At 73.3% G+C, this 48843-nt stretch carries 43 protein-coding genes and 2 pseudogenes; 9 read left to right on the top strand and 36 right to left on the bottom strand.

The window, feature by feature from the left end; translation table 11 throughout:
• From ACFWUZ_RS29080 to ACFWUZ_RS29060, 5 genes and pseudogenes are all read right to left on the bottom strand, one after another.
• Positions 1–790, bottom strand: a pseudogene (locus ACFWUZ_RS29080) (Fe-S oxidoreductase); the annotation flags it as partial.
• Positions 791–1194: 404 nt separating this feature from the next.
• Complete coding sequence (locus ACFWUZ_RS29075) at positions 1195–2016, bottom strand: BTAD domain-containing putative transcriptional regulator (protein WP_384379217.1); 822 nt, start codon at positions 2014–2016, stop codon at positions 1195–1197.
• Between the two features lie 327 nt (positions 2017–2343).
• Positions 2344–3177, bottom strand: coding sequence for a BTAD domain-containing putative transcriptional regulator (locus tag ACFWUZ_RS29070; RefSeq protein WP_384379214.1), 834 nt, complete (start codon positions 3175–3177; stop codon positions 2344–2346).
• Between the two features lie 404 nt (positions 3178–3581).
• Positions 3582–4199 (bottom strand): ScbR family autoregulator-binding transcription factor, encoded by a 618-nt coding sequence (locus ACFWUZ_RS29065; protein WP_384379229.1) that lies wholly within the window; start codon positions 4197–4199, stop codon positions 3582–3584.
• Positions 4200–4268: 69 nt separating this feature from the next.
• Positions 4269–4395, bottom strand: a pseudogene (locus ACFWUZ_RS29060) (carboxyl transferase domain-containing protein); the annotation flags it as partial.
• 780 nt (positions 4396–5175) lie between these two features.
• Here ACFWUZ_RS29060 and ACFWUZ_RS29055 point away from each other — a divergent pair.
• On the top strand, positions 5176–6042 hold the full coding sequence (locus tag ACFWUZ_RS29055) for a ScbA/BarX family gamma-butyrolactone biosynthesis protein (protein ID WP_384379211.1): 867 nt from the start codon (positions 5176–5178) through the stop codon (positions 6040–6042).
• Positions 6043–6128: 86 nt separating this feature from the next.
• On the opposite strand, the gene ACFWUZ_RS29050 is transcribed toward ACFWUZ_RS29055, so the two are convergent.
• Positions 6129–6980 carry an SDR family oxidoreductase gene (locus ACFWUZ_RS29050; protein WP_384379208.1) on the bottom strand — a complete coding sequence of 284 codons (852 nt, stop codon included), beginning with the start codon at positions 6978–6980 and terminating at the stop codon, positions 6129–6131.
• Positions 6981–7122: 142 nt separating this feature from the next.
• Between ACFWUZ_RS29050 and ACFWUZ_RS29045 the strand changes: the two genes are divergently transcribed.
• The gene (locus ACFWUZ_RS29045) at positions 7123–7806 is read left to right on the top strand and encodes a ScbR family autoregulator-binding transcription factor (RefSeq protein ID WP_384379205.1); all 684 of its coding nucleotides are present in this window, start codon (positions 7123–7125) and stop codon (positions 7804–7806) included.
• A gap of 183 nt (positions 7807–7989) precedes the next feature.
• On the opposite strand, the gene ACFWUZ_RS29040 is transcribed toward ACFWUZ_RS29045, so the two are convergent.
• From ACFWUZ_RS29040 to ACFWUZ_RS28930, 23 genes are all read right to left on the bottom strand, one after another.
• Entirely contained in the window at positions 7990–8379 is a 390-nt protein-coding gene (locus ACFWUZ_RS29040) for a DUF6009 family protein (protein ID WP_384379202.1), read from the bottom strand.
• A complete protein-coding gene (locus tag ACFWUZ_RS29035; RefSeq protein WP_384379199.1) occupies positions 8376–9956 on the bottom strand; it encodes a phage/plasmid primase, P4 family in 1581 nt (526 codons plus the stop codon). The genes ACFWUZ_RS29040 and ACFWUZ_RS29035 overlap by 4 nt, the downstream gene beginning before the upstream one ends.
• Positions 9953–11065: a bifunctional DNA primase/polymerase gene (locus ACFWUZ_RS29030; RefSeq protein ID WP_384379196.1), complete on the bottom strand. Its 1113-nt coding sequence runs from the start codon at positions 11063–11065 to the stop codon at positions 9953–9955. The genes ACFWUZ_RS29035 and ACFWUZ_RS29030 overlap by 4 nt, the downstream gene beginning before the upstream one ends.
• Before the next feature lie 459 nt (positions 11066–11524).
• Entirely contained in the window at positions 11525–12232 is a 708-nt protein-coding gene (locus ACFWUZ_RS29025) for a 4'-phosphopantetheinyl transferase family protein (RefSeq protein ID WP_384379193.1), read from the bottom strand.
• 32 nt (positions 12233–12264) lie between these two features.
• Entirely contained in the window at positions 12265–13314 is a 1050-nt protein-coding gene (locus ACFWUZ_RS29020) for a C45 family autoproteolytic acyltransferase/hydolase (RefSeq protein WP_384379190.1), read from the bottom strand.
• On the bottom strand, positions 13311–13916 hold the full coding sequence (locus ACFWUZ_RS29015; protein WP_384379187.1) for a GNAT family N-acetyltransferase: 606 nt from the start codon (positions 13914–13916) through the stop codon (positions 13311–13313). The genes ACFWUZ_RS29020 and ACFWUZ_RS29015 overlap by 4 nt, the downstream gene beginning before the upstream one ends.
• A gap of 2 nt (positions 13917–13918) precedes the next feature.
• On the bottom strand, positions 13919–14194 hold the full coding sequence (locus ACFWUZ_RS29010; protein ID WP_384379184.1) for an acyl carrier protein: 276 nt from the start codon (positions 14192–14194) through the stop codon (positions 13919–13921).
• Complete coding sequence (locus ACFWUZ_RS29005; protein WP_384379181.1) at positions 14187–15701, bottom strand: AMP-binding protein; 1515 nt, start codon at positions 15699–15701, stop codon at positions 14187–14189. Before ACFWUZ_RS29005 ends, ACFWUZ_RS29010 begins: the two co-directional genes overlap by 8 nt.
• Positions 15698–18994: an amino acid adenylation domain-containing protein gene (locus tag ACFWUZ_RS29000; protein WP_384379177.1), complete on the bottom strand. Its 3297-nt coding sequence runs from the start codon at positions 18992–18994 to the stop codon at positions 15698–15700. The genes ACFWUZ_RS29005 and ACFWUZ_RS29000 overlap by 4 nt, the downstream gene beginning before the upstream one ends.
• Complete coding sequence (locus tag ACFWUZ_RS28995) at positions 18991–21279, bottom strand: class I tRNA ligase family protein (protein WP_384379174.1); 2289 nt, start codon at positions 21277–21279, stop codon at positions 18991–18993. Before ACFWUZ_RS28995 ends, ACFWUZ_RS29000 begins: the two co-directional genes overlap by 4 nt.
• Positions 21276–22400 carry an NAD(P)/FAD-dependent oxidoreductase gene (locus tag ACFWUZ_RS28990; protein WP_384379171.1) on the bottom strand — a complete coding sequence of 375 codons (1125 nt, stop codon included), beginning with the start codon at positions 22398–22400 and terminating at the stop codon, positions 21276–21278. The genes ACFWUZ_RS28995 and ACFWUZ_RS28990 overlap by 4 nt, the downstream gene beginning before the upstream one ends.
• Entirely contained in the window at positions 22400–23731 is a 1332-nt protein-coding gene (locus ACFWUZ_RS28985) for a lysine N(6)-hydroxylase/L-ornithine N(5)-oxygenase family protein (RefSeq protein WP_384379168.1), read from the bottom strand. Before ACFWUZ_RS28985 ends, ACFWUZ_RS28990 begins: the two co-directional genes overlap by 1 nt.
• A gap of 52 nt (positions 23732–23783) precedes the next feature.
• Positions 23784–25115, bottom strand: coding sequence for an MFS transporter (locus ACFWUZ_RS28980; protein WP_384379165.1), 1332 nt, complete (start codon positions 25113–25115; stop codon positions 23784–23786).
• Positions 25105–26481: an acetyl-CoA carboxylase biotin carboxylase subunit family protein gene (locus ACFWUZ_RS28975; RefSeq protein ID WP_384379162.1), complete on the bottom strand. Its 1377-nt coding sequence runs from the start codon at positions 26479–26481 to the stop codon at positions 25105–25107. Before ACFWUZ_RS28975 ends, ACFWUZ_RS28980 begins: the two co-directional genes overlap by 11 nt.
• Entirely contained in the window at positions 26478–27683 is a 1206-nt protein-coding gene (locus tag ACFWUZ_RS28970; RefSeq protein WP_384379159.1) for a saccharopine dehydrogenase C-terminal domain-containing protein, read from the bottom strand. The genes ACFWUZ_RS28975 and ACFWUZ_RS28970 overlap by 4 nt, the downstream gene beginning before the upstream one ends.
• The gene (locus ACFWUZ_RS28965; protein ID WP_384379156.1) at positions 27673–28767 is read right to left on the bottom strand and encodes a saccharopine dehydrogenase; all 1095 of its coding nucleotides are present in this window, start codon (positions 28765–28767) and stop codon (positions 27673–27675) included. The genes ACFWUZ_RS28970 and ACFWUZ_RS28965 overlap by 11 nt, the downstream gene beginning before the upstream one ends.
• Before the next feature lie 92 nt (positions 28768–28859).
• Entirely contained in the window at positions 28860–29999 is a 1140-nt protein-coding gene (locus tag ACFWUZ_RS28960) for a cytochrome P450 (protein WP_384379153.1), read from the bottom strand.
• 37 nt (positions 30000–30036) lie between these two features.
• Entirely contained in the window at positions 30037–31227 is a 1191-nt protein-coding gene (locus ACFWUZ_RS28955) for an acyl-CoA dehydrogenase family protein (RefSeq protein WP_384379150.1), read from the bottom strand.
• A 16-nt stretch (positions 31228–31243) separates the two neighbouring features.
• Positions 31244–33532: an iron-containing redox enzyme family protein gene (locus ACFWUZ_RS28950; protein WP_384379147.1), complete on the bottom strand. Its 2289-nt coding sequence runs from the start codon at positions 33530–33532 to the stop codon at positions 31244–31246.
• A gap of 1 nt (position 33533) precedes the next feature.
• Entirely contained in the window at positions 33534–34508 is a 975-nt protein-coding gene (locus ACFWUZ_RS28945) for a 3-oxoacyl-ACP synthase (RefSeq protein WP_384379144.1), read from the bottom strand.
• A complete protein-coding gene (locus tag ACFWUZ_RS28940) occupies positions 34505–35374 on the bottom strand; it encodes an oxaloacetate decarboxylase (protein WP_384379141.1) in 870 nt (289 codons plus the stop codon). The genes ACFWUZ_RS28945 and ACFWUZ_RS28940 overlap by 4 nt, the downstream gene beginning before the upstream one ends.
• 42 nt (positions 35375–35416) lie before the next feature.
• Complete coding sequence (locus tag ACFWUZ_RS28935) at positions 35417–36214, bottom strand: thioesterase II family protein (protein ID WP_384379138.1); 798 nt, start codon at positions 36212–36214, stop codon at positions 35417–35419.
• Between the two features lie 215 nt (positions 36215–36429).
• Positions 36430–36756: a hypothetical protein gene (locus ACFWUZ_RS28930; protein ID WP_384379135.1), complete on the bottom strand. Its 327-nt coding sequence runs from the start codon at positions 36754–36756 to the stop codon at positions 36430–36432.
• 256 nt (positions 36757–37012) lie between these two features.
• Here ACFWUZ_RS28930 and ACFWUZ_RS28925 point away from each other — a divergent pair, with 256 nt between their 5' ends.
• Positions 37013–37870: a LuxR C-terminal-related transcriptional regulator gene (locus ACFWUZ_RS28925; protein ID WP_384379132.1), complete on the top strand. Its 858-nt coding sequence runs from the start codon at positions 37013–37015 to the stop codon at positions 37868–37870.
• 69 nt (positions 37871–37939) lie between these two features.
• Here the strand turns inward: ACFWUZ_RS28925 and ACFWUZ_RS28920 are convergent, their stop codons facing one another.
• Both ACFWUZ_RS28920 and ACFWUZ_RS28915 read right to left on the bottom strand, forming a co-directional pair.
• Positions 37940–38884, bottom strand: a complete 945-nt coding sequence (locus ACFWUZ_RS28920) for a DMT family transporter (RefSeq protein WP_384379129.1) — start codon at positions 38882–38884, stop codon at positions 37940–37942.
• Between the two features lie 87 nt (positions 38885–38971).
• Positions 38972–40315 (bottom strand): AMP-binding protein, encoded by a 1344-nt coding sequence (locus ACFWUZ_RS28915; protein ID WP_384379126.1) that lies wholly within the window; start codon positions 40313–40315, stop codon positions 38972–38974.
• Between the two features lie 586 nt (positions 40316–40901).
• Here ACFWUZ_RS28915 and ACFWUZ_RS28910 point away from each other — a divergent pair.
• Positions 40902–41204, top strand: a complete 303-nt coding sequence (locus ACFWUZ_RS28910; protein ID WP_384379123.1) for a hypothetical protein — start codon at positions 40902–40904, stop codon at positions 41202–41204.
• Positions 41204–41842 carry a helix-turn-helix domain-containing protein gene (locus tag ACFWUZ_RS28905; protein ID WP_384379120.1) on the top strand — a complete coding sequence of 213 codons (639 nt, stop codon included), beginning with the start codon at positions 41204–41206 and terminating at the stop codon, positions 41840–41842. Before ACFWUZ_RS28910 ends, ACFWUZ_RS28905 begins: the two co-directional genes overlap by 1 nt.
• A gap of 6 nt (positions 41843–41848) precedes the next feature.
• Here the strand turns inward: ACFWUZ_RS28905 and gdhA are convergent, their stop codons facing one another.
• Positions 41849–43207: an NADP-specific glutamate dehydrogenase gene (gene gdhA, locus ACFWUZ_RS28900; protein ID WP_384379117.1), complete on the bottom strand. Its 1359-nt coding sequence runs from the start codon at positions 43205–43207 to the stop codon at positions 41849–41851.
• 243 nt (positions 43208–43450) lie between these two features.
• Here gdhA and ACFWUZ_RS28895 point away from each other — a divergent pair, with 243 nt between their 5' ends.
• Both ACFWUZ_RS28895 and ACFWUZ_RS28890 read left to right on the top strand, forming a co-directional pair.
• Entirely contained in the window at positions 43451–43894 is a 444-nt protein-coding gene (locus ACFWUZ_RS28895) for a DUF1772 domain-containing protein (protein ID WP_384379114.1), read from the top strand.
• 42 nt (positions 43895–43936) lie between these two features.
• Positions 43937–44428, top strand: coding sequence for a GNAT family N-acetyltransferase (locus tag ACFWUZ_RS28890; protein ID WP_384379111.1), 492 nt, complete (start codon positions 43937–43939; stop codon positions 44426–44428).
• Between the two features lie 38 nt (positions 44429–44466).
• Here the strand turns inward: ACFWUZ_RS28890 and ACFWUZ_RS28885 are convergent, their stop codons facing one another.
• From ACFWUZ_RS28885 to ACFWUZ_RS28870, 4 genes are all read right to left on the bottom strand, one after another.
• The gene (locus tag ACFWUZ_RS28885) at positions 44467–45477 is read right to left on the bottom strand and encodes an AraC family transcriptional regulator (protein ID WP_384379108.1); all 1011 of its coding nucleotides are present in this window, start codon (positions 45475–45477) and stop codon (positions 44467–44469) included.
• Between the two features lie 46 nt (positions 45478–45523).
• A complete protein-coding gene (locus ACFWUZ_RS28880) occupies positions 45524–46414 on the bottom strand; it encodes an NmrA family NAD(P)-binding protein (RefSeq protein ID WP_384379106.1) in 891 nt (296 codons plus the stop codon).
• An 82-nt stretch (positions 46415–46496) separates the two neighbouring features.
• The gene (locus tag ACFWUZ_RS28875) at positions 46497–46709 is read right to left on the bottom strand and encodes a DUF4287 domain-containing protein (RefSeq protein WP_384379103.1); all 213 of its coding nucleotides are present in this window, start codon (positions 46707–46709) and stop codon (positions 46497–46499) included.
• Between the two features lie 137 nt (positions 46710–46846).
• Positions 46847–47278, bottom strand: coding sequence for an SgcJ/EcaC family oxidoreductase (locus tag ACFWUZ_RS28870; RefSeq protein ID WP_384379100.1), 432 nt, complete (start codon positions 47276–47278; stop codon positions 46847–46849).
• Positions 47279–47337: 59 nt separating this feature from the next.
• Here ACFWUZ_RS28870 and ACFWUZ_RS28865 point away from each other — a divergent pair, with 59 nt between their 5' ends.
• Together ACFWUZ_RS28865 and ACFWUZ_RS28860 are read left to right on the top strand one after the other, a co-directional pair.
• Positions 47338–47883, top strand: coding sequence for a flavoprotein (locus ACFWUZ_RS28865; protein ID WP_384379097.1), 546 nt, complete (start codon positions 47338–47340; stop codon positions 47881–47883).
• 263 nt (positions 47884–48146) lie between these two features.
• The gene (locus tag ACFWUZ_RS28860; protein WP_384379094.1) at positions 48147–48818 is read left to right on the top strand and encodes a ScbR family autoregulator-binding transcription factor; all 672 of its coding nucleotides are present in this window, start codon (positions 48147–48149) and stop codon (positions 48816–48818) included.
• The last annotated feature ends 25 nt before the right edge of the window (positions 48819–48843 follow it).

The raw sequence follows: 48843 nt of genomic DNA, 5'->3' as shown, positions 1-48843 counted from the left end.
GCAGCAGCGCACCCAGCGCCGAAGCACCGTCGGCGTTCCGCTTGAACCAGATGTTCGGGAAACCCAGGAAACGGTGCCAGGCCACACCCATGTTGATGTTCAGGCTCACGACGATCATCCAGATGAAGGAGACCGAGATCTTGATCATCGCCACGAGGTAGGTGACGTTCTCCAGCGTCGGCACGTCGAGCCCGGAGAAGGCGGCGACCAGCGGGTACGAGAAGAAGTACGCCGGCTCCCAGTGCTCGACGCCCGCGTGGGCGCCCTCCAGGCCGCGCAGCGTCATGATGGCGAGGCCGACGGTCAGCACGACCGTCTCGATGAAGTACGCCTGCCGGGACTTCGAGCCCGCGAAGCGGGACTTGCGGCCCGGCCGGGACGGCCGCGACAGCTGCCGGATCACGATGAGGGTGAGGATGCCGGCCACGGTCAGCGTGCCGATCACCTCGACGAACAGCTCGTAGGGCAGCCAGTGTCCGATGACCGGCAGCACCCAGTCGGCCTTGAACAGCTGGCCGGTGGCGTTGACGAGGGTGATGAGCAGCGTGTAGAAGCCGATCGCCACGAACCAGTGCGCCACGCCCATGAGGCCCCACCGGTTCATGCGGGTGTGACCGAGGAACTCCTTCACCAGCGTCACGCTGCGCTGGTAGGGGTTGTCGGTCCGGGTGCCCGCGGGGACGGGCTGACCGAGCCTGAAGTACCGGACGAACTGGCCGACGGCGCGGAAGAACAACGCAAAGCCGACGATTTCAAGTGCCAGCGAGACAATGATCGCCGCGAGTTGCATGGAGGCTCCTCGAACCTGCGAGCGGGAGATACTCGATTACCGAGTAGTAACTTTGGTCGACACCCTACCGGGGATCACCGGCGTGTTGAAGGTGAGCAGCCGGTGATCTATGTCGCTGGGGCAACTCCGGCCCTGGCCCTCCGCCGGCCCCAACTGGCCTGGGCCCCAGGCGGGTTCTCCCCGGGACGGCAGGCCGCGCGGGACCGGTTCGAGCAACGCTCGAGACCAGCCGGTCACACTCGTGCCGTGGGGAATGAGACCGGCGCCTCCTGGCGGGCGCGTCCCGGGCAGACGACCCACACCCTCCCCCTCGGCCGCCCACACGGTCACCCCCGGACCTGTGGGCGGCCGGGGGCGCCCTCGGCGCCCCCCGCCGGGCCGTCAGGCCGTCAGGCCGCCACCGCTCAGGCCATGTACAGATCGAAGGTCGACGTGCGCCGCGGCCCCGCGGTCACGTCCAGGAGCGGGTCCACCGCGAGCATCGCCTGGTGCAGCCGCTGCAGCTGCGGGGAGGGTTCCACGCCGAGCTCCGCGTGCAGCCGGTGCCGCACCCTGCGGTAGACGTCGAGCGCGGAGGCCTGCCGCCCGGCGCGGTAGAGCGCCAGCATCGCCTGTGAGTGCAGCCCCTCGTGCTGGGGGTAGCGGGCGATGACGTCGGACAGCTCGGCGATGAGTTCGGCGTGACGCCCCAGCCGCAGGTCTGCGTCGATCCGCCGTTCGAGGGCGACCAGGCGGCTCTCCTCCAGGCGCATCACCTCGATCTCGAGGATCGGGCCGACGCGTACGTCGACGAGCGCCGGCCCCTCCCACAGGTCGAGCGCCTCCCGCAGGCACATGGAGGCGTACGCGTCCTCACCGTCCTCGAAGGCCTGCCGGCCCTCGGCCACGAGGCGTTCGTACGCGTGGACGTCGACCGCCTCGGGGGGCACCTGGAGCAGGTAGCCGCCGTACCTGGTGACGAGGACGTCCTTGGCGGAGCCCGGGGCCTGGGGCCCCATGGCGGCGCCCAGGCGGCGGCGCAGCTGGTGGATGTACGTCTGGAGGGTGGTCAGCCCGCTCCGGGGCAGATCGGTGCCCCAGATCTCCTCCATCAGCGTGGGTACGGGGACGACCCGGCCGGGGTACAGGGCGAGCAGCGCCAGGATCTGGCGGGGCTTGCCGGCGGTCGGGACGACGGACACCCCGTTCACTTCGGCGTGCAACGAGCCCAGGACTTCTATCTTCATGATTCCCTCCGCGCCTTGCCGGCCGCCCTCGGTTCCGCGCCGGTACCAGAGCCGTTCGATACGGTCGCCTTTCGGCCTCGTCTGTCTTCCGGGGACCGCAGACGAAGGGCACGATATCCCCGGACTCCGCGCCCACCTGCGGGACTTGAGCACGCATCGAGCAGGCTTCCGAGGAGTACCCGTGAACGCTCCGGGGCAGGCCGGCCCGCGCCGCACGGCGCGGGCACCACGGCTGCGGGGCGACCGGTGACGGACCCCGTACGGCAGTGCACCCCCTCCCGGCCGCCGGGAGGGGGTGCACTGCCGTACGGGGCGAGGGACCGCGGGTCAGCTCGCGCGGGCCACGACCCGCCCCCCGGGGGCCTCCGTGGCCGCGGCGGGCGCCGCGGTCTCGGGGTGCGCCATGAGGATGGAGCGCTGGAGCCGGCTGAGGGCCGCCGAGGGCTCCAGGCCCAGCTCCGAGACGAGCGTCGTACGAAGTCGCTGGTAGACCTTGAGGGCCTCGCCGCGGCGGCCCGAGCGGTGCAGCGCCAGCATGAACTGACCGTGCAGGCTCTCGTGCATCCGGTACTGGTTCACCAGGACGGTCAGTTCGGACAGCAGCTCCCGGTGGCGCCCCAGCCGCAGGTCGGCCTCGATCCGCTGGTCGAGCGCGCACAGCCGGGCCTCCTCCAGCCGCCTGGCCTCGGTCTCGACGCGGCTGCCGCCCTGTACGTCGGTCAGCGCGGGACCGGTCCACAGGGAGAGGGCGTCGGCCAGGCGGCGCGCGGCGCCCGCGTAGTCCTCGGCGTCCATCGCCCGGTAGCCGGCGCCCGCACGGCGCTCGAACTCCCGGTAGTCGACCGTGCCGCCCCGCGTCTCCAGGCGGTAGCCACCGGGGAGGGTGGCCAGGATGTCCTTCGCGGTGCAGCGCTCGTCCTCGCCCTGGTCGAGCGCGTTGGCGATCAGCACGCGCAGCTGCAGGATGTAGGTCTGCAGCGTGGTGCGGGCGCTGCGCGGCGGAGTGGCGCCCCACAGCTGCTCGATCAGCAGGCCCACGGGGACCACCTGGTCGGCGTGGAGCGCGAGCAGGGCCAGTACGTGTCTCGGCTTCGGCGCGGTCGGAGTGATCGACACCCCGTTCTCCCGGACCGACAGCGCACCCAGCACTTCGATGTCCACTTCTCCCCCAAAGATTCGCCCGAAGGTCGGTCCCGGCCTGCATGTTTGCGACCCGCCGGCGCCTGGTGCGCAGTCACACCGGACCCCCTGATAAAAAAACAGCACAGTTGGTTTGTCAATACAGGCTGTCTTATTCCAGCCACAGCCCCGCCCGCCTGTCCCGCTCCAACCCTTCCCGGAGCGCGCGATGGCGCTGGTCAATCCGCTTCCCCCTAGGTGTCTCCCACTTCGGCCAGAGAAGACACCTCGCGAGATGGCCGAATCCGTACCCCTCGATCGCATGCGAAGGTACGGGGCCCGCACCCACCCGAACTCCCCTGCGGAGCACGGCTCCTGGGGGAAGACGACCCCGGGAGGGAACCGCGGGAGGTCGCGATCCGACCCTTAAGAGACCATGTGGTCGGTTACTGTCCGGTGCCCTCGGCCCGGATCTCCTTGCGGAGCTCCTGCGCCGCGAGGGAGGGCAGCAGCAGTTCCAGGAACCGGGTCACCGTACGGGGTTCGAGCCAGCTGGCGTCCTGCGCTCCCAGCACCTCGAACCCCACGGTCGCCCCCACCACGGCGGTCACGGCCCCCTCCGGCGCCGCCTCCGGGTGCAGCTCCCCCTCGGCCACGGCTCGCGCGACCACCTGCTCGACCCACCCCTGCCAGTACCCGCGCAGGTCGGTCCGGCACGGACGGGCCGGGTCACCGCTCAGCTTGAAGCCGGCTCGCAGCACCGTGTCGCCGAGCAGCTCCCGCGTGAGGCCGTGGGTCACGTCGACCAGGTGCTGGAGGTGGCTCGAACCGTCCGGGGACGCCTTCCCGGTGACCGCCCGCAGCCGCAGCAGCGCGACGTCCTCGACCGCGTCCGCCAGGGCGGCCTTGGAGGCGAAGTGGAAGTGCAGTGCGCCGTTGCTCACCCCGGCCTGCGTGCTGATCGTGGTGAGCGACGCGACCGTGAAGCCCTCGCGGTCGAAGGTCTCGGCCGCACAGCGGATCAGGGTCTCCCGGGTCCGTACTGCGCGTTCCTGCTTGGCCATCGAGTACTCCGTTGCTGCGGCGGGTTGCCGTGCCTGCGGAACGGCAGGCCGGCGGGCTGGTTGCGGATCGGTGATCTCCTCGCCGGTCACCGCACGGACCGCGGTCCGGTCCGGCGACGGACGCCTGCGAGGCGTGCGGGACCACGGACGCGAAGTCCGTCAAGGCTGGCCTGTAAGCCGCACCGCCGGCCGCCGGGGCCCGAGACGTGCCGTCCAGACAAGTCACGACACGTTCCCTCCCCTACGGTGCAGCCCGGCCGATGCCCCTCACTTTAACAAACCGCGCATGCGGTTTGAGGTGGGTGTGTGGCACGCGCACCCATCGGTCTGGCCTCCCGACGGCCCCGGATCCCCCTCGGCCGCAGGGAACCGGACGGTCCCCGTGGCCCGTTCGGGTCGCCGCGCCGAAGCCTCCGGCCCCTGCCCGTGCGGCCCTTTCCGGCCGCGCCGGCAGGCCCCGTGCGCCGCACCGCCGCCACCGCGGCGCGGCCCTCGAGAGCCGTCCCGCCCTTGCCCGGCACGGAGCGCGGCCCCTCACCGCCCGGAAAGCCCGCGCCTTTCCCCAGGCTTCGGGCCACGGTTCCCGACCCGCCTCGAGCGCCGCTCGAAACCCGGCAGGGGATGGCCGGGGAGCCGGCGAAGGAGGGAGGGCGGCCAGCACGGCCGCCGCATGACGCGGAGCAGGGACGATGCCTCGGACGGGGCTGGCCGGAATTCAATCCTCCGTAACTCCTGCCTCTGGAGGCTCGCATTCCTCTGGAAACTAAACCGGTTGGTATGTATCTTTCGTCGAGCTTCGGCCTTACCACTGCAACTCGCCAGCGCCGTTTGTTCAGGGGGAACAATGACTGCGACTACATTCCGAGTTGAGCGTCCACCGATCCTCGCGTCCTGGGGGGATTCGGGGCCCTCCGACCGGCCCGCGAACCCGTCCCGGCCCGCCCTGACCCTGACCGCCACGGTCCCGAAGGAATTAGTGCACCGGGCCGCCGTCGCCGAGGTCATGCTCACCGACTGGGAACGCCAGGGCGACACCCGTTTCCGGGTGGCCGCCCAATGGCCCCGCAGCCACAGCTTCTTCACTCCCGTGGACGGTGAGCACCACGACCCTCTCATGGCGGTGGAGACGATCCGGCAGGTGGGTGCGCTGCTCGCGCACGCCGAGTTCGGGGTCCCCTTCGGGCACCAGTTCCTGCTGTGGGACCTCGACGTCACCGTCCACCCCGATCAGCTCCGGGTCCGCCAGGCGCCCGCCTCGCTCGACATCGAGGTGACCTGCACCGAGGTGAAGCGGCGCGGCAGCGCCCTGGCCGGGATGTGCTACGAGACGGTGGTCCGCCGCGACGGCCTGCCGGCCGCGACGGGACGGATGTCCTTCGTCTGTGCCAGCCCCACCGTGTACCGGCGCGTACGTCCCGCGCACGTACTGGACGGCTCCTTGCGTCCGCTGCCGCTCACCGCCCCCGCCGCTCCGCAGAGCGTGGGGCGGACCTCGCCCGCCGACGTGGTGCTCACGCCCGTCGGAGGGCCGGGCCGCTGGCAGCTGCGGGTGGACACGCGCCACCCCGTGCTCTTCGACCACCCGGTCGACCACGTGCCCGGCATGGTGCTCGTGGAGGCCGCCCGCCAGAGCACGGCCGCCATGCTGAAGCGCTCCTCCTTCCTGCCCCTCGGCATCACCAGCGAGTTCAAGCGGTACGCCGAACTGGACGCCCCGTGCCTCATCGAGGCCGAGTACCTGGGGGCCGCCGGGGGACCGGAGGAGAAGGTGCGCGTGACGGGCCACCAGCACGGCAAGCTCGTCTTCGACGCCACGGTGACGGCGGCCGCGTCCCCCTGCTGACCCTCGGCCGGCCCGCCTGCCGGCTTTCGCGCCCCCGTACCGCCGCCCCACTGCGACGCACGCCGACGCGGCGCAGCACAGCGGCATCACAGGGGTGTGAAAGCCGGCAGGCGGGTCTCCGCCCAGTCCCGGAACGACCGCGCCGGCCGGCCGGTCAGCTCCAGGACCGTCTGCTCCACCCCGGACTTGGCCCCGTCCCGCTGCCGCAGGGCACTGCGCAGCAAGGCCTCGACCACGGGCGCCGGATGGCGCCCGCTCCACAGGGACCGGGCCCGCTCCGGCTCCAGTTCCTCGAAACGCAGCGGGCGGCCGAGCAGTTCACCGAGCTGAGCCGTCTGCTCGACGGCGGTGACGGCCTGCGGCCCGGTCAGCGTGTACGCCCGGCCGCGGTGCCGTCCGGGGTCGGTGAGGACGCCCACCGCCACGTCCGCGATGTCGCGGGGATCGACGCAGGAGTTGGCCGAGGACCCGTACAAGGAGCGCACGACCCCCTCCGCGCGCACGGAGGGGGCCCAGGAGAGCGTGTTGGACATGAAGGCACGGGGACGCAGCAGCGTCCACCCCATCCCGGACGCGCGCAGGAGGTCCTCGGTCCCGCGCTGCCAGCGGGTGATCAGATCGTCGGCCAGCGGGTCCGTCACGGCGGCGGCGGACAGCTTCACCACGTGCTCCACCCCGGCGGCCCGCGCGGCCTCCAGGAAGCGGGCGTCCTCGTCCCCGGCGACACCGCCGGTCACCAGGAACGCGGTGCGCACCCCGTTCAGCGCGCCCCGGAGCGACCGCGGATCGCCGTAGTCCCCGGGGACGGTCTCGGCCGTCGCCGGTGCCCCCTCGACACGGGCCGGCTCCCTGGCCATGACGCGGACCTCGACACCGGGCGGGAGTGCCCGCACCACCTCGCGGCCGACCGTTCCGGTGGCGCCTGTCAGGAGAATCATCCGTTTTCCTTTACCTGATCTATGAACAGCAGAAGCCGCTGAGGGGCTTGGCCGGGAGACACCTCCCTGTAAGATACGGACTATGCGGTATTTTCTCTGAGCATTCTTACGGTTTTCACATCCCGAGGAGGGAGGACTCACAGTGGCCGAACAAGTCCGAGCCATCCGCACCCGTCAGGCGATCCTGTCCGCGGCGGCCAAGATCTTCGAGGAGCGCGGATTCCAGGCGTCCACGATCTCCGAGATCCTCACCGAGGCCGGAGTGACCAAGGGGGCCCTGTACTTCCACTTCCAGTCGAAGGACGAGCTGGCCCAGGGGGTCCTGGCCGCGCAGAACCAGAACCTCGTCCTCCCCGAGCGCGCGTCCAAGGTCCAGGAGATCGTGGACATCGTCATGCTGCACACCTACCGCCTGCAGACCGACCCCATGGTCCGGGCCGGGGTGCGCCTGACCATGGACCAGCTGGCCCACGGGCTCGACCGCAGCGGCCCGTTCCGCAGCTGGGCCGCCCCCGTCCGGGAGCGCCTGGAGAAGGCCCGGGCCCAGGGCGAGCTGCTCCCCCACGTGGTGCCGACCGAGACCGCCGACGTCATCGTGGGCTCCTACGCCGGCATCCAGTCCATGTCCCAGGCCCTGAGCGACTACCGGGACCTCACCGGCCGGGTCACCACCCTGCTGCGCCACCTGATGCCCAGCATCGCGCAGTCCTCGGTCCTCGCCTCCCTGGACATGTCCGAGAGCCGGGCGGCGAGCATCTACGCCGAGGCCGTCAGGGGCTCCCAGGAGCTGGCCGGCCTCAAGGAAGCCGCGGTCGCGGCCGGCTGACCGCCGCCGTCCCCCGCCTCCCGGGCGCCGCAGCACTGTTCCGGGCCGGCCGCACCGGGCGGCCGCAGGGCCGCGGTCCCCACCCGCCCGCGAGCCGGAGGTTCCGAGCAGCCGCCACCCCTGAACGGCTCACCAGAACATACCGGCCCCCCGGTTCTTTCGTTGTCGCTCGCGTGACGGTGCTCAGGCGTCGGTTCCCCGGCGGGCCGAGAACATCGGGCCGCCCTCCGACCGCTCGGTCTTGCGCCCCTTGCTGCCCGGCGCCAGGGTCCGCGCGTCCACGGCCTCCGCCGGCGCCCCGGTGGCGTACAGCCCGTCGGGGTCGGTGTCCCGGTCGTGCGGGAGCAGCCAGAACACCCGGCGCCGGAAGGTCCCGGAGGAGCGGGACGGCTTGGCTCCCGGGCCCAGCAGGGCGTACCCGACCATGCGGCCGTCGCGGTGGTAGGCGGGCCTGCCGCGCCGCGTGGGGAGCCGGTCCAGGCTCTGCCGGACGTAGTCGAGCCCGCTGGTGTCCTCCAGCCAGACGAGGTCCACCTCGTGGAGGATCTCGTCCTCTGCGATGAGGGCGCTCATGCTCTCTCCTCGTCCGCGAGCAGGCCGATGCCCGGGTAGTACTTGCGCTGGTTGGACAGGATCATCTCCTTGGGCGACGCCAGTCCCACCGCCTCGCGGACGCGTGCCGCGAACGCCCGGGAGGAAATCGCCGGCGCTCCCTCATTCTGGCACCAGCTCCGGTAGGCGGCGTAGAGATGGGCCTGTTCCGCCCGCAGATCCGGCTCGAACCGGCAGGTTTCACCGACGAACCGGGCGGTGTGGTCCTCGGTCTCGGCGTAGGCCGTGGTGGCGATGCGGACCCGCTCGGGGCCCGAGAGGTCCTTGTCGCCGCTCAGATAGCGACGGGCGCCCTCGATGAGCCAGTTGAGGATGCCCGGACCCTCCTGGGTGACCAGGACGTCCGCAAGGTTGTCGATCTTGCGGTCGTCGGAGACGACCCGCTCGAACGGGATCAGCCGCATGCGCCGCCAGAACGCGAAGCCGCCCGTGCCGACTTCGGGCCGGTGGTTGCCCAGCAGCCACAGCTTGTGCGTCGGCTCGAAGCTGAAGAAGTCCTGCCGCATCCGGCGCGCCTTGATGCGGTCGCCACCGGTGAGCAGCTTGACGCGGGCTTCGTCGAAGCGGTCGCCCGGCTTGACCTCGCTGCACACGATGACCCGCCGGCCGTGGAGTTCGGCGAGGTCGGTCGGGTGGCCCTCGTACGGCCGTGCCATCAGGAAGCCGGGCGGCGCGGCGTCCGCGTAGTCGCCGAGCAGTTTCATCAGGACGTCCAGCAGCACGGACTTGCCGTTCTTGCCGGAGCCGAACAGGAAGGGCATGACCTGGGCGCCGACGTCCCCGGTGACGGAGTACCCGAGCAGCAGCTGCAGGAAGTCGATCATCTCCGCGCCCTCGGGCCCTTCGCCGAAGGTGTCGGTCAGGAAGCGGTTCCAGCGCGGGGTGGCCATCGGCTGCGGTGCGGCCGTGGTGGAGCGCGAGTGGAAGTCCTTCGTCGGCTGCGCCGGGCGGACGTGCCCGCTGCGCAGGTCGACGACGCCCGCGGGGGTGCACAGGGCGTACGGGTCGGCGTCCAGGCGCGCCGCGTTGAGCACCATGCCCGGGGCGGACCTGGCCTGGGCGAGCATGGCGTTCATACCGCTGGTGCTGAGGGCGCGGCGGCGGTGCTGCTGCAGCGCGGCAGGGGTGTGCACGCCACGGGGGTCGGTGGCGGCGATGCTCTCCGCCAGGTCGCCTGCGGCCCACAGGACGGTGTCGTCCTCGTCGATCTGCCAGCGGGTGCCGTCCCAGCGGAACCAGCCGATGCCGGGGACGTGCCGGTAGTCGTCGGCGTAGAGCTTGACGAACAGTTTGGCGTTGCCGCGGTCGGTGAGCGTGTCGGGCAGCAGGCCGGCCGCCGTCGCCTCCCCGTCCGCGTACGCGGCCCGGGCGACCGGGTGGCGGGCGTCCTGGACACGGGCGCCGGAGGTACCGGCGCCGTCCGCCTCCCGGTCCCCGCCCAGGTCCCGGTGGTCCGCGGGCCCGGGCTGGGCGAGGATCTGCGCGGCGACGGCCTGGACGTCGAACTCGAACAGCCGGCTGTCGTTGTCGAGGCTCATGTGCGGCCTCCCGGCGACAGCGGGCGCAGCGCGCCCGCTGCCAGCCCGCTGCGGATGACGGCGCCGCTGCGGCGTTCCTGCCCGGGCCGGGCCCGCTCGGCCGCTTCCCGCAGCAGCCCGCGGGCCTCGGTCTCGGTGAGGTGCCCGGCGGCGACCAGTCCGCCGGCGGTGTAGGCGGCGCGGTTCAGCTTCTCGGAGAACCCGGCCCCTTCGGGTACGGCGGCGCAGGCAACGACCTCGGCGAGGACCGCGGCCAGGAGCCGGGCCGGAGCGCCGCGGCCGCCGCCCGCCGCGATGACGGCCTGCCGGGCGCGGGGCGGTACGGAGCGGGGCGCGGCCCGGAGCACCGGTGACAGGTGCCCGGTGCGCTCCAGTTCCCGGGCGAGCCAGGCCGGCAGCGGCGCGGGCTCCCGCGCGGGGCCCAGGGGCCGGTAGACGCCCGCGTGGGTCACGGTGCCGGGGGCGACGACGTAGCCGCCGTGGGCCCGTACGTCGACCTGCCAGGCGAGGGCGCGGCCGCCGCCGGAACCGGTCGAGCACTGCCAGCGGTGGCCGCCCTGGTCCCGGTACCAGACGTGCAGGCCTCCGGAGGGGGTGCGTACCCGCAGGGTCGAGTCGTCGTCGGCGGGGCTGACGGCCCCGCGCAGGGCGGCGAGCAGGCCCAGGGTGTGGAAGCCGTTGGCCAGTCCGGTGAGGTCCACCGCCGGGGAGATCCCGACACCGGGCAGCAGCCGGTCCCGGCCGGGCAGTTCGCGGGCGTGCGCGTCGATGTCGACGACCACGAGGTCCGCGGGACCGCACGCGACACCGATGCCCAGCTCGGGGCGGCGGCCCCAGCACCGCTCGATCCTGGCGGGGTCGAGCGTGGCCGCGTGGAAGCCGTGGCACCAGCGGCCCGCCCGGAGGCAGTCGCAGGCCCCGCGGTGGTGGCCCGGCGCGCGGCAGGTCCCGCAGTTGCCCACGGGCGTCTTGCGGCCCGGGGCCAGCGGGTGGACCGGCCACCCGCGCCGCGCGCACCACAGGGCGGTCGCCGCGGGCTCGGGTTCCCCCCGTGCAGCTCCCCCCGCCCGCCGTGGGTCGCTCCGCGAGACCCGCAGCTCAGCTGCCATCACTTCCCCCATGAGCGACTGAAGCGACTCAACGCCTGACATCAGGTTGGCGAAACCCCCGGGAGGCCAGAGGCGTACGAGCCTGCGCGGGAGGTGTGCCTCCGTGCGGTGCCCGAGCGACTCGGCGACCGATGGCCAGCTACCGGAGTTCCTTCGGCAGCTCCTTGAGCCGCTCACAGAACACCAGGTCACAGAGGCATGCAAACGCCGGCAGCGACCGAAGCGACTCAAGGCCCCTATATATGGAGCCCCCACGCGCGCACACGCGCACGTACGTTGGGGCCCATATACCCGGACCTTGAGTCGCTCCGGTCGCTGCCGGCGGTCAAGCCACGCCTCTGAACAGGGGTTTCCGCCGTCGGTACCGCAGCGACCGGACCGCTGCCCGGTCGCTGCCCTCCGGTCGCTGCGCCCCGCGGGCGGGTACCGGACGGCTTCGAGCCCCCCTCCGTCCCGCCTCTAGCGGGCCGTGAGCAGGCGGGCGGGCCACGGCGCCGTCCCCCCGCCGTGCCAGGGCTCCACCGTGACCGGCCGCGGTTCGCGGGAGACGAAGGCCGTCATCGCCCCGGGGGCGTCCTGCCGGGTGGGGTGGACGGCGGTGTGGCCGTACCAGGGCGGGGCGCCGTGGCCCCTGATGCCGCGCAGAGCCACCCCGCCGTCCGGGCCGAAGGCCAGGTCGACGTCCCTGGCCCCCTCGGCCAGTCCCCGCCCGGTGGCCTTGACGGCCGCCTCCAGCAGGGTCCAGGCGTGGAAGAAGGTCTCGGACGTGGCGGTGGGGGGCATCCCGGGGTAGACGAAGGCCAGTACGTCCATGCTGGTGGTGGCCGGGCGGACCAGTTCCACGTCCACCCCTATGGGCCCGGTCTCGGTGGCGCCCAGCAGCAGCAGGCCGTCCGAGCGGGACCAGCTGACGTGGGTGCCGGGATGGTCCGGCAGGTACGGCTTTCCCGCCGGGTCGTAGCCGATGCGCAGGTCGCCGGGGTGCAGGCCGAGGCGGCCGGCCAGCAGCCTGCGCACGGTGAGGCGGGCCCGGTAGAAGCGGTGGGCCGCCCGGGCGTGCACGAACTCCGCCCCGCGCCGCAGTTCGTCCTCGGTCAGGCCCTCGGGGTAGCGCTCGCTGATGTCGGAGGGGGCGATCCGGTCGAGGTCGACCAGCCATGCGTCCATCGTGTTCCTTCCTTGTACACGGCCCTCCCGGCCTACAGGGCGAACACCTGCGTGCCGGAGCGCGAGGGGTCCCCCGGGCGTATGTGGAGCGTCCCGGCGGCGGGCAGCAGGACCACGGCGGCGACGGTGCGTTCGGCGCGGATGTCCCCCCGGTCGGGGACGCAGACGGGCGGCCGGGAGAGCAGCGCGAAGTGGTCCTCCGGACCCGCCTGCGGGGGCAGCTCCGCCAGGCCCTCGCCGGCCGCGCGCAGCCGGCGGACCGAGGAGTTGCGGGCGAACACGTTCAGCTCGTCCGCCGGGGCGAAGTCCGGGTGGAGGAAGTGGTTCGTGTGCGCCGCCAGACCCGTCTCCGGCTCCGTGACGCGCAGTTCACCGCCGAGGACCTCGACGTACAGGGCCCGCTCGTGGTCGCACAGCATGAGCGAGCGGGAGCTGGCCAGCGGGAGCCCGGCGAGGATCTTCAGGGCCTCGTCCACGGTCGCCGCGGTGTCCAGCAGGTGGCGGATGGCGAGGTACGGGGGCACGCCCGGGCGCCAGTCCCCGCCCAGGACCAGGTTCAGCCCGACGGCGAGGCCGTCGCTGTTGAGGCCGAGGTAGCCGAGGAGCCCGGCGAAGCTGAGCACCAGGGAGCGGCGCGGGGAGCCGGCGCGGGCGATCCTCAGGACGCTGATGTGGTCGTCCAGGTTGCCGTTGAGGTCCACGGTCTGGGCGAGTACGGGGGTGCGGCCGCCGGGGCCCGCCGCGCGGGCCCAGGTGGTGCAGTCCCCGGCGGTGGGGATCTTGGAGTAGCCCATGATCTCCCGGCGCAGCTGCAGCAGCCAGGCCTCGTCCTCGCTGATCCCGGCCCCCTCGGCGAGGCCCGCCACCTCCTCGGCGAGGTCCGGCAGAGCCGCCGTGACCGCCGCGCGGTACGCGGCGGTCGACGGCAGCAGGGCCTCGGCGGTCACGGGCGCCGCCAGCAGGTGGTTCAGCCGGGCCAGCCCGTCGTCGAGGAAGGCGCGCAGCGGCACGGCGAGGGCCTCGCCGTGGGCGCGCCCGATCGCCCGGGGGGTGCCCGATGCCGGTACGAAGGTGATGCTCATGCCGGGAGGGCCGCCTTCGGACCGGCCGAGAGGTTCGCCTTCACCCCGGGCCACTCGGCGCGCAGGACGCTGTAGAAGACGGCGTCGCGGCGGCGGCCGCCGGGCATGAAGTTGAAGCTGCGCAGCGTGCCCTCTTCGGTGGCGCCGATGTTGGCGAGGCCGCGGCGGGCCTGGACGTTGAGGACGTCGGTCTTGAACTCGACGCGCTCGGCGCCGAGCACCTCGAAGGCGTGCTGCAGCAGCAGGGTCTTCGCCCAGTGGTTGACGCCCTTGCCGCGGAAGTCGCGGCCGAGCCAGGACCAGCCGATCTCCAGCCGCCGGTCGGCCTCGGCCATGTTGCCGAAACTCATGCTGCCCGCGATGCGGCCGGACTCCTTGTCGGTGATCACGTAGACGGCGCGGCGGCCGGCGGCGTGGTCGTCGAGCATGGCGGCGAAGAAGCCCTCGAAGTCGGCGTCCGTCTCGACGGCGGAGACGAAGTAGCGCCAGATGTCGGGGTCCATGGCGACCGCGCGGACCCCTTCCCGGTCGGCCTCGGTGACGGGCCGCAGCAGGACGCGGTGGTTCTCCAGGGCGGCGGCTGCGTTCTCGGTCCAGTTCATGGTCAGACTCCGGTGGTGGCGTGGTGGCGGACGAGGGCCGCGGTGACATCGCGCAGGGTGCGCATGGCCGCGAGGTCGTGCTCGGTGAAGTGGGCGAGGTCGACGCCGGTCTCCTCGCACACCTCGGTCAGGAAGAGGACCTTGTTGAGGGAGGTCAGCCCGTAGGCGGCGACCAGGTCGGCGTCGGGGTCGAGGGCCTCGGGGGCGACCTCGGGGACGAGGACCAGCGAGAGCTGCTCGCGGGCCGCGGACTCGATCGCGTCGGGGGTGTCAGGCATGGATTCCGGCCTCCTGGGTGTGCAACTGGGTGGCGTAGGCGGTCTGGATGGCGGGGCGTCTGGGTTTGTACTGGGACGTCAGCAGGCCGTTCTCGATGCTGAAGGGGACGTCCGCGACCAGGACCCTGCTGATGTGCTCGTCGGGGGTGGTCGCCGCGTTGACGGCGGCGAGGCGGGCCGCGACGGCGTCCGTGTCGGCCGGCAGGGCGGCCGGGGAGACCACCGCGACCAGCTCGGTCTGGGTGGGGCTGAACAGGACGCATTCGGCGATCGCCGGGTCGGCCCTCATCAGTTCCTCGACCGGCCGGACGACGACCTTCCTGCCGTTGTCGAGGACGATGACGTCGTCGGCGCGGCCGTGGACGAAGAGGAACCCGTCCTCGTCGATGTGGCCGATGTCGCCGGTGCGGACGGTGCCGTCGGGGCCGAAGACCCGCTCGGAGTCGCCCGGGCGGGCGTACGTGTACCGCGTGTTGACGGGGTGCGTGCTGCGGACGCTGATGACGCCGTCCTCGCCGATCAGCACCTCCTTGCCGCGCAGCACCCGGCCGACGCTGCCCTCGCGGTGGGCACCGGGGTGGTTCTTGGTGACGATGCACGTCTCGTTGAGGCCGTAGCCCTCGAAGAGGGGCAGGCCGGCCTCGCCGTAGAAGCGGAGCATCGCCGGGGAGGCGGGGGCGGATCCGGTCCACAGGTAGCGGATCCGGTCGCCGAACAGGGCCCGGGCGGCCTGCTGGGGGGTGTGCCCGGCGGACCGGCGCAGCCGCGCCTCGATCTGGCGGCGGGCCGTCTCGTAGAAGGCCGGGACGCCCATGACCACGGTCGGGCGGACGCGGCGCAGCGTGGCGAAGGCGGCCTCGTAGGTGGTGACGGTGAGGTCGTGGCCGTGCAGGAGGGCGGAGTAGACCCAGTAGCGCTGCTGGAGGAGGGAGAGCGGCAGGAAGACGAAGAGGTGGTCGTCCGGCTTGTGTTCGAAGATCTCCTGGACGGCGGTCAGCGAGCTGTCGATGCTGCCGGCGGTGGCGCCGAGGCCCTTGGGGACGCCGGTGCTGCCGGAGGTGAACTTGACGGTGGTGACGTCCCGCGCGCCCCAGGTGACCGCCGGCAGCGGTTCCTGCGGTCCGGCGGCCGGTTCGGTGAGCTCCCAGATCCCGCTCATCGGGACGGTTCCCGGGATGCCGGCGGGCTGGTCCGTGAAGAGCGTGTGGAGCCCGTACTCCTCCATCAGGGCGGCGCCGGGGGTGAACTTGCCCGGTTCCAGGCCGGCCGTCTCCACCTTGAGGCGGAGCGCGGCGAGGTCGAGGAGGACCCATTCCAGGCTGTTGGCGGCGAGGATGCCGATGCGGTCGCCCGGGCGGAGTCCGAGGGTGTGGCGCAGGTGGTGGGCCAGTTGTCCGGAGCGTGCGTACAGCTCGGCGAGCGGGATGGTCCGGGTCCCGTCGAGGCGGGCCACGCCGAGGGTCCCGGCGAGCGGCTCCTGCGCGACGATCCTGTCGAGCGCGTTCACTGGGCCCCCTCCCCCGCCAGTGCGGCGGCCATCGCGCGGACGGTGTCCACCTCGGCGAACTGGTCGAGGGTCAGGGTGATCCCGAAGCGTTTGCGGGCTGCGGTGAGGATGCGGGCGGCGGCGATGGAGTCGCCGCCGAGGGAGCCGAGGGTGTCCTCGGCACCGACGTCCGCGCGGCGCAGGACGGTGGCCCAGATGTCGGCGAGGACCTTCTCCGTCGCGGTGGCGGGGCCGGCGGCGCCCGTGGCCGCCGCAGCGGCCTGCGGTTCGTCGGTGACGAGCGCCGCGAGGCGGGTACGGTCCACCTTGGCGTTCTTGGTGAGCGGCAGGGCGTCGTGCCAGACGGCCACCGCGGGGATCATGTAGTCGGGCAGGTCGGCGCGGAGCGCCCGGCGCAGCTCGGCGAGGCCGGGCCGGTCCGGGCCTTCGGCGACCAGGTGGGCGACGAGCCGGTTGCCGCCGGCGGCGACGACGGCCTGGGCGACGCCGGCGACGGCGGCGAGGCGGGTCTCGACCTCGCCGGCCTCGATCCGGTAGCCGTTGACCTTGATCTGGAAGTCGCTGCGGCCCAGGATCTGGATCTCCCCGTCGGGCAGGTAGCGGCCCAGGTCGCCGGTGCGGTAGAGGCGTTCGCCGCGTCCGGGGTCGTGGAAGAACCGCTCGGCGGTGCGCTGTTCGTCGCCCCAGTAGCCGCGGGCCAGGCCCGTGCCGGCGGCGACGATCTCGCCGGTGACCCAGTCGGGCGCGTCCAGGCCGTCGCGGTCCAGGACGTATGCGCGGTTGTTGGCGTTGGGGCGGCCGTACGGGATCGACTCGCTGCCGTCCTCGTCCTCGCGGACGGGGTGCAGGATGTTCCAGACCGTCGTCTCGGTGGGCCCGCCGAGGGAGACCACCTCGAGGCCCGGCTTGAGCGCGCGCAGGGCCGCGGGCAGGGCCGGCGGGAGCCGGTCGCCGCTCATCATGACCAGGCGCAGGGCGGGCGGCACGTCGGCGTCCGCCCGGGCCTGGTCGTGCAGCAGCCCGACGACGGCGGGGACGGAGTTCCACACGCTGACCCGGTGGGCGCGGCACAGGTCCAGCCAGTGGGCGGGGTCCACGGCCTTGTCCCGGTCGGGCATGACGAGGGCCGCGCCGGCGGACAGGGCGCCGAAGACGTCCCACACCGACAGGTCGAAGTTGAAGGCGCTGATGGCGAAGAAGCGGTCCCCGGGCCGGATCCGGAAGCGGGTGTGGCAGTCGGCGACGAGGTTCGCCACGTTGCGGTGGGTCACCATGACGCCCTTGGGGGCGCCGGTGGTGCCGGAGGTGTAGAGGACGTACGCGAGGTCGTCGGGACCGGATCCGGGCAGCCGCGGCGGGACCTCGGCCGGGGCGTCCGGAGGCGCGGCCGTCAGGTCGCAGGAGGCCAGGGAGGCGGCGGTGAAGCCGGTGTTGGTGAGCACGCACCGCACCCGCCCGTCGCCGAGCATGTACTCCTGCCGGGCCGCGGGCAGCGCGGCGTCCACCGGCAGGTAGGCGGCACCGGCCAGCACGGTGGCGAGGATCCCGATGATCTGCTCGGGTCCGCGGTGCATGACCAGGCCCACCAGCTCGCCGCGCGCCACGCCGTGGGCGCGCAGCCAGGACGCCGCGTGGGCGGCCCGGTGCAGCAGTTCGCCGTAGCTGATGCTGCCGTCCGCGGTGAGGACCGCGGGCGCTTCCGGGGTACGGGCGGCCCGGGCGGCGAAGGCGTCGCCCAGCATCTCGTCGGGCAGCGGCACCGCGGTGTCGTTGGCGGCCCGGCGGCGTTCGCGCTGGGCGGGCGGCAGCAGGTCGAAGCTGCGGCGCTGCCAGGCCGCGGCGTCCACCAGGTCGCCCAGCAGGGTGCGGTAGCCGTGGGCGAGGTCGTCCAGGAGCCCTTCGGGGAACAGGTCGTCGATGCCGTCGAGCTGGACGACGAGCGCCCCGTGCTGCTCCATCGCGAAGGCGTTCAGCCACACCTGGGGGGTCTGGCTGACCGAGTAGACCTCCGGCCCGAACAGTTCCAGCGCCGAGCCGTCCACCTCGCTGCTGGCGTGCCCGATGGCGCTGTTGAAGGTGAACGGCATCCGCGCACCGGCCACCCCGCCCCGGCGCCGGGCCAGTTCCTGCATGACCTCGACGCCGGAGAAGTGCCGGTGGTCGAGGTCGGTGTGCAGCCGGCTCTGCAGGGCGCGGGCCCGCTCGGCGAAGGGCAGCGACCGGTCGACCTCGGCCTCGACGAGGAGGGTGTCGGAGAACTGGCCGACGGCCTCGAAGATCCTCGGGTGCACGGGGGGCCGGTGGGCGACGGTGGTGGTGAGGGTGAACCGCTCCCCCGCGCCCCAGGTCGCCAGCGTCTCCGCGTACGCGGCGAGCAGCAGCGCCGAGGGGGTCAGGCCGGCTTCCGCGGCCCGTTCCTTCAGCGCGGTCCAGGCCGCGCGGTCCAGGCGTACCCGGCGCTGGGTGAAGCGGGAGCGGGCCAGGGCGGCCGGGCTGGTGCGCAGCGGCAGGTCGGGGTGGGGGGCGAGGTCCTCGGCCCGGGCCGTCCAGTACTCGCGCGAGCGGCGGGCGGGGGCGCGGTCGCGGCCGCGCTCCAGTGCCTCCAGGTAGTCCTCGTAGGGGAGTTCCTCGTGGGTTCCGGCGGGTCCCCCCTGGTAGGCGTGCCACCAGGCGCGGAAGAACAGGAACATGCTGATCCCGTCCATCACGAGCCCGTCGTGACCGACGTGCAGGACCATCCGGTCGTCGGCGAGGACGGTCACGTCCACGGCGAGCAGCGGTGCCTCGTCGGCGGGCAGCACCCGGTGGGAGCGGGTCTCGCGCAGTTCGGCGCGGATGCGGCGCTGTTCGTCGGCGCCGCGGTCGCGCAGGTCGAGCCGGCCGATGCGGGGCAGGGCGTGCCCGTACTCGGTGAACTGGCGCTCGTCGGAGGGGAAGCGGGAGCGCAGGGCGCTGTGCGCGCCGACGACGGTGTCCAGGGCGGCCTGGAGGCGGTCGAGGTCCCAGACGCCCTCGATCTCGTGGTAGACGTGGCTGGCGACGTCACCGATCTCGAAGATGCCGCTGCGGCCGAGGTAGTAGCTGCGCTGGAGCGGGGTGAGGGGGAAGCCGGGGCCGCCGCGTTCGGCTTCCCTGGCGAGGTGGGCGACCAGGTCGGCCTTGGCGGCCTTGACGCGGGCGACGAAGCCGGCGTCGAGCCGGTCTCGGCTGCCCTGGAGGCGCAGGTCGCCGTCGGCGAGGCTGACGGACAGGCCGCGTTCCGCTATCTCCCGCAGGACGTCGCGGTGGTTCATCGGGACTCCTCTGCGTCCGCGGTGGCGGTGGTCAGGGCGGCGACGGCGGCGGGCTCGGCGCGCTCGGCGATGAGGGCGGCGAGTTCGGCGAGGGTGCCGCCGTGCAGCAGCTCGTCCATGGACAGGTCCACGTCGAGGGCGTCGAGGATCTGGTACTGGACGGTGACGGCCTGGAGGGAGCCGGCGGCCAGCTGGGTCAGGGTGCGTCCGGCGATCGGCTCGTCGCCGCCGAGCCGCAGGGCGGCGCGGACGGTTCCGGTCAGCCACGGGGTCAGTGGGTGCTCCGCCGGGGCGGCGGGAGCGGCCGGGGCGGCGGGGTGGAAGAAGACGGCGTCGGCGAGGGCGATCCCGCTTCCGGGGGCGACCAGTTCGACGGTACGGGGCCAGGTGCGCGGGGCGTCCAGGCCCAGGGCGGCGGCCAGCCGTCCGGCGAAGCGCGGCATGACCGGGAGGGCGGCGTGCGCGAGGAGCCGGGCGGCGGCCAGCTCCAGGGCGACGGCGGTGCGGTTCTCGCTCTCCCAGCCGGGGGTGTCGGCGAGCAGCCCTTCGGCGCGGGTGAAGCGGACGGTGTCGCGGACGATGCCGTCCAGTTCGGCGGCGGCCTGGTTGAGGGAGAAGGCGTCGCCGCCGAGCGCCCCGGTGACGGCGTCGAGGCGGGCGCCGAGCCGGGCCAGGAAGGCGGAGTGCTCGGGGGTCCAGTTGCCGGCGTCGGGGGCCTGGCCGCCGTACTGCTTGGCGACACGGGCACCGAGGTCGTTCAGCCACTGCTGCCAGGTGCCGATGAGGGTCTCGTGGAGGGCGCTCTCGTAGGCGGCGCGCCGGAAATCGGTGCGCTCGCCCTCCGGGCGGGTGGAGGCGAGGAAGTAGCGGACGGCGTCGACCGTGTCGGGGGTCAGGATCTCCTTGCCCCAGATCGCGTGGCGGCGGCTGGTGGAGAACTTCTCCCCCTCCAGCAGGTAGAACTCGTTCACGTGGTAGTCGATGTCGGGGGTCCAGCCGGGGAACGCCAGCTTGTAGAGCACCGGGTAGAGCACCGAGTGGTAGAAGCTGTTGTCGTAGCCGAAGAAGTGGACGATCTTCCAGTCCGGGGCGGGGTGCGCGGCCCGCCAGGGGCGGCCGAGGCGGGCGCCGAGCGACTGGATGCCGTGCAGGAAGCCGTAGCTCATCTCGGGCCACACCCAGATGACCTGGCCCTCGGTGGAGTTCTCCTGCGGCTCCACGCCCCAGTCGGAGGGGTGGGTGACGGGGATGTCCAGGCTCGGGCGCCGGAAGAGCCGGTCGGCGAGCTCGCGCAGCCGGGCGGGGACCCGGCCCAGCCCGTGGTGCTCCTTCACCTCCGCTTCGAAGGCGTGCAGCGGGAGCGTCCAGCGGGCGGAGGGCGCCGTGCGGGGCGGCAGGCCGGAGGAGACCGCGCGCGGATCGGTGAGGTCGGCGACGGTGTTGGGTTCGCCGCACTCCTCGCAGATGTTGCCGGAGGTGGTGTTGCCGCAGCCGGGGCAGCCGCCCTTCACGTCGACCTCGTACAGGTACCGGCCGCTCTCGGCGTCGTGCAGCGCGTCGTGCTCGCTGACGGCGATCTGGCCCGAGTCCACGACCCGGCTGAAGAAGTCCTGCAGGCCCTCGCGGTAGGAGGGGTCCTGGTCGGTGACCGTGTACTGGTCGAGGGGGATGTCCATCAGCCGGAGCGTCTCGGCGATCTCGGCGCTGTAGTGCGCGGCCGTCTCGGCGGGGGTGCGGCCCTCCTTGCGGGCGGCGCCGACCACGTAGCTCTGGTAGTCGTCGCTGCCGGTGAGGTGGTAGGCCTGCGCGCCGGTCATGCGCTGGAAGCGGGTGAAGGCGTCGGCGCCCAGGTAGGGGCCGGACAGGTGACCGAGGTGCAGGTCCCCGTTGGGGGTGGGCGGGGTGGAGAAGACGAAGACGGGCCGGTCTCCGAAGCCCTTGCGGACGGGGTCGCCGGCGGAGGTCATGGCCCGTTCGGCGTCGCGCCAGTACTGGGTGAAGAAGACGAGGTCCCCCTCGCCGGTGTTCTCCAGGACGTGCGCTTCGAAGGGCTCGAACAGGACGACGGTGCCGGGGGCGGCTGGGTGGCGTTCGCCGTCGACGACGAACTCGCCGCGGCCGGCGACGATCACGAACAGCTCCGTCTCGTCGTGCCGGTGGTGGTCGGAGGCCCGGCCCGGCGCGACCCGGCCCCACCCGGCGCCGACGCCGAGGCCGTCGACGCCGCTCATGTCGATGCCGAAGGCCTGTTCCAGGACATCGGCGTCATAGCTGGCGATGATCATGTCGTGGCCTTTCGGGGTGACGGGAGGGAGGGGATGAGATCGGCGGCGCGGGCGGCGAGCGCCGGGGCGAGGCGGTAGCCGGAGCCGTTGGCGGCGCCGGCGAAGACGAGGCGGCCGTCCTCGGTGAGCGGGGCGACGAGGGGGACGCCGGCGGGCCCGTAGGCGTCGCAGAAGACGCGGCCCGAGACGCAGTGGGCGGACAGCGCCGGGGCGTAGCGGTCGAGCAGGGCGCGGGCTTCGCCCAGGTGGCCGGCGGTGACGCAGGACTCCACGGTCGCCGGGTCCACGTCCCACTCCTGGCAGGTGTAGCTGAACAGCCAGTGGCCGCGGTGGTGGAAGGGCAGCAGGAAGGCGTCCTCCTCGTGGAAGACCACGGCCCGGTCCCCGGGGGCCGGAGGCACCTCGATGTGCAGGGCGACGACCTTCTTGACCCGGGCGCCGAGCGGGGCGACCAGCTCGGCCCAGGCGGGGTCGGCGAGCCACGGGCCGGGCGCGAGGACGACGTGGCCGGCGGTCAGGGTGGCCCCGCCGGTCAGGGTGAGCCGCACGCCCGCCGCCGTGGTGGCGATCCTGGTGACGGCGACGCCCTCGTGGAAGGCGGCGGCGGGCCGCAGTCCGGCGGCGAGGTGCTGGGTCAGGGCGTGGACGTCGGCGTACTGGCAGCCGTCGCCCTCCCAGGCCGCGTACCCCTCGGGCAGGGCCGGGACGGCCGGCGGCAGCTCCCCGGTCCGCCGGAGCCCGGCCTCGGGCAGGTACACCTCGGCGAGGTGCTCCGCGGCGGACCCGGGTGCCACGACGGTCATCCCGAGCGGGTGGATGGGCAGGTCGGGGCGGGCCGCGTGGAGGTCGGCGTAGAACCGCTGGCTCTCGGAGGCCAGCTCACGGACCTCGGCCCGGGCCCCGCGCGGGAAGTGCAGTCCGGCGGAGCGGCGGGTGGCGCCGGAGCCGGCCAGGTCCCGGTCCAGGACGGTGACCCTGGTGCCGGGGGCCCGGGCCAGGATCTCGCGGGCGGTCAGGACGCCGAGGATCCCGGCGCCGACCACCGCCACGTCGGTGTCCGTTCCCGTCCCGCTGCCGTGGGCGGTGCCGAGGTGGTGGCCGACGGCCGTGTCCGTGGTCATCAGGCGCTCCACGGCTGGTCCGTGGCGGCCGGCTTGGAGGACCACTCGATGAAGGAGGCCAGCTGCTCGTCCCCGCGCACCCCGGTCAGCCGGTCGGCGATGCGCCGGCTGCGCCAGGCGTTGAGGCTGAGGTTGGGGTCGGCCAGTCCGCGCTGGCCGCGTACGCCGTTCTGGACGAAGATGCGGCGGTCGGCCGGCCCGTCCCAGCGGACGGCGTAGTCCTCGTCCACGCGCAGTTCCTCGCCCTCGCGCTCCAGGCGGCCGGCGAGCGGCGCGAGGAAGTCCATGGCGGCGGGCCGGTAGCCGGTGGCCCACACGACCACGTCGGCCTCGAACCTCTCGGCCGAGCCCGGCTCCCCGGTGTGGCGGGCGCTGACCTCCCAGCCTCCGTACGCGCCGGTGCTGACGTCGACGACCTCGCGTCCGGGGTGCAGGGCGACCAGGTCGTCGTTGCCCTCGACGAACCGGTGGACGTAGATGGCCTGGTAGATCTCGCGCAGGGTGGACTCGGATATGCCGTCGCTGGTCAGGACGTGCCGGGAGTTCAGTTCCTGGCGCTGCTCGCGCGGCAGCCCGTAGAAGTAGTCGGCGTGGCTCGGCATGTAGAAGTCGTTCGTGAACGGCGAGTCGTCGATGGGGAAGTAGTTCTGCCGGCGGGAGATCCACGAGACCCGGCGCGGCAGTTCGGCGCCGCCGCGGGAGATCAGGTCGAGGAAGGCCTCGGCGCCGGACTGTCCGCCGCCGATGACGACGACCCGCTTGCCGCCGAGGTCGCGGGCGGACTCCAGGTAGTCGGCGACGTGGAACTGGGTCGGGCCGAGCCGCCCCTCGCCCTGCGGCGGGACCCAGGGGCGGCTGCCGACGCCGACCACGACGTTCTCGGCGGTGACGGTGCGCCGGTCGGTGCGGACGGCGAAGACCCCGGCCGTCTCGTCGAAGGCGACCTCTTCGACGGACTCGCCGAAGGCGATGTTCTCGTTGCGGCGGCTGGCCCAGGCGAGGTAGTTGCGGAACTCCAGCCGGGGGACGTCGGCGAACTGGGCGTTGAGGAAGTGGTAGACCCGGCCCTTCTCGTGCAGGTAGGACAGGAAGGAGAAGGGGCTGCCGGGGTCGGCGAGGCTCACCAGGTCCTTGAACTGGGAGACCTGCAGGGTGGACCCGGGTATCTGCTGGCCGTCGTGCCAGGTGAAGGATTTCTTGCGGTCGAGGAAGAGACTGGATACGCCTTCCCTGCCGTGCAGCAGGGACGCCAGGCTCAGGTTGGCCGGGCCCACGCCGACTCCTACGCAGCGGTAGTGCGCCGCACCGGGCCGGATGCTCTCGTGCCCCATGGTCGGAACCTCTCTTTCGAACGGTCAGGGGGTGGGAGGGGGGTGGGGATCTCTAGGCCGGTACGGCCGGGCGCGCCCGTACGGCGATCAGCCCGCACACGGTCGCGAACAGCGAACAGGCACCGACGATCGGCCAGACCAGGGAGCCGAACTGGAGGAAGAGCCAGGTGCCGGCCATCGGGCCGAGGGCGGAGCCCAGGCCGAACATGAACTGGAAGCTGCCGATGTAGCGGGAGCGCAGCCGCTCCGGGCCGGCGTTCGCCGGGTAGGCGAACACCGCGGGGCCGCCGAGGATCTCTCCCAGGGACCACACGAGCGTGCCGATGACGACGGCGGCCGGGCCGATGGGCAGTCCGTAGCAGGCGACTCCGGCGCCGACGAGGGCGAAGCCCAGGCCGACCGTGATCTTCAGGGGCCAGTGCTGGGAGAGCCTGGTGACCAGCAGCTCGAAGGCGATGACGATGAAGCCGTTGAGCGCGACCGCGAAGGTGTACCAGAAGAGCGCCATCTGGGCGTCCTTCATGTACAGCGGCAGGGTGGACAGGTACTGCATGTAGACGGCGGAGTGGAAGAAGGCCGCGGCCAGGTAGAGCAGGTAGCGCCGGTCGCGCAGGACCGCGCCGTAGCCGCCGGTGCCGGTCTCCGCCGTGGCGGCGGCTTCCGGCTGCCGGGGAGCCTTGGCGGGCAGGGTGGCCCGGGCGACGAGCGCGTACACGAGGGCGATCACGGCCTCGCCCCAGAAGAGCAGGGTGTACGCCCGGCCGCCCGCGTGGTAGAGCGCGTAGCCGAGCAGCGGGGCGGCCGTGGCGCCGACGTTGAGGCCGAACCGGTACATCGCGAAGATCATGATCTGGCGGTCGCCGTCGGTCTGCTCGGCGAGCAGCGTCGCCGACGCCGGCCGGAACAGCTGTGCCCCGAGGCTGACCAGGGCGATCGCGCCGAGCAGCAGGGTGAAGTCGGGCAGGTACAGCAGGGCGGCCGTCAGGACCGCCGTGCTGCTCATGGAGAGCACGGTGGCTCCGCGGATCCCGAGCCGGTCGGCGAGGGTGCCGCCGACGAGGGAGCCGGCGACGGCGCCCGCCCCGTACACGCCGAGGGCGAGGACGGTGCGGCCCTTGGAATGTCCGGCGTCGGTCAGGAAGAGGACGAGGAAGACGTGCAGGAAGCCGCTGAGCCGGTTGACGAGTACGCCGGCCAGTACGGTCTTGACCGCCGGCGGGGCCTCCTTGAAAGTGGCCCAGACGGTGGCCCCTTGGCGGCGCGCCGCACCCGCCGTGCCCGCCGTGCCCGCGCCCGTGGCGGCCGGGGCTGCGGGCTCGGCCTCGGTTCCTGTCCCGGTCCGGGTCTCGGGTCCGGCTGCGGCCGGCCGGGTGTCAGCGCTCATCGCCGGCCGCCGGATCGGTGGTGACGGTGACCTTGGCCCGCACCCGCTGTTCCAGCGCGTCCAGTTCGGCCGGGCTCGGCGCGTCGATCAGGAAGGTCACCGCCCGGTCCTCGGAGCTGGCGAGCGGGCGCAGCGGGGCACCGGCCTCCTTCAGGACGAGGAGGGCGCGCAGGGCGCCCGGGTCCGCCGGGGCCCCGGGCTCGATCGGGGGCCACATCCCGCCGTCGCCCACCCAGGCCGGGGTTACGCCCGGCCAGTCGAGGGTGACGCCGGCGAGGCTGCCCGCCTCGTGTTCGAGGTAGACCTGGCGGGTCCAGCGGCGGGGCTCCGGGTAGGAGGCCCGCTCGCCCAGCGCGATGCGGATGATCTCCGGCTCCAGCGGCTGCCCGGTGGCCAGGTGGTAGAGGGCGACCAGTCCGTCGCCCGGGGTCCGGGCGGCGACCTCCATCAGGTAGGGGCGGCCGTCGGCGCCGGTGCGCCACTCGGCGTGCGCGATGCCGTCGCGGAAGCCGAGCGCGTCGAGCATCCGGCGGTTGGCGTCCAGCAGGACGGCGTCCGCCCCGGTGCGGGCGTTCGGCACCGAGTGGGCCAGCTCCACGAAGGTCTGGGCGCCGGACTCGGTGGTCTCCTTGCGGGTCACCGAGGTGAAGACCGGCTCGCCGTGCTGGACCAGGGTCTCGACGGAGTACTCCTGGCCGGTCACCTTCTGCTCGACCAGCAGGGTCTCGTGCTCCGGGTAGCCGAGGACGAGCTCGCGCAGCGCGGCCGCGTCGTCGACGGCGATCACGCCCGAACTGGAGTGCCGGGTGGCCGGCTTGACGACGACGGGGTAGGTGAGGGAGGCGAGGTCGGCGTCCTCCCGCGCGCCGGGCGGCACCACCAGGCAGGCCGGGCCGAACTCCTCCAGGTACCAGCGCTGGAGGTACTTGCTGCGGCAGACCCGGGTCGCGCGCAGGCCGGGACCGGGCAGGCCCAGTGCGTCGCACAGCAGGCCCGTCTGCTCCACGAGGGTCTCGCCGACCGCGTACGCACCGCGCACCGTGTACGCGCCGCGCCAGCCGCGGGCCCGGGCGACGAACCCGGGGGTGAAGGAGCCCTCCTGGTCGAGGGAGCCGTCCACGTAGGCGATGTCGTCGATCAGGGAGGCCGGGTGCTCGGGGTCCTTGCGGGCGCTCTCGGCGGCGTCGCGGTAGCTCTCGGGGGTGATGAGCAGGATCTTCAGGCCGCGGGCGGTGAGCTCCTCCAGGTAGCGGGGGTTCCGGCAGACGACCCAGAAGGCGCCGGTGAGGACGAAGGCGTCGGGCGGGGCGCCGGGGGAGGAAGCGGCTGCGAGCGAGGAGGGGTCTGCGAGCGGGTCGAGGGTCATGCCGGTGCTCCTGATGAGGTGGAGGAAGAGGGGCCGGGGCCTTCGGCGAACGCGCCGCGCAGGCCGTGGGCGCCGAGGAAGCCGAGCCAGCGGCCGGTCTCCTCGGGGGATTCGGCGGCCCGGCCCAGACCGGCGGGGAGTGCGCCGTCGAGGATGCGGGTGACGCCGTAGGCGAGCGGGAGGCAGACGCAGCGGGCCATCGCGGACTCCGCGGGGTCGCCGGTCAGGTCGAGCAGGTGGGAGCCGCGCCAGTGGGCGCCGCTCTCGGTGCGCAGTTCCAGGGCGACGGACAGCACCACGCGGTCGCGGTCGTCGGCGGTGGTGGGGTGGCGGGCGGCGAGTTCGGCGGCCAGTGCGCGGACGGCTCCGGCGTCCCCGGCGGAGACGGTCTCGAAGACCTCCTTCCAGGCGGTGCGCCAGCCCGCGTTGCGCAGGGTGCCGCGGACGAAGGTGTCCAGGCGCCAGTGGTCCGGTATGCCGTACTGGGCGACGAAGGGCAGGCTGTCGCGGTTGGGGTAGACCTCGAAGTCCTCCCCGGCGAGGGTCTGCGTACGGGTGGCCTCCCAGGGCCGGGCGGCCGTGAGTTCGGCGCCGCCGTCGATGTAGCGGGCCGGGGAGCCGAGGGCGGCCAGGACTCCGTACGGGGCCCAGCTGAAGCGGTAGCGGAAGGAGTTGGGGACCGCGGGGACGCCGCCGCAGTAGGAGGTGAACGCGGCCGTGGCGGGGACCTCGCCCAGGGCCCGGCGGGCCCGTGCGACCAGGTCGTGGGCCATGAGGTGGTCGATGCCCGGGTCCAGTCCGGCTTCGGTGAGGACGACGGTACGGGTCTTCGCGGCGGCCTCGCCGGCCAGCGCGGCCAGTTCCGGTGAGACGTAGCTGGTGCAGGCGAAGTGGGCCCGGCGGTCGATGGCGAGGCGCAGCAGCGGGGCGTGTTCGGCGGCGGGCAGCATGGAGACGAGGACGTCGCCGGCTGCCACTTCGGCGGCCAGGGCCTGCGGGGTGAGGGCGCGGACCTCGGCGCGGCCGGCCAGGCCGAGGGCGGCGAGCCGTTCGGCGGCGCGCTCGGCGGTGCGGTCCCACAGGACGACGCGGCGGGCGCGCTCACAGACGAGGCCGAGGCCGGAGCGGCCGGTGGACAGGCCGGTGCCTATCCAGTGGACGGTGCCGGAAGCGGGGGCGGGGGCGGACGGGTCAGCGGACAAGGGAGGCCTCCTGGGCCGTGGTGGTGACGCCGGCGGCGGCCGTGCGGAAGGTGTGCAGGGCGCGCGCCCAGACCGGATCGGTGTCCGTCAGGCGGGCGAGCTGGGGGGCCAGTTCGGCGGAGAAGGCGGTGCTGGCCTCGGCCGGGAGCAGGGAGGGGAGGTTGTCGATGGCGATCAGGTCCGCGGCGGGGGCGGCGGGACCGGCCTCGCGGAGCCGGCGGACCGGCTCCTCCCAGGTGGTGGTCTCCTCGTAGACCGGCAGGACGTTGCATGCGGAGGTGACGTCGCAGGTGACGTCCGAGACGACGGAGAGCCGGCGGCCGGGTGCGTCGAGGTCCTCGTGGGTGAGGAACGGCGGGACCGGGCGGACGGTGAGGACGGTGTTGACGAGGAGGTCGTGGCCGAGGAGGGCGGGGCGGTCGATCCGGCGGGTCTCGGCCACGTCCCAGCGGGTCGGGGTCAGACCCGCCGCCGTGAGGGCGTCGCAGGCGCCGCGGCCGCTGCGGCCGAGGGCGCCGACGACCAGCGCGGCGGTGTCGGCCGCGTCCCCGCCGGCGGCGGGGGCGAGCAGGGCGTCGAGGGCCGGGCGGCCGGTCGGCGCCAGCGGAGCGGTGAGCCGGCCGCGGCGGTGCAGGACGGCGAGGGCGGCGCCGACGTAGCCGGCCCAGTAGCCGAAGGCGGCGACGCGCCGGCCGGTGTCGTCGGTGAGGTACTCCATGTCGAGCAGGGCGCCGCCGCCCGCGGTGAACCGGGCGAGCAGTCCGGCGGCCCCGGACTGGCCCTTGTAGGCGTGGCCGAAGTAGATGTGCCGGTGGCGCAGGGCCGGGGCGTCCGGGCCGCCGGGGAGTTCCTTGAGACCGAGGACGTAGGCGTCGTCCGGAGCGGACTCCCAGCTTCCGGCGGGGGCGGTCGCACAGCCGGCGGCGGCGTAGTCGGCGGCCGGGAAGACCCGCCGGTCCGACTCCTCGACGGTGATCCGCGCGCCCTGGCGGACGAGCCGTCCGGCGTCCCCGGGGGTGAGGGGGGCGCGGCGTTCGGTCGGGCGGGACTCGTGTCGCATCCAGAGGTGCAGGGTGTCTGACATGAGGCGATTTGTCCTGTCTGGCGGCATGCGGGAGGGTGGCACCCGGCCCTCGTGCAATGGCGGGGTGTGTCGGCTGGGGAGGAGCGGAGCGGCTAGAGCAGCGGGATGCGGGCGTTGGCCAGCGGCCGGTAGGCGGGATCCGCGGGAAGGTCGGCCGGGGCCCAGCCTGCCGCGAGGAGCGTCATGAGGACGGCCGCGGCGAGGGCGGCCGCGAGGTTCTCCCCCGGACAGCGGTGGGCCGCGGCGCCGAAGGTGAAGACCGCCGGATTCACCCGGCCGGGGTCCAGGACCTGCGGATCCCGGTTGACGGCCGGGTCCCGGTTGGCCGCGGCGAGGACCACCAGCACCTGCTCGCCGGGCTCCACCTTCGCATCGCCGTACCGGTACGGTTCGGCGGCGAAGCGCCGGGTGTTCTGCACCGGGGCGTCGTACCGGACCACCTCGCGCACCAGCGCCCCGGCGGCCCGCGCGTCCCGCGGTACGGCGGCGGCCCCCCGGGCCAGCGCGACCAGGGTGTTGCCGAGCAGGCCCGCGGTGGCGTCGTAGGTCTGGGAGAGGAACCCGACCGCGTTGGAGACCAGCGGCGCCCGCTGCGTCCAGGAGGCCCCGTCGGCCGCCCGGACCAGCTCGGCCAGCAGGCCGGGGCCGGTGCCGCCCGCCTCGATCCCCGGCCGCAGCAGCTCCCGCAGCCGGGCGGCCGCCGACGCGGCGGCCTGCTGCTGCGCGGGCGTCGCGGAGGCGGGGATGCACTGGACGAAGTCGCCGATGGCCCGTGCCGCCTCCGCGTCCGCGCCGTCCGTCAGGCCGGACAGCGCCGCCACGACCCGCGCCGGGACCCCGAACATCAGCTCCTCGTACGGGATGCGGCCCCCGCCCGCGAGGGCCTCGCGGGTGAAAGCGGCGGCCAGCCGGCCGGCCCGCTCCGTGTCCGCGCGGCCCAGCGCCTGCGCCACCACCGCCTTCAGCCGGCGCTGCGGCTCCCCGTCGGTCATCCGGACCAGGTCCCCGAACACCTCCCCGGCCGCCGTCCCGGCGATCCCGGCCGGCACCGGCTCGGCCGGCGGCCGCACCCGCAGCGCACCGGAGCCGAGCACCGACCGCACCGCGGCCGCGTCCGCGGCCACCCAGGCACCGAGCGCCCCGTCGTGGGCGAACGGCCGCTCGGCGACCAGGCGCGCGTAGAAGGGGTAGGGGTCCGGCAGCCGTACTGCCTCGATCGGGGTGGTGGTCACTGCCGGCTCCTTGCTGGTCGTACGGGTGGAGAGGAACTCAGGCCGCGCGCGCGGCCCGGCGCATGTCGAGCGAGCCCGCTATCGCCATCCTCAGCGTCTCGGAGGTGCCCTCGTAGATGCGCAGCGAGCGGATCTGGCGGTACAGCCGCTCGGTGACGCCGCCCTGCACGATGCCCGCGGCACCGAGCAGTTGCACGGCGGCGTCGACGACGCCCTGCGCCGCCTCGGTCGCGTGCACCTTGGCGATGTTGGAGTGCCGGGCGAAGCGGCGGCTGCCCCGGTCGGTCTCCCAGGCGGCGCGGGCCACCAGCAGCGCGGCGGCGTTCAGCTGGACCTCCATGTCGGCCAGCGCGGCCTTCACCAGCTGGAGGTCGAAGAGCGTGGCCCCGTACGCCTCCCTGCCCCGGACGTGCGCCAGCGCGGTGTCGAAGGCGCGCCGGGCGAAGCCGAGGGCGGCCGCGCCGACCGTCGTACGGAACCGCTCCAGCAGGTCGACGGCGACCACGAACCCCTTGCCGGGCCGCCCGAGCACCGCGTCGGCGGGCAGCGGGCAGTCCTCGAAGTGCAGGTGGGCGAAGGAGCGCGGAGCGATCGCGTCGATGCGCTCGACCCGCAGCCCCGGGGTGCCGGCGGGCACCAGGAAGGCGGTCAGCCCCAGCGGCCCCGGGCCCTCCCCCGTACGGGCGATGACCACGAACACGTCGGCGATGGTCCCGTTGGCGATCCACGCCTTGCGGCCGTTCAGGCGGTACGAGCCGTCGTCGGTCCGGGTCGCCGCCAGCGCGACGGACGCCACGTCCGAGCCCGCCTCCTTCTCGGAGACCGCGAAGGCCCCGATCAGGCTGCCCCGCGCCATCCCCGGGAGCAGGCGCCGCTGCTGCGCCTCGGTGCCGTAGCGGACGACCGGGGTGGCGGCCAGCGCCTGGATGGAGAAGGCGAAGTCGGCGAGGTCCTCGGCGTAGGCGAGGGCTTCGCGCCGCAGGCACAGCGCCCGGTGGTCCTCACCGGGGGCGGACGGGCCCGCCTGCGGGTCGAGCGCGGCCAGCCAGCCCGCGTCGCCCAGCTCCCGTACGAGGCGCCGGCCGGCCGTGTCGGGGTCCAGGGCGCGGACCTCTTCCCACAGCACGGCGCGGCTGTCGCACCAGGCGCCGGCCGCCTCGGCGATCCGGCGGTGCGCGTCCTCGTAGAAGGGGAGTTCGAGGACCTCGGGGTCGAAACTCGTCGGCATTTCCACAGCGGGCTCCTCAGATGACCAGGTCGGCGGTGTCGTCGGCGGTGTCGTCCGCGACCGGCGCAATCGCGGCCGCCGCCGGGCCGGCCAGCCCGGCGCGGACCCGCTTGACCAGCCCGTGCTCGACGAAGTACGCGAAGGAGGCGTAACCGCGCCAGATCCGGCGCCATTCGCGCTGCACGGCCTCCTCGCCGGAGGCCCGCCGTACGTCGTCCAGGTAGGCGACGATGATCTCGGCCGACTGACGGGCGTGGCCCGCCGAGAAGTTGTCGATCGACAGGTGGGCCTCTTCGTAGGAGATGTCGAGGCCGTGCCGGCGCAGCTTCTGGATCTCGTGCAGCCGCATCGCGCCCAGGCCGAACATCTCGATGCCCAGGTTGTAGCCGAGGATCTCGTTGTAGAGGGTGTCGGGGAACAGCGACAGGCAGACCTGGTGGACGGAGAAGCCGTACAGGTGGTCCGGCAGGTCGCCCTGGTCCAGGAAGGCCTCCTGCCGGATGTGCGGCAGGTCCATGTCCATGCTGGCCAGCACCTTGTGGATGATCGTGATGTGGTTCTTCGCGACGTCGCCGCGGCCCATCTCGTCGGCGTAGATGGAGAACAGCATGTCGTCGCTCTGCCGGTGGCGGCGGCCGAGGTTGCCGATCCGGTGGGCCCAGGTGCCGTCGATGAGGCTGCCGAGCGCGTACGTGGACTGCTCGAAGATCACCTCGTCGCGGTCGGGTATCTCGGTGAGCGGCTGGTACGGGTCGACGAGCTTGTCCCAGTAGATCCGCTCGACCCGTTCCATCAGGGCCTTCGGCGTGTAGTCGAAGTACTCCGCGTCGGTCAGCAGGCCGCCGGCCCCGTGCGTGAAGAGCAGCTCGGCGTCGGCCAGGCCCGCCTCGGCGCGGGCGCGGGCGGTGGGCAGGATGCTGGGGAAGTGTTCGAAGTTGACGACGCGGTGGAACAGCTGCCGGTCGTCGAGGTCCGGGTCGGGCTCGCGCAGCAGCAGGTCGCCGGGGTCGACGCCGGCGAGCCGTCCGGCCCAGGCGCGGGCCGGCTCGTCGCCCGCGGTGGCCGGGCTCAGCGGTTCCCCGGGGCCCTCGCCGTCGGCGACGGACTGCGCCCAGGCGGCGAAGACGGCCGCCTCGCGCTCGTCGAAGATGCCGAACATCGGGCCGCCGAACTTGATGGACTTCAGGAAGCGGCAGGGTCCGCCGTCGCGGGCGGGCTGCACCTGGCGCGAGGTCCGGAACTCCCGTACGAAGGCGGCCGGGTCGAGGTTCTCGTCGTCGAGCCAGTCGGTGAGCCTCTGCTTGCCCAGGCGGACGGAGCGGTGCTGGCGTCCGGCGTGCGGGGCGTGCCGGGCGACGATCCGGGCGACCTTCGCGTCCAGGGACAGCCCGCCCTCCCATGCGGCGAGTTCGGCGAGCGCGGCGGTGTGCTCGCGTTCCAGGCGGACGAGGAGCCGTACGGCCGCCAGTGCGCGGCGGCGGTCCTCGGCCCCGGTCGGGGACTGTTCGGTGAAGGCGAGGTACTCGGCCAGCAGGGGCCGTACGTCGCTCTCGTCGAGCATCGGCGCGCTGCCGAGCAGCAGTTCGTCGACGCCGAGGGCGTGGGCGGCGTAGTGGATGCCGACGACCTCGGGCAGGAACGCGGCGGGCAGCCGGGAGAGCGCGAGGTGGAAGGCTCCGTGCAGGGCGGTGAGCGGGCGGGCGCCGGCCGCGTCGAGGAATCCGGCGGCTTCGACCTCGGGGAGGAAGACGCCCTGTTCGGCGAGGGCGCGGCGGCGGCGGGCGAGCTGGCCGCGCCCGCCGGTGCCCTCGCCCCGCAGCAGCCAGTGGTGGCCGAAGAGGCGGCCGACGATCTCGGCGGGCTGGGTGGCGGCCTGGGAGACGGTGTCGAGCCAGCAGCCCCCGATCAGGGCGAGGGGGGCGCGCTGGCGCAGGACCGCGTCGCGGATCCCGGGCTCCTCGGCCCCGCGCAGCGGGGCGAGCACGGCGGCGAGTTCGGCACGGGCGGCCAGGACGTACGCGGCGGTCCCGTCGGCGTCGGCGAACGGGGGCTCGGTGTCGTCGGCGTCGGGTGCGAGGAAGGCGGCGAGCACCCGGCGGGCGGCGAGCAGGGCGCTCTCGCCCTCCTGGTCGTCGAGCAGCCGGCGGAAGAGCGTCCCGGGCTCGGAGGCGGCGATCCGCGCGGCCTCGGCGGCGGCGGCCGGGCTGGCCTCGAAGGGAGCGCGGGGCAGCGAGGTGGTCAGGTCGGGCAGCGGGAAGGCGGCCGCCGGGACGGAGCGCGCGCTGTCCAGGGTCGGTGCGGTCATCTCAGTTCTCCCCCTCGGTGGTGGTGGCGGGCGATGCGCCGGCGGCCCTGCGCAGCAGGACGCCGACGCGGACGCCCGGGACGCTGGAGGCGAGCAGGTAGTACCCGTACGGCACGACCCCGCCGGCCGCGGCCCGGTCCACGAGGTTGATCAGCGGGTCGGCGGCGAAGCAGTGGCCGAAGCGCGGGATGTTGTCCAGGTAGAGCTGCTCCCGGGTGAAGCCCGCCTGGCGTTCCTTGAGGACGACGACGGGCTTGTAGAGGTTGGGGTGCAGGACGCCGTGGATGTCTCCGAGCTTCATCCCGGCGGCGTCGAGGATCTGTTCGTTGACGGTGCGCGCGAGGTCGGAGCTGATCTCGTTCGACCAGTCGAGGGAGGCGGGGTCCTGCGCGGTGGCGCCGGCGACGAGTTCGTAGGCGTCGGTGCCGAGCGGCTCGTCGGCGACCAGGCAGGAGGCGGCGCCGTCGCTGAAGAGGGCGAAGCTCTCCATGCGGACGGCCTCGTCGCTGACCCGGTCGGTGGTGACGACCAGCACCCGGCGGTGCATGCCGGCGGCGACGAGCGCCTGTGCGGTGCGGATGCCGAGCAGGAGGTTGGTGCAGCGGCCCAGGGTGAGGCCGGTGACGGCGGTGGCCCGGCCGAGCCCGGTGCCGGACAGCACGCGCTCCACGAAGGTGCCGTGGGTGCGGGGGCCGCCGGGGAAGCGGGTCGAGCACAGGATGAGCGCGTCGACGGAGGCGGGGTCGATGCCCGCGGCGCCGACGGTGGCCCGGGCGCTCTCCACGGCCAGCGTCTCCAGGCTCTTGGCGGTGCGCCGGATGGTGCCCCAGCCCCACAGCGCGGCCTTGGGCGGCATCCCGAGCTGCCGGGCGCGTTCCTGGAGTCCGGCGATGGAGGTGTGGTCGGCCTCCGTCTCGCCCAGTGCGTAGCGCGGCGCGGACAGGTGCACGGGTAAGGGGGAAGGCTGAAGGCTCACGGTGCCGGTTCGCTCTCTCGGTCGGCGGAACGGGAAGGGGCCAGGAGCGCGTTGGCCTCGGCGTACGGGAGGGCGTCCGCCCCGAAGCCGAAGGTGCCGAGTTCGCTGATCTCGCGGGCGGCCCGGGTGAGGGCGCCGAGCGCTGCGCGGGACAGGGCCGAGCCGGTGCTGATCCGGCGTACGCCGAGTGCTCCGAGGTCGGCGACGGACAGCTTCAGGGCGCCGCCCATCAGGACGTTGACGGGCCGGGTGACCGCGTCGCAGACGGCGCGGACCGCGTCGGCGTCGGGCAGGGCCGGGGCGTAGAGGACGTCGGCGCCGGCCTGTTCGTAGGCCTGGAGGCGGCGGATGGTGTCGTCGAGATCGGGCCGGCCCAGGAAGAAGTTCTCGGCGCGGGCGGTGACGGTGAAGGGGAAGTCCAGCTGCCGGGCGGCCCCGACGGCGGCGGCCACCCGTTCGACGGCTTCGTCCAGCGGCCGTACGGGGTCGCCGGCGCGGCCGGTGGAGTCCTCGACGGAGCCGCCGACCAGGCCTGCCGCGGCGGCGAGCCGGATGGTCTCGGCGACGTCCTGGGGCTTGTCGCCGAAGCCGCTCTCCAGGTCGGCCGTGACCGGCAGGCCGGTGGCTTCCACGATCGAGCGGGCGTTGTCGAGGATCTCGGCGCGGGTGACGCTCCCGTCGGGGCGGCCGAGAGCGTGGGCGAGGCCGGCTCCCGTGGTGGCGAGGGCGGCGAAGCCGAAGCCGGCCAGGAGCGTTGCGCTTCCCGCGTCCCAGGGGTTGGGGACGACGAAGGGGCGGGGACCGGTGTGCAGGTCCCGGAAGGCGACCGCCCTGCGGTGCTGGGCGTCGGCTGTGGTGCGGTTCATGGGTTCCTCGCTGGTGTGAGCTGCTGGGCGCCTGCCGGCGGGTCAGATCAGCTCAACGTACTCATCTGCGGAGCGGGTTGTTCCGGCTGCCGCACGGGCGAGCGGGCGCAGCACGCCGGTGACGGCGTGCGGCCTGCCCTCGAAGTAGAAGTGGCCGCCGTCGGCCCAGTGGCGGACCGGCTCACCGGGACACTCGCGGGCCCAGGGGGCGAGCGAGGCGGTGGTCACGTGCGGGTCGTCGATGCCGTTGATCAGCGTGACGGGGACGCCGAGCCGGGCGGCGGGGCGGTAGGTGTAGCCGGCGACCATCCGGAAGTCGGCCTTGAGGTGGGGCAGCAGCAGCTCCTGCATCACCTCGTCCTCGATGACCTCGGGGGGCAGTCCGCCGAAGAAGCCGACGGCCTCGGTGAAGGCGCGGCCCTCCAGGCGGGCGGCCTCGACGACGCGGGGGGTCGGCAGCAGGGAGGGGGCCGAACAGCCGGAGACGACCAGGTCGGTGAAGCCGCTGACGCCGTCGAGCCGCCGGGCGACCTCGAAGGCGAGGGCGGCGCCGAAGCTGTGGCCGAAGAGGAGGAAGGGCCGGTCGGCGGAGGCGGCGACGGCGTCCGCCGCGGCGTCGGCCAGCTCGGCGACGGAGCCCGCGACGGGTTCGCGGAAGCGGTGACCGCGGCCGGGGGGACAGACCGCGAGGATCCGCGCGTCCCGGCCCATGGCCCCCTGCCAGTCCAGGAAGCTGCGGGGGTTTCCGCCGGCGTGCGGGAAGCAGTAGACGTCGGCGGCGGGGGCGGAGCCCGCGGTCTCGGAGGTCTGGGAGGTCAGGAACCAGGGGGAGGCAGCCACGGGAGATCAGCCATTCTCGTGCCGGTCGGCCGGCGACGGGAGGAACGGGAGGGAGGTGAGGGAACGGGGAGGTGCGAGAGGGGCCGGAAGAGCCTGCGGGGGAGGGAGCGGGAGGGGAGGGGGCGGGGCGTTCCGGCACGGGTGCGCGGTGGCGAGCGGTGGAGCCGTGGGACGAGGGACCCGGTCGGGGGGCGTGGGACGAAGGCCCGGGCGGGTCAGTTCCAGCCGACGTCGCCGGACGCCGTACCCGGGGTCCCGCTGTTCCAGCCCACGTCACCGGTCGGGGTCGGTGTGGTGCTGTTCCAGCCGACGTCGCCCGCCGGGGTGGGGGTGGTGCTGTTCCAGCCGACGTCGCCGGCCAGCACGCGGGACTTCTCGCTGTTCCAGCCGACGTCGCCGGAGCCCAGGTGGCTGCCGGTCCCTCCCGGGAGGCCGCCGGCGACACCCGCCACCGAAGCGCCCAGCGCGAGGGCGACGGCAGCTGCCGCGAGGACCACGCGTCCGCGGATTACCGAAATCTGGCCTGCCTCGCGAGTCACCATCTGGTTCTCCCCCATTTTCCTCGGTCCCCTCGTGTCGTTTCCCTTTGACCACCAAAGATCGGAATCAAAGATTCCGCTTCATGGCGATAAAGATCCACCGGGCGTGTCCCCGGCCTTCGTTCCTTCGGTGAGTCCAAATCTCCCCTGCCGACTCAAGGCGAGGTAGACCTACGATGGCTCCGGTTTCCGCACTGCGGGAACCCACGGGGTCTCAATGGGCGCAAACAGCTACACAACGGACAGACAGGGGAGGGAAGTGGACGTAGTCAAATACGTCGAAACCGCACAGAGCGGAGTAGATGACGCACTGTCCGCGGCCTCGGGGGCGGAGCCGCAGGCGTTTTTGCAGGAACTCGCAGCGCACCTGGGCCGGCTCGCCCAGGAGGCGGCGCAGCAGGCCGTGCTGGCCACCCCGGCCGCCGCGCTCGAACCCGGCGGGGACGGGGCGACAGCAGGCCCGGGCGTGCACTATCTGCATGGCCTGGCCCGCATTTCGACCGCTATCGACGAGGCGCTGGCAGCGGTCCGGCGGGACATCCTCACGGCCCAGCCCGACGGGGCCCGGCCGAGCGCGGTCCTCAAGGAAGCCCTGGAATCCGTACGCCGGCACATCGCGGCGGGGATCGAAATGCGGACGCTGTATCAGCACACCACGCGTTTCGACGAGGCGACCAAGGAATACGTCCGGGCGGTTACCGAATACGGCGCCCAGGTGCGCACGCTGGAAGAATTCTTCGACCGGCTCATCATTGTGGACGACATCGCGTTCATTTCCGCGAACGAGGACCGCACCACCGCGATCTCCATTACCGAGCCCACCATCGTGCGCTTTCTCCGCGACACCTTCGACAAGGCCTGGGACCGGGCGAAACCCTTCCCGTTCGTGCCGCTGCACGCGGCGAAGGCCGCCGACGACGTGATGCCCGCGATCCGCGAGTCCATCTGCAGACTGCTCGTGGAGGGCTACTCCGACAAGGCCATCGCCCGCCGGACCGGCATCAGCGAGCGCTCCCTCCAGGCCCATATCGCGGCCATCAAACAGGATCTGGGAGCGCTCAACCGATTGCAGCTCGGCTATCTGCTCGGCCGCAACGAAGCCACGTACGTGCTCTGAGGGACCCGGACACGGCGGAGGGCGACCGCGGATCCCGCGGTCGCCCTCCGCCGTGTCCGCCGGCCGCGGTCAGTCCGCGGCGCGCACCGGCCGGTCCCCGTGCTCCGGGCGGACCGGGGCGGCGGGCCGGCGGCCGGGCCTGCGCGACACGGCCACGCCGGCCAGGCAGATGGCGCCGCCCAGCAGGGTCATCCAGCCGGGGATCTCGTCGAGGACGATCCAGGCGATGAGCACCACGGCCGCGGGGACCGCGTAGGTGGTCGCGCCCATCTTCCCGGCGGTGGTCCGGGAGAGCGCGTACGTCCAGGTCGTGAAGGCCAGGGCGGTGGGGAACAGGCCCAGGTACACCATGTTGAGGGTCGCGGTCAGGGGCGCCTCGGGCAGCTGGGTCAGCAGCTGCCCGGCGAAGGGCAGGGTGACGGCGGTGCCGACGAAGCAGCCGTACGTGGTCACCTGGATCGGGCTCGCGTACTTCAGGGCGGGCTTCTGCGAGACCACCCCGGCCCCATAGGCGAGGGCGGCGACCAGGCACAGGAGCACACCGGTCAGCGAGGAGGAGCCGCCGCTCGAGGTGGACACGCCCACCACGGCGGCGCCCGCGAAGGAGACGGCCATCCCCGCCAGCAGCATCGGCGGGAAGCCCTCCTTCAGCAGCCAGCCGCTGAGCAGGGCGATCACGATCGGGCCGATGTTCACGACCATCGCCGCCGTACCGGCGTCCACGCCCTGTTCGCCCCAGTTCAGCGCCACCATGTAGAGCCCGAACCACAGCACCCCGGAGGCCAGGATGCCGGGCCAGGCCTGGCGCGGAGGCAGTGGCACCCGCCTGATCAGCAGGACGCAGCCCAGGGCCAGCGAAGCCGCCAGCAGCCGCCCCAGGGCCAGTGCGCCGGGCCCGAAGTGCTCGGCCGACGCACGGATGGAGACGAAGGCGGAGGCCCACAGGACGACCGTGACGGAAGCCGCTGCGAGGGCACGATGATCGGTTCTGGGATCGCCAGCCGTTTGGTCCATACGGGCAAACTACTCACGCCTCCGACCCCTGCCTAGATCGTCTTCGGCAGGGTGCGAAACGGCCAGGACCGCCGGGGGCGGCGGGGGTCAGCCACCGGATTCCCCGGCCAGGAGGAGCTTCTTCTGCGGCTTGCCCATGGCGTTGCGGGGCACCGCGGTGACGAAGCGGACCTCGCGGGGGCGTTTGTGGACCGAGAGGCGGACGGCGACGAAGTCGGTGAGTTCGGCGGCGGTGACGCCCTCGGCGACGACGAACGCCACGATCCGCTGGCCGAGGTCGGTGTCGGGGACGCCGACCACCGCGGCCTCGGTGACCTTGGGGTGGTCCAGGAGGGCGTTCTCGACCTCGCCCGCGCCGATCCGGTAGCCCCCCGACTTGATGAGGTCGATGGAGGCGCGCCCCACGATGCGGTGGACGCCGTCGGTCTCGTCGACGGCCGCGATGTCGCCCGTACGGAACCAGCCGTCCTCGGTGTACGCGGCGGCGGTGGCCTCCGGCCGGCCCAGGTATCCGGAGAACAAGGTGGGCCCGGTCAGCTGGAGTTCGCCGATCTCGGCGCCGGGTTCGGCGGCGATGCGGGTGCGGATGCCGGGGAGCGGGGTGCCGACCGTACCCGGGCGGACCTCGGCGCCGGCCCGGCCGCTGACGGTGATCAGGGTCTCTGTCATGCCGTACCGCTCGACCGGGCGGTGGCCGGTGAGCCGTTCCAGGTCGCGGAAGACGGGGGCCGGCAGCGCCGCGCTGCCGGAGACCAGCAGGCGGGCGCCCGCGAGCGCGGCGGCGTCCCGCGGGGCGCCGGCGATGCGGGACCAGACGGTGGGCACGCCGAAGTAGAGGCTGCCCGCTGCCTCGGCGTAGGCCTCGGGGGTGGGGCGGCCGGTGTGGACCAGACGGCTGCCGGTGCGCAGGGCGCCGAGGACCCCGAGGACGAGCCCGTGGACGTGGAAGAGGGGCAGGCCGTGCACGAGGGTGTCCTCGGCGCTCCACTGCCAGGCCTCGGCGAGGGCGTCCAGGTCGGCGGCGAGGGCCTCGGCGGTCAGAACCACGCCCTTGGGGGCGCCGGTGGTGCCCGAGGTGTACAGGATGAGCGCGGGATCACCGGGCGCGGCGGCGGGTCCGGTCCAGCCGGAGCGGCGGGCGAAGTCCACGTCGAGGGTGCGGGCGCCCGAGTCGCGCAGGATGTGCTCCCGTTCGGCGCTCCCCGCGTCCGGCGGCAGCGGTACGAGGGGCACCCCGGCCAGGAGCGCGCCGACGGCGGCGGCGACGGTCTCCAGGGTGGCGGTCGCGGTCACCGCGAAGGCGGGCGCCCCGGCCACGTCGGCGGCCACGGCCCGGGCCGCGCCGAGCAGTTCCTCGTACGAGGAAGACCGGCCCGCGACGGTGACGGCGTCCTTCCGGTCCCCGTACAGCCCGTCCAGTGCACTCAGCACGCGGCACCTCCCTCTCCGTGGTGGGAGCCCAGGCTACGTCTCCCGCCACCCCCCGACCCGCGAGCGGGCCCGCGTCCAGGGACGCGGGCCCGGCTCGGAACCATGTGAGGTGTGCCACATCGATGGGCCCCTGCTGCGAACAGGAGACCCGGAGATACCGTCCGGACCACGGGAGCGGATCTGCCCATCACGATCCGCCCTCGCCGGGCTCGCCCGCACGTCTGCCGGACGCCCCCGGACGGCACCGGACACGTCCGGACCCCGCACGCGGACGCCCCGCCGGAACCCGTGGCAGAGGGGGGCGTTCCCGCCGCGGCACGACGGGAGCACCGGACGTCCTGCGGACACCGCCGGACACCCGCCGGACGGCTCCGGCCGCCCTGTCGCAGGGCCGGACCTTCCCGGTCCCGGCGCCCGGGGGGCCGGGCCGAGCCGGTCTCCGCATCAGCTGCCGCCCGGTCCACTCCGGTGTTCGCTGACGTCTGTTGTGCTGCCCCTGACGGATGGTCATGCTGATGCCCGGGCCTGCGAAGCCCTGTGCGCGCCACCTGTCCGGACCATCACGCGAAACAAGAGGAGCGGCCTCATGCTGTGGCTCTACGTACCGGGAAGCGGCTGGGTCCTCCAGCCCGCTGCGCCGGCTCTTCCCGGGTGTGTGATCACCCCTCGCGTCCCCCGCGGATTCGGCTTCACCCGCGTCGCCCGGTGGACCGCGGTCGTCGCCACCGCCCTCGGTCTGGCCTGGCTCTGGGAGGCGGGCCACGCGACCGAAGTGGCCGGCGCCGTCCTCGCCGCCGTCCTGGGGGAGGTCCTGTCCGAACCGGCCAGGCGGGGGTTCGGTTCCCTGCGCGGCGCGCTCCCCCGCGGCCTGCGCGGCGGTGAGGTCTGATGGCCGACACGAAGCTGAGTGCTGCGCTGAGAGAGCTCCGTCAGAGGGAAGGCATCTCGGTTCCGGAGCTTTCCAGGCGGAGCAACCTGTCCGAGATGACGGTCCAGGGCATCGAATCCGGTCGTCGGCTCCCCTCGTGGCCGCACGTCAAGAGCCTCCTGGAGGCCCTGGCCGCCGGCCCCGAGGACGTCAAGCGGATCCGCCGACTGCACCAGGCTGCCCTGGACGACCGCGACGCGGCTCCGGCGCCGTTCGTGGTCAACGGCGGCAACGTCACCATCCACGCCTCCGGCAGCCCGGGCACCGGCGGAAGCGATCCGGTACCGCAGTTCGGCAGACCCGACCCGCTGCGGGTGTCCACCCCCGCCGACTTCGTCGAGGCGCTCAACGCGGTGCACATCTGGGCCGGGAAGGTCTCGCTGCGCAAGCTGGAAACGGCCAGCGGCGGCGTGCTGCGGCGCAGCACCATCAGCGACATGCTGAACAGCCCGAAGGTTCCGGACCTCGACCGGTGCACGGCCTTCCTGCGCCTGTGCGGGATCAGGAACCTCGACGACTGGGTGTTCACGTGGCGGCGCCTGAAGGCTCTGGAACGCCCCCGGGCCGCCGTCTGGCTCCCGGGGGCCACCGTTCCGTAGGCGCGGCTAGATGACGCCCTGGGCGAGCATGGCGTCGGCGACCCGCTCGAAGCCGGCGATGTTGGCGCCGGTGACGTAGTCGCCCGGGGCGCCGTAGCGTTCGGCGGTCTCGTACGAGACGGCGTGGATGGAGCGCATGATGGCGGTCAGCTCCTCCTCGACGCGCTCCGCGGACCAGGCCGTACGGGCGGCGTTCTGGCTCATCTCCAGGGCGCTGACCGCGACTCCGCCCGCGTTGGCCGCCTTGCCGGGGCCGAAGGCGACGCCCGCCTCCTGGAGGACGCGGACCGCTTCGGGCGTGGTGGGCATGTTGGCGCCTTCGGAGACCGCCTTGACGCCGTTCTGGACCAGGGTCCGGGCGTCGGTCGCGTCGAGCTCGTTCTGGGTGGCCGAGGGGAAGGCGATGTCGGCGGGAACCTCCCAGACGCGGCCGCCGCGGACGAAGCGGGCGGAGGCGCCGCGGCGCTGCACGTACTCGGACACCCGGCCGCGCTCGACCTCCTTGATCTGCCGCAGGAGCGCGAGGTCGATGCCCTTGTCGTCGACGACGTAGCCCTCGGAGTCCGAGGCCGTCAGCGGGTTCGCCCCGAGCTGCTGGAGCTTCTCGATGGTGTGCAGGGCGACGTTGCCGGAGCCGGAGACGACGGCGCTGAGACCGTCCAGGGCGCCGCCGCGGGCGGCGAGCATCTCGACGGCGAAGAGGACGCTGCCGTAGCCGGTGGCCTGGGGGCGCACGGCGGAGCCGCCCCAGCCGTGGCCCTTGCCGGTGAGGACGCCGGCCTCCCAGCGGTTGGTGATGCGCCGGTACTGGCCGAAGAGGTAACCGATCTCGCGGCCTCCGACGCCGATGTCGCCGGCCGGGACGTCGGTGTGTTCGCCGATGTGCCGGTGGAGTTCGGTCATGAAGGACTGGCAGAACCGCATGACCTCGGAGTCCGAGCGGCCCCGCGGGTCGAAGTCGCTGCCGCCCTTGCCGCCGCCGATGCCGAGGCCGGTCAGCGCGTTCTTGAAGATCTGCTCGAAGCCGAGGAACTTCACCACGCCGATGTTCACGGACGGGTGGAAGCGCAGGCCGCCCTTGTACGGGCCGAGCGCGCTGTTGAACTCGATGCGGTAGCCGCGGTTCACGTGGATCCGGCCGTGGTCGTCCTGCCACGGGACACGGAAGATGATCTGGCGTTCCGGCTCCACGAGCCGCTCCACGAGCCCGGCCTCGGCGTACTCGGGCCGTGCGGCGAACACGGGGGCCAGGGTCTCCAGCACCTCCCGTACCGCCTGATGGAATTCGGGCTGGGCGGGGTTGCGGCGCTCGATGTCGGCGCGCAGGGCGTCGAGCCCGTCCTTCGGGGCCGTCTGGTCCTTCACGGTCTGCTCCTCCTGGGTGGGTTCCGGTACGGTTCCCGGCTGCCCAGGCGGAGGCTACCGTCCCGGGCGGCCCGGTCCCAGAAGATCTTGTGACCCGTACGTCAGGTCCGCCGGGCCCGTCAGGCCCGTTCCCTCAGCACCCTGGACGCCTATGATCGGAGGTCAGACGACCACCAGGGGGGAACCGGCGTGGAAACGGCACGGCTCGCGTCACTCGTCGCCGCGACGATCACCATGGGTTTGATGAGCGGTCTCTTCTACGGATTCTCCGTCTCCGTCATGCCCGGTCTCGAGAGGAGCGGCGACCGCACCGTCATCGAGGCGATGCAGCGGATCAACGTGGCCATCCTCAACGGCTGGTTCATGCTCGGCTACATCGGCGCCCTCCTGTTCACGGGGCTGGCGCTGGCCCTGCACATCCCCTCCGGCGGGGGCGGTGCGCTCTGGCCGCTGATCGGCGCGTTCGTCTCCTACGTCGCGGCGATGGCCTTGACCGCCCGGGTGAACATCCCGCTGAACAACGCCCTGGAGAAGGCCGGGCCGGTGGACCGCATCGCCGATCCGGGCGCCGTACGCCGCGCGTTCGAGGTCCCGTGGGTACGGGCCAACGTGTGGCGCGCGGTGCTGTGCACGGCTGCCGTGGGCTTCCTCGCCTGGGCGCTGGTCCTGCACGGCCGGAGCCGGTAGACGCCCTCGGCCGCGGGTCGAGCGCCCGGTTAGGGTGCGTGCATGAGCAGCTCGTCACCGCGCCTGGTACCGGTCACCGCAGAGAACTTCGACGCCGTGTGCGCGGTGCGGGTGCACCCCCGTCAGGAACGCCTCGTCTCCCCCGTGGTGAAGTCGCTGGCCGAGGCGTACGTCCACGGCGGGGTGGCCTGGCCGCGGGCGATCGTCGACGGCGACGAGGTCGTGGGCTTCGTGATGGCCTTCCTCGACATCGTCTGGAACCCGGCCGGGGACCCCTCGGACGTCCGCTCCGGCATCTGGCGGCTGAACATCGCCGCGGACCGGCAGGGCAAGGGCTACGGGCGCTTCGCCGTCGGGGCCGTCACCGAAGAGCTGCGGCGGCGGGGCGCGGAGCGGGCCCACGTCACGTGGGAGCCGGGCGAGGACGGCCCCGAGCCGTTCTACCTCGGGCTGGGTTTCCGCCTCACGGGTGAGTCCAGCGGCGGCCAGACGGTCGGCGTACTGGACCTGGACCGGAACCCGGACCCGGCCTGAGCCGGCGTGAACGCGGTCCGGTCCGGTCCGGACCGCGTTCACGCCGGCTCGGGGGCCGGGAGGACGACCGTACGCGGCGGACTGCACGGCGCGGGCGCCGTGGTGGCGGCCGGGGCGGTGCGGAACTGGCTGGGGCTGACGCCCCGCACCCGCTTGAAGGCGGTGGAGAGGGCGAACGCGTTGCTGTATCCCACGCGGCGGGCCACCGTCGCGACGGTGGCGTCCGGTTCGCGCAGCAGGTCGGCGGCGAGGGCCAGCCGCCACCCCGTCAGGTACGCGACCGGCGGCTCGCCCACGATCCCGGTGAAGCGCCGGGCCAGCGAGGCGCGGGACACCCCGACCTTCAGGGCCAGTTCCTCCACCGTCCAGCCGTGCGCCGGGTCCCCGTGCAGCAGGCGCAGCGCCGGCCCCACCACCGGGTCGGCCTGCGCCCGGTACCAGGCGGGGGCGCCGCTGCCCGGCGCGGCCAGCCAGGTGCGCAGCACCCCGATCAGCAGCAGGTCCAGCAGCCGGTCGAGGACGATCTCCTGACCGGGCTCGTCCTTGCCGATCTCCTCCGACAGCAGCCGGACCAGGGTGGTGTCGGAGGAGTCCGGGCGGCGGCGCACCAGGATCGAGGGAAGCACGCCGAGCAGCCGCCGGCCGATCTCGCTCGGCGCCTGGTAGGTGCCGCTCAGCATCACGGCGGAGTTCTCGTCCTGGAACGCGGCGCCCCAGGTGCGCACGCCCAGGTCCATGGAGCCCGTGATGTCCGCACCGTCCAGCGTGCTGCACCGCTGTTCGGAGTCGATGGTGATCTGCACGGGCGTGTCCGGGCGGTCCGCGACCGTGTACGGCTCGGGGCCCCGTACGACGGCCACGTCCCCGGGGCCGATCAGGACGGGCGCGCCGTCGTCGGGCACGAGCCAGGCCGAGCCGCGCACCAGCGTCACCAGCGACAGCGGGGCCCCGTCCTCCACCCGCAGGGACCACGGGGGGTTGAAGACGGACTTGAGCAGGAAGGCGCCCCGGGCCTGGGGGCCTTCGAGGAGGCCGGTCAGCGTGTCCATGCGTCCATCCTCCCCGGCCGTCGCGGTGCTGTGGGCGGCAGGCGGTTCAGACGTTCCAGACGCCGGTCGCCGCCGTCTTGCGGGCGAAGTCGGCGAAGTCCCGGGGCCTGCGGCCCAGGACCTCTTCGACGGCGTCGGTCAGCTGCGCGTTGCGTCCGTCGAGGATCAGGGTGAACAGATCGGCGAACTCCTCCGGCAGGCCGTGCTCGCGCAGCACCGCACGGTAGGCCTCGCCCGTGACGGGGACGTACGTGATCTCGCGCCCGGTCGCCTTGGACAGTTCGGCGGCGACGTCGTGGAAGCTGAGCAGGCGCGGGCCGGTCAGCTCGTACGTCCGCCCGATGTGCCGGTCGTCGGTCAGCGCGGCCACCACCACGTCGGCGATGTCCCCGGCGTCCACGAAGGGTTCGACGGCGTCCGCGGTCGGCAGGGTGATCTCGCCGGCCAGGACCGGGTCCAGGAAGAAACCCTGGTCGAAGTTCTGGTGGAACCATGCGGCGCGGACGACGGTCCACTCGGCACCGGAGGCCTTCAGGCCCTCCTCGGCACGCTGCGCCGCCTCCTCGCCCCGGCCGGAGAGCAGGACCAGGCGGCGCGCTCCTGCGGCCACGGCCGCCCGGGAGAACGCGCCGACCTGCTCGGCGGCGCCGGGGAAGGCGAGGTCGGGGTAGTAGGTGACGTACACCCGGTCGACGCCTTCCAGAGCCGGCTCCCAGGTGGCGGGCACATTCCAGTCGAACGGCGGCTCGCCGGTACGGGATCCGACCCTGACCGGGTGGCCCAGGGCGGTGAGCGCCCCGGCGACACGGGCACCGGTCTTGCCGGTGCCGCCGATGACGAGGGTGGTGGCCGCGGAACCTTCGGCCGGTGCGCCCTGGGTGTTCCGTGTGCCCTGCGGGTTCTGCGGGTTGGGCTCGCTCTGCGCGTTCTGTGTCATGGCTCCAGTGAAATCCACTACTGAGAGACGGAACATAGCCACGAAGCTCAGTCACATACGCGTACGTCTCAGGGGTGGCCGTTCACTTCCCGCTGTCCTCGGCGAGGGTGTGGGCGACGAGGGCGTTGGCGTGGCCGTGCCCCAGTCCGTGCTCCGTCTTCAGCCAGGCGACGAGCTCCATGTGCCGGGTCAGCGGCGAGGACCGGATGAGGCCCTGCCAGTGGGTGACCGGGAAGCCGTACTTCTTCTCGATCGAGGGGAAGTAGGAGGCCGGTCCCTTGGGCGCTGTGGTCATGTCTGCGGCGTTCCCGTCTGTTCGCGTGGCGTCTGCTGTCACAAGTAGGACCGCGGAACTCCCCGGAACTCATCGCCCGCGCCCGGAAGGATTCCGACGACTTTTTCCGGGCCCCGGACCTCGGCGGTTGCAGCAGGTCAGTCCCTGTGCACCTGGGTGTTCTGGCAGGCGGTCAGCAGCCAGCGACCGTCCTCCTGGCGGGTCATCACGTACAGCGGGACCCCCTCGCTGTCGGTCTCCCCCGCCTCCGAACGGTAGAGCTGCCGGACCTTGACCGCCGCCACGTCGGGGCGCAGGAACTGGGTGTGGACCACCTCGTAGGTGACCTCGCCGTCCCAGGCCGCGGTGGGCAGGACGGCGCGGGTGAATTCGGCGATCGCGTCGAAGCCGATGAGGACCTTGCCGTGCGCGGTGGTCCACAGGGCTTCGGGGTGGAAGAGGGCGAGGAAGCCCTCGGCGTCCTTGGCCCGCTGGGTGCGTTCGACGGTGGCGACGACCTGGGCGATGGCCTCGGTGGCCTCCGCCCGGTCCTTCGCTGCGGCCCGCCCGGCGGCGGTTTCGGTGTCCATGGCGACGATCTTCACCCCTCAACCACGGTCGAGGTCAAGCAATGTGATCACATGTCGGTATGACGAGGACGCTCTACCTGTTCTGCTCCGCTGCCCCGCCCGTGTTCGACGTGGCCCACGTGATCGAGGACGCCCGGGCCCGGGGCTGGGACGTATGCCTGGGCCTGACGCCGATGGCGGCCCACTGGCTCGCCGGCAGCCTCGACGGGCTGGCGGCGCTGACCGGCCACGTGGTGCGCTGGCAGTACAAACTGCCCGGGGAGCCCGATGTGTGGCCCGCGGCCGACGCGCTGCTCTTCGCCCCGGCCACCTTCAACTCCCTCAACGCCTGGGCGCTCGGTCTCACCGACCGGTTCGCGGTCGGGGTCGCCGCCGAGGCGCTCGGCAAGGGCACCCCGGTGGTGACCGTTCCCTGCCTGAACTCGGCGCTCGCCGCGCACCCGCAGTTCGACCAGTCCCTGGCCGTCCTGCGCGGGGCCGGGGTGACCGTGCTGCACGGCGAGGGCGGCTTCGTCCCCGGCCCGGCCGGCCCCGACGCACCCGACCACTTCCCGTGGCAGGCCGCGCTGGACGCCCTGGACCGGGGCCGGACCGCCTTGGCGTAGGCCCTGGAGGGAGCGGGCACCGTTGGCGGCGTCAACGGTGCCCGCTCCCGACCGTTGACGGCGTTAACGGCGTTAACGGTCGGGGGGACCTGCCGGAAAACAACAGCACAGACCGCCCCAGAACCCTCTCAACTGCCCCCACCTCCAGCAAAAAAGTACTTGTCGACTGGTTTTCTTTGGCGCCGTCCCACTAGATTGCTTCTCCAGCGAGCCCCAGCGGACGTCACCGTGCCCCGCTCGCCGACCACACAGGAGACAGGTACGTGGCGAGGGTCAGGCAGGAACGGGCCGAGATCACCCGGCAGGCGATCCTCGAAGGGGCAGCCGTCGCTTTCGACGCCTCCGGCTTCGACGGCACCAGCCTGAGCGACGTGGTCCGGCACGCCGGAGTCACCAAGGGCGCCCTGTACTTCCACTTCCAGTCCAAGGAAGGCCTCGCCCGCACCCTGATGGACGAGCAGTTCCGGGTCGCCGAGGGCCCCGCCGTCGAGGACCCGGGCCTCCAGTCCGTCATCGACCTCTCCCACCAGATGGCGTACGGGCTGCGCACCGACGTCCGCGTACGCGCCGGGATACGGCTGGTCATCGAGTTCGGCTCCTTCACCCACCCGGACCCGACCCCGTACAACACGTGGATCGACACCTGCCTCGGCTTCCTGACTCCGGCGCAGGAGCGCGGCGACGTCCTGCCGTCGATCGACGTGGACGACCTCGCGACGCTCCTGGTCGGCTCGTTCACCGGGATCCAGGTCACCTCGCACGTGCGGACCGGCCGGGAGGACCTGCACACCCGGATCGTCGACCTGTGGAACTGCCTCCTCCCGGGAATCGTCCCCGCCGACCGCATCTCGCACTTCGACCCGGCCGGCTCGCCCGGCTGCCGGGCCGAGCTCGGTCTGCCGGCCGCGCACTCCCCCGGAGTCGCGGTCGGCTGACGCCGCCTCCAGGGCGGCCTCGGTC

Source organism: Streptomyces sp. NPDC058646, assembly GCF_042716875.1.
In the GTDB taxonomy this organism is placed as follows: Bacteria; Actinomycetota; Actinomycetes; order Streptomycetales; family Streptomycetaceae; genus Streptomyces.
The sequence above is the reverse complement of the archived record's forward strand: the minus strand, read 5'-3'. Positions and strand labels throughout refer to the sequence as shown.

Bases quoted from the DNA above. Each gene is read 5' to 3' on its own strand.
- ACFWUZ_RS28995 (WP_384379174.1), bottom strand. From the start codon at position 21,279: ATGATCATCGCCAGCTATGACGCCGATGTCCTGGAACAGGCCTTCGGC.
- ACFWUZ_RS28965 (WP_384379156.1), bottom strand. From the start codon at position 28,767: ATGTCAGACACCCTGCACCTCTGGATGCGACACGAGTCCCGCCCGACC.
- ACFWUZ_RS29050 (WP_384379208.1), bottom strand. From the start codon at position 6,980: ATGATTCTCCTGACAGGCGCCACCGGAACGGTCGGCCGCGAGGTGGTG.
- ACFWUZ_RS28865 (WP_384379097.1), top strand. From the start codon at position 47,338: ATGACGAGGACGCTCTACCTGTTCTGCTCCGCTGCCCCGCCCGTGTTC.
- ACFWUZ_RS28950 (WP_384379147.1), bottom strand. From the start codon at position 33,532: ATGACCGCACCGACCCTGGACAGCGCGCGCTCCGTCCCGGCGGCCGCC.
- ACFWUZ_RS28875 (WP_384379103.1), bottom strand. From the start codon at position 46,709: ATGACCACAGCGCCCAAGGGACCGGCCTCCTACTTCCCCTCGATCGAG.
- ACFWUZ_RS28890 (WP_384379111.1), top strand. From the start codon at position 43,937: ATGAGCAGCTCGTCACCGCGCCTGGTACCGGTCACCGCAGAGAACTTC.
- ACFWUZ_RS28985 (WP_384379168.1), bottom strand. From the start codon at position 23,731: ATGGGGCACGAGAGCATCCGGCCCGGTGCGGCGCACTACCGCTGCGTA.
- ACFWUZ_RS29025 (WP_384379193.1), bottom strand. From the start codon at position 12,232: ATGGACGCATGGCTGGTCGACCTCGACCGGATCGCCCCCTCCGACATC.
- ACFWUZ_RS29010 (WP_384379184.1), bottom strand. From the start codon at position 14,194: ATGCCTGACACCCCCGACGCGATCGAGTCCGCGGCCCGCGAGCAGCTC.
- ACFWUZ_RS29030 (WP_384379196.1), bottom strand. From the start codon at position 11,065: ATGGCAGCTGAGCTGCGGGTCTCGCGGAGCGACCCACGGCGGGCGGGG.
- ACFWUZ_RS28880 (WP_384379106.1), bottom strand. From the start codon at position 46,414: ATGACACAGAACGCGCAGAGCGAGCCCAACCCGCAGAACCCGCAGGGC.
- ACFWUZ_RS28955 (WP_384379150.1), bottom strand. From the start codon at position 31,227: ATGCCGACGAGTTTCGACCCCGAGGTCCTCGAACTCCCCTTCTACGAG.
- ACFWUZ_RS29020 (WP_384379190.1), bottom strand. From the start codon at position 13,314: ATGAGCATCACCTTCGTACCGGCATCGGGCACCCCCCGGGCGATCGGG.
- ACFWUZ_RS29065 (WP_384379229.1), bottom strand. From the start codon at position 4,199: ATGGCCAAGCAGGAACGCGCAGTACGGACCCGGGAGACCCTGATCCGC.
- ACFWUZ_RS28940 (WP_384379141.1), bottom strand. From the start codon at position 35,374: ATGAACCGCACCACAGCCGACGCCCAGCACCGCAGGGCGGTCGCCTTC.
- ACFWUZ_RS28910 (WP_384379123.1), top strand. From the start codon at position 40,902: ATGCTGTGGCTCTACGTACCGGGAAGCGGCTGGGTCCTCCAGCCCGCT.
- ACFWUZ_RS28870 (WP_384379100.1), bottom strand. From the start codon at position 47,278: ATGGACACCGAAACCGCCGCCGGGCGGGCCGCAGCGAAGGACCGGGCG.
- ACFWUZ_RS28920 (WP_384379129.1), bottom strand. From the start codon at position 38,884: ATGGACCAAACGGCTGGCGATCCCAGAACCGATCATCGTGCCCTCGCA.
- ACFWUZ_RS28885 (WP_384379108.1), bottom strand. From the start codon at position 45,477: ATGGACACGCTGACCGGCCTCCTCGAAGGCCCCCAGGCCCGGGGCGCC.
- ACFWUZ_RS29040 (WP_384379202.1), bottom strand. From the start codon at position 8,379: ATGAGCGCCCTCATCGCAGAGGACGAGATCCTCCACGAGGTGGACCTC.
- ACFWUZ_RS28990 (WP_384379171.1), bottom strand. From the start codon at position 22,400: ATGACCACGGACACGGCCGTCGGCCACCACCTCGGCACCGCCCACGGC.
- ACFWUZ_RS28930 (WP_384379135.1), bottom strand. From the start codon at position 36,756: ATGGTGACTCGCGAGGCAGGCCAGATTTCGGTAATCCGCGGACGCGTG.
- ACFWUZ_RS29000 (WP_384379177.1), bottom strand. From the start codon at position 18,994: ATGAACCACCGCGACGTCCTGCGGGAGATAGCGGAACGCGGCCTGTCC.
- ACFWUZ_RS29075 (WP_384379217.1), bottom strand. From the start codon at position 2,016: ATGAAGATAGAAGTCCTGGGCTCGTTGCACGCCGAAGTGAACGGGGTG.
- ACFWUZ_RS29035 (WP_384379199.1), bottom strand. From the start codon at position 9,956: ATGAGCCTCGACAACGACAGCCGGCTGTTCGAGTTCGACGTCCAGGCC.
- ACFWUZ_RS28980 (WP_384379165.1), bottom strand. From the start codon at position 25,115: ATGAGCGCTGACACCCGGCCGGCCGCAGCCGGACCCGAGACCCGGACC.
- ACFWUZ_RS29015 (WP_384379187.1), bottom strand. From the start codon at position 13,916: ATGAACTGGACCGAGAACGCAGCCGCCGCCCTGGAGAACCACCGCGTC.
- ACFWUZ_RS28895 (WP_384379114.1), top strand. From the start codon at position 43,451: ATGAGCGGTCTCTTCTACGGATTCTCCGTCTCCGTCATGCCCGGTCTC.
- ACFWUZ_RS28975 (WP_384379162.1), bottom strand. From the start codon at position 26,481: ATGACCCTCGACCCGCTCGCAGACCCCTCCTCGCTCGCAGCCGCTTCC.
- ACFWUZ_RS28905 (WP_384379120.1), top strand. From the start codon at position 41,204: ATGGCCGACACGAAGCTGAGTGCTGCGCTGAGAGAGCTCCGTCAGAGG.